Here is a 57671-nt window from a genome sequence, read left to right on the forward strand (position 1 = left end):
GCCCAGCAGTCCGGCGCCCCATCCCCACTGGAAGACCGCCACCACCGCGCCCAGCGACGCCAGTACCGACAGCAGGAACCCGAACGCGGCCTTGAGCGGCACCAGTACGGAACGGAAGACCAGCATCAGCAGGAGCAGGGAGAGCAGCATGACGACGGCGAGGTAGGGCACGAGCGCGTCCTGCAGTGCCTGCGCGACGTCGATGTTCATCGCCGTGCTGCCGGTGACCTCGAAGACCGCACCCGTCTCGTCCTCCAGGCCGGGACGCTCGGCCCGGATGGTCTGCACGAGTTCCTTGGTGCGCTCGTCGTTCGGCGCGGTGGCCGGAACGGCCGAGAACAGCGCGGTGTCGCCGGCGCCGTTGAGCTGGGGCGGGGAGAGCGACACGACGCCGTCCGTGCCCTCGATCCGCGAGGCTATCGCCGTCACCGCGGCCTGGGGATCCGCGGCGTCCCTGACGTCCGCGACGATCGTCAACGGGCCGTTGAACCCCGGGCCGAACCCGTCGGCGAGCGCGTCGTAGGCGCGCCGCTCCGTCGTCGTGACCGGCTTGGCCTCGTCACCCGGCATGCCGAGTTGCAGGTCGGCGGCGGGCAGGGCGAGCACGCCGAGGCCCGCCACGCAGGCCAGCAGCACGGCCACCGGGCGGCGCAGCACGAACCGCGCCCAGCGGGAACCGCCGTTGTCCGCCGCGCCGGTCCGCGGTTCGCCGGCGGTGCGTTCCCCGGTGGTGTGTTCGACCGCGGTGCGTTCGCCGGCGGTGCGGGAACCGCCGCGGCGGGCCGTGCGGGACAGGACGGCCTCCGGCCACATCGCGAGCAGGGCGGGCACCAGGGTCAGAGCGACCAGAACGGCCACGACCACCGCGCCCGCCGCGCACAGCCCCATCTTCGTCAGCATCGGCACGCCGACGACGGACAGCCCGGCCAGTGCGATGACGACCGTGAGGCCGGCGAAGACCACCGCCGAACCGGCCGTACCGACCGCGAGACCCGCCGCCTCCCGCGCCGCGTGCCCGCGCTCCCGCTCCTCGCGGTAGCGGGAGACCACGAACAGGGCGTAGTCGATGCCGACCGCGAGCCCCAGCATCGAGGCGAGCGTCCCGGTGGTCATGGACAGCCCGAGCGCGCTGCCGAGCGCGAGGATCGCGCAGATGCTGATCCCGACACCGACCACGGCGGTGAGCAGCGGGAGACCGGCCGCCGCCAGGGAACCGAACGTGATCAGCAGGACGACCGCGGCGAGGCCGATACCGACGGCCTCGGCCGCGCCCCCGGTGGCCGGCTGCGAGGCGAGCGCGTTGCCGCCGACCTCCACCGTGAGACCCGAGTCGCGGGCCTCGTCGACGGCGGCCTCCAGCGCGCTCCGGTCGGCGTCGGTGAGGTCGGCGGACCCGACCTTGTAGGTCACGGTGGCGTACGCCGTGGAGGCGTCCTCGCTCACCGCGTCCGCGGCGAAGGGGCTCACGGCACCGGCGACCCGCGGCCCGTCCCCGGCGTCCGCCACGAACGCGTCGACGGCGGCCCGGTGTTCGCCGGCGGTCACCTTCTCGCCGCCGGGCGCGATGAACACGACCCGCGCGCTCGCGCCGTCGGCGTCCGAGCCCGGGAAGCGCTCCCCGATCAGGTCGAAGGCCCGCTGGGCCTCGATGCCGGGAATGAAGGACGTGCCATCGTCACCGGCGGCCGGCGCCTTGGCCGCTGCCGCCCCGGCGACGCCGAGGAGCACCGCCCACAGCAGGAGCACGAGCCGGCGCCGCCCGAAGGCGGCCCGGCCCATGCGGTACAGGAAGGTAGCCACGTGTCTGGAATCTCCGCATCCGATCTTGGGTACCTCCCCAGACTCCCGGCCCCGGCCCCGCACGGCGTCGTGCGCCTGCCGTCACTTCCCGCTGGTGCGCCTGCACGAGAGGGCGCCCTTGTCTCCTCCCTGGGGAGGACTCGCCCGGACCGGTACCCGCGCCACGCCGCGGGCTTCGTTCCCGCCGTCCGGGAAACCTGGTGCGCCATGGCGAGACTCCGAACACGGCATTCCGCGGACACCCCCGGCGGCCCGGCACTCAAGCGCGCGCTGACCACCCCGCTGCTGTACTTCTTCATCCTCGGCGACGTCCTCGGTGCCGGTGTCTACGTCCTCGTCGGGCAGGTGGCGGCCGACGCCGGGGGAGCGGTGTGGGTGCCGCTGGCCGTCGCGCTGCTGCTGGCGATGCTGACCGCCGCCTCCTACGCCGAGCTGGCGACGAAGTACCCCCGCGCGGGCGGCGCCTCCCACTACGCCACCCGGGCCTTCGGGCCGTTCGCCGGTTTCGTGGCCGGGTTCTGCATGCTGGCCGCCGGCGTCGTCTCCGTGGCCGCACTCGCCCGGGGCTTCGGCGGCGACTACCTCTCGGAGTTCGTGACGCTGCCCGTCGGACTCGTCGCCGTGCTGTTCCTCGCCCTGCTCGCGCTGGTCAACGCGCGCGGCATCAAGGAGTCGACCCGCGCCAACGTCGTCGCCACCGTCGTCGAGGTCGGCGGCCTCCTGGTCGTCGTCGCCCTCGGGGTCTGGCTGATGGTGCGCGGCGACGGCGACCTCGGGCGGCTGGGGCAGCTGGGCACCCCGGAGAAGGGGGCCGCGGCGGCCGTACTGAGCGGCTCCGTGCTGGCGTACTACTCCTTCGTCGGCTTCGAGACCTCGGTGAACGTCGCCGAGGAGACCCGCGACCCCCGCCGGTCCTACCCGCGGGCCCTGTTCGGTGCCCTCGCCACCGCGGGCGCCGTCTACGTGCTGGTGGGCATCGCGGCGTCCGTCGCCGTGCCGACGGCCACGCTGGCCCGGTCGAGCGGGCCGCTCCTGGAGGTCGTCGAGGAGGCGGGCGGCGTGCCGACCCGGCTGTTCAGCGCGATCGCCCTCGTCGCCGTCGCGAACGGTGCCCTGCTCACCGGGATCATGGCCTCCCGCCTGACCTACGGCATGGCCCGCGACGGGCTGCTGCCCGCCGCGCTGACCAAGGTGCTGCCCGGCCGCCGTACGCCGTGGGCCGCGATCGCCGTCACGACCGTGCTGTCGATGCTCCTCGCCCTCACCGGCAGCGTCACGACCCTCGCGTCCACCCTGGTCCTGCTGCTGCTCGTGGTCTTCCTCATGGTCAACACGGCCGTCCTCGTCCTGCGCCGCGACGCGGGCGAGAGCGACCACTTCCGGGCGCCGACCGCGCTGCCCGTCCTGGGCGCCGCCTCCTGCGTCGCCCTCGCCACGCAGATCGAGGCCGAGGTGTGGCTGCGCGGGCTGCTGGTCGTGGCCGTCGGCGTGGTGCTCGCCGCGGTCGCCGCCGTACGGCGGGCCGGACGGGCGCACGACGGCGAGCGCGGGTAGGGCGGGCGCGGGGAGGAGGCGTGCCGTGCGGCGGGCCCGGGTGCCAGAATGGTCGTCCCGACCGCCTCCGCCGCACCGTCCCCAGAGGTTCCCGTGACCAAGCCCGCCGCCCGTGAGCCGCAGCGTCGCAACGCGCGGTCCAACCGGGCGCGGATCCTGGCCACCGCCCGCCGGGAGCTGGGGCGGAACCCGGACACCACGCTGGAGGAGCTGGCCCGCGCCGCCGGTGTCGTACGGCGCACGCTCTTCGGTCACTTCCCGGGGCGCCCCGCGCTCCTGGAGGCCCTGGCCGAGGAGGCGTCCGAGGCACTGCGGGGCGCGACGGCCGACGGTGCCGAGCGCGCCGCCGCCGACCCGGACGAAGCGGCCGAGCGGGCCCTGGCCCGGTTCACGCTGCTGATCTGGCCCGTGGGCGACCGCTACCGCATGCTCCTGGCGCTCGCCCGGCACGATCTGGGCGAGGAGCGCGTGGCCGAGATCCTGGCCCCGGCGCGCGCCGAGGTGACCGCCGTACTGGAACGCGGCCAGCGGGACGGGGCCTTCCCCGCGCACCTGCCGCCCGCCGTACTGAGCGCCGGGCTCGAGGCGATGATCGTCGCGCTGCTCGAACAGGTCAACACCGGTGCGCTCGCGGACGACGGCACCCGTGTCACCGTCGCCATGCTCATCGCGGCGGGTGTGCCGGAGCGGCGGGCCCGGGCCGTGGTCGAGGACGTGCGCGCGGCGTCGGCAGCGCGGCCCGCCCAGGGCGAGTAGGTCACGCAGTACTCCGCCCCCCGGTGGCTCTCGCGGTGCCCGAGTCGGGCGCGGCGGCGCCGTTCCCACGCAGCACTCCCGCACAGGGCTGTCCGCACACCCTGTCCGCACAGGGATGTCGTCGTGCCCTTCCTCATCCCTTCCCGCGGGTCGGGGCGCGTCATATTTGCACGCTGGTGTGCAACAAACTACGCTCTACGTGTCTGCACATCGATGGGCAAGTAAGCAAGTGACTCGCCCCTCGCTCTCGCCCTCGCTCGCTTCCGGGAGCCCCCCATGCCCCTACTGGCCACCACCCCCGTCGAGAAGATGACCGGGCCCTACGCCCGCCGCTGGTGGGCGTTGACCGTGCTCTGCCTGAGCCTGCTGATCGTCGTCATGGCCAACACGTCCCTGATCGTGGCCGCGCCGGACATGACGGCCGACCTCGGACTGAGCAGCAGCGACCTGCAGTGGGTCATCGACGGCTACACCGTCCCGTACGCCGCGCTGATGCTGGTCCTCGGCGCGATCGGCGACAAGTACAGCCGGCGCGGCGCCCTGGTCACCGGGCTCGTGGTCTTCGCGGGCGGGTCGGTGATGGGCAGCCTGGTGCACGAGACGGGGCTGGTCGTCGCGGCCCGTGCCGTCATGGGCGTCGGTGCCGCCGTCGTCATGCCGGCCACGCTGTCGCTGCTGGTCGCGGTCTTCCCCAGGGGCGAGCGGGCCCGGGCCATCACGGCCTGGACCGCCACCTCCGGTCTCGCCATCGCGGTCGGGCCGCTGGTCGCCGGCTGGCTCCTGGAGGACCACGCCTGGGGCTCGACCTTCCTGGTCAACGTCCCCGTCGCAGTGCTCGCCGTCGTCGGCGCGCTCGTCCTCGTACCGCCGTCCAGGGCGGCCGGCACGGGCCGCGTCGACTACGTCGGCGGCCTGCTCTCCATCGTCTCGGTCGGCAGCCTGGTCTACGCGACCATCGAGGGCCCGCACTTCGGCTGGGGCGCCGGTCCGATTGCCGCGGCCGTCGTCGCCGGGGTCGGGTCCGTCGCCTTCGTCGGCTGGGAGCTGCGTCATCCGCACCCCATGCTGGACGTGCGGCGGTTCCTGCAGCGGCCGTTCAGCGGCTCCATGCTCGCGGTGCTGTTCTTCTTCTTCGGCACCTACGGCGCCATCTACTACGCCACTCAGTTCCTGCAGTTCGTGCTCGGCTACGGCGCCCTGGAGACCGGCGTACGGCTGCTGCCGCTGGCCGGGGCCGTGTTCGTCGGCGCCGCGGTGACCGGGCGGCTGACCCCGAAGCTGGGCGTCAGGGCCATGGTCGGGTCCGGCATGGCGATCGGCACCGCCGGTGTCCTCCTGCTGGTCCTGATCGACCAGGGCTCCACCTACGCCGACTTCCTCGCCCCCATGCTGCTGCTCGGCCTCGCCATCGGCCTGAGCGTCTCCCCGGCCACCGACACCATCATGGGCTCCTTCCCGGAGAGCGAACTGGGCGTCGGCGGCGGCGCCAACGACACCGCCCTCGAACTCGGCGGCTCGCTCGGCATCGCCGTCCTGGGCTCCCTGCTCGGCACCGCCTACCGCGACGAACTCGCCGGCCTGGTCGGCGACCGGCTCCCGGCCGCCGCCCTCGGCACCGCCCAGGACTCCGTGGGCGGCGGACTGGCCGTCGCCGAGCGGCTCGCCACCGACCCCGCTGCCGGACCCGAGCAGGCGCAGGCCCTCGCCGACGCCGTGCACCGGGCCTTCGCCCAGGGCGTCTCGACGACCAGCCTCGTCGGCGGCGTCATCATGGCCGCCGGCACGGTCGTCGTCCTCGCCGTGCTGCCCGGCCGCCGCGCCCGGAAGGCGGCCCAGGAGGCGGCCCAGGAGGAGACGGCCGAGGGCCGGGACGCCGAGCCGAGCCGCTCCGGCGGCTGAGCGGTCCGCGCCCGGCGTCAGTCGGCCAGCGCCGCCAACTCCTCCGGTGTGCGCGGGCCGGCCGCCGTGTCCGCCAACAGGCCCCGCGCGCGGAGCAGTCCGGCCGCCGCGACGCCCCACGGCAGCCGCAGGCCCGCCCGGCGCAGCAGGTCGGTGCGGGCCAGCGTCGCGGCGGTGGGGCCGGTGTGCAGGCCGTCGGGGGTGAGCAGCGCGGTCTCGTCCGACCAGCGCAGGGCGAGATCGACGTCGTGGGTCGCCATCACCACCGTGGTGCCGCGGGCGCGGAGCCGGTCCAGGGTGGCGAGCAGCCGTTCCTGCCCGTCCGGATCGAGACCCGCGGTCGGTTCGTCGAGGATCAGCACCCTGGGCCGCATCGCGACCGCCCCCGCGATCGCGGTCCGCTTGCGCTGCCCGTACGACAGCAGGTGCGTGGGCCGGTCGGCCAGGGCCGCGATGTCGAGCGCGGCCAGCGCCTCCCCGACCCGCGAGCGGACCTCCGCGTCCGGCAGCCCCAGGTTGAGCGGCCCGAAGGACACGTCCTGGCCGACCGAGGCCGCGAAGAGCTGGTCGTCGGGGTCCTGCACCACCAACTGCACCGTGGTCCGCAGCCGCGTCAGCCCCTTGCGGCCGTACGCGACCGGCTCCCCGTCCACCGCCAACGTCCCCGCGCTCGGCCGGAGTCCGCCGCTCAGCAGCCGCATCAGCGTGGTCTTGCCGCTGCCGTTGCGGCCGAGCAGCGCCAGCGCCCGCCCCTCGCGCACCGCGAAGTCCAGCCCCGTCAGGACCTCGGGACCCTCCTCGTACGCGAAGGACACGCCGCTCAGGGCGACGGGGTCCGGCCGCGCCGCCGACCGGGCCGGTCCGCTCACGACAGGGGTCCTTCCAGGACGAGGGAGAGGGCGGCGAGCGCCGCGAGGAGCGCGCCGCTCGCCGCCGTGAACGGCACCGAGACGCGGGCCTCGGGCACCAGCACGCGCAGGGTGCCGTCGTAGCCGCGCCCGGCCAGGCCCGACTGGAGCCGCGCCGCCCGGTCGAAGGCCCGCACGAAGGCGGTGGCGCCGAGGCCGCCCAGCGAGCGCCAGGCAGCCGCCCGGGTGGTGTGCCCCAGCCGCGCCGCCTGCGCCTCCCGGACCCGGCGCACGGAGTCGAGGAGCAGGAAACTCATCCGGTACGTCACCAGCGCCACGTCCACGACCGCCGCGGGCACCCCGGCCCGCACCAGCCTCGGCAGCAGGTCGGACATCGGCGTGGTGAACGCGAACAGCAGTACCCCCAGCGAGGCCGCCGAGGTGCGCAGCAGCAGCCCGCCCGCGCGCGCCGGACCGCCCTCGGCCGCCGACAGGAACCCTCCGGCGCCCCCGACCTGCACCAGCAGGGGCAGCGCCCCCGTCACACAGAAGCCCAGCGGCACCCGGTACGCCCGCCACAGCCGGCGCCCCGGCACGCCCGCCGGGCCGAGCAGCACCGTCAGCGCCGTCACCAGCACCAGCGCCGCGCCCGGCCAGGGCGGCAGCGAGATCGCGAGCACGGTCAGGCCGAGACCGAGCACGGCCTTGTCCACGGGATGGCGGCGGCGCCACCGGCTGCTGTGCGCCGCCGCGTCGATCGGCAGCACTCAGTCCCCTCCGGGGGTGTCCGCCGGTGCGGCCGTGGCCCCGGAGGCCGCCAACGCCCGCTCCTCGCCCTGCCGCCGCCCCCGGCGCAGGCCGAAGTAGTACGCCAGCACGCCCGCGCCGAGCGCCGCCTGCAGCGCGAACAGCGCCGACTCGACTTCTCCGGACGGCGGTTCGTACAGCGGCGAGAACCAGGGCTCGTAGTCCGGTTCGATCTCGGTGATCGCCGTCTCCGCCTCGGCGTCGGCCCCGGCGAACGGCTCCTCCTTGTGGTCGCCGAGCCCCAGCACCAGCGGCAGCACCGCGAGCGCGGCCACGGCGATCAGCAGCAGGACGTTGATCCTCGCGTTGCGGCTCATCGGGCCACCGCCTCCTGCTTCCGCTCGCCGGACCGGGTCAGCAGCACGCCCAGCCGGGTCAGTTCACCCTTGCTGGACTGCACGAGGAGCCGCATCACGATCACCGTGAGCAGGCCCTCGCTCACCGCGAGCGGGACCTGCGTGACCGCGAAGATCGAGCCGAACTTGCCGAGCGCGCCCAGGAACCCGCTGCCGGGGTCGGGGAAGGCCAGCGCCAGCTGCACGCTGGTGACGCAGTACGTGGACAGGTCGGCGACGAACGCCCCGAAGAACACGGTGACCATCAGCGGCACGTCCCAGCCGCGCAGCAGCCGGTAGACGCCGTACCCGGCCCAGGGGCCGGCGATCGCCATGGAGAAGACGTTGGCGCCGAGCGTGGTCAGTCCGCCGTGGGCGAGCAGCAGCGCCTGGAAGAGCAGGGTGATCGTGCCGAGGACCGCCATGATCGGCGGCCGGAAGAGGATCGCACCCAGGCCGGTACCGGTCGGATGCGAGCAACTTCCGGTGACGGACGGCAGTTTCAGCGCCGACAGGACGAACGTGAAGGCACCGGAGGCGCCGAGGAGCAGCGTGCTCTCCGGGTGCTCCCTGACCTCACGGGTGAGTGACCGGACTCCGTGGACGACGAACGGCGCGGACGCGACACCCCAGGCGATCGCGTGCGCCGGTGGCAGAAAGCCCTCGGCTATGTGCATGGCTCAGCAGACCCTCTCCAGCACCTCGTGGATGGACGACGCGCCTTGGCCGGTCTCCTGGCTTACGGGTACCACCGCCCGTGCTCCGCCTTCCCGGACCGCAAGCGATCCAGTGGCTGCCCGCTGGGGCCTGTCGTCACCTTCCCGCCCGCCCTTCGGGCGGACGACGGGCATGTGACGACAGGCCCCGGGGCCGGAGCCGGACTTCCCGATTCACAGTGGCGAGGGCCGCACCGGCATCACACCGGTTTCCCGTTCACCAAGGCGTGGCGACAGTAGTGCGCCGCCGGGGGAGGGCACAAGGAGGCCTCCGTCACCGTCCGCCTCGGCCGCCCCGTTCCGTGCGCCGGACCACCATGTCGCGCATCCGGGTGGTCAGCGCCGTGGCGGCGGCCGTGAGGAAGACGAAGCTGTACGTGATCTGCAGCACGGTCACGACCCGCGCGGCCTGGCCCCGCGGGGTGATGTCGCCGTACCCGACGGTGGCGAGCGTGACCACGGTGAAGTACAGCGCGTCGACCCGGGTGCGCAGGCCGCTGAACTCGCCCGGCTGCTTGGCCAGGGAGTAGTACGCGGCCGAGAAGACGTGCACGGACAGGACGATCAGCAGGGAGATGACCACACCGGGGTGGCTGTCCGGACGGTCGACGAGCACGTGCCGGACCTGCCGGAGCAGCAGCACGGCCACGGCGGTCAGCAGCACGGTGAACACCACCCAGCTCAGCACGGGCCGCTGCGGGCCCAGGTGGTCGAGGGGAAGCAGGAAGTAGGCGGCGACGGTCGCCGCCGCGATGCCGGTCCGAACGAGCCAGGGCCGGACGGCGCCCCACCCGGTCCGGGCGCCCGGAGCCCGGGGGCCGCCCGGTGCCCGGGGGCCGGTCACCGGGCCCCTCCCGGCGTCGCTGTCGGCCCTGCCGGTCCCGTCGGCCCCCTCGTCGGCGCCGCGCCCGCGGTGGGCGTCGCCCCCGCGTCCGGGCGGGTCCGGCGCACCAGTTGGGAGACGACGAAGGCGACGACCGACGCGACGACGATCAGCGGCATCTGGTCGTGGGCGTCCCGGCCGGTCAGCAGCACCGCCAGCACCGCGCTGGCCAGCGGCAGCCCCGTGACCGCGGCCGCCGCCGACGAGATGCCGAGGGCGAGGGCCGGGGTCACGCCGAAGCCGGGGAGGCCGGAGCAGGCCAGGGCCGTCGCCGTGCCCAGCAGGACGGCCGGGAAGATCGGACCGCCGCGCAGACCGCCCAGTGCGACGGCCCAGGCCAGTCCCTTGCACGCGACCAGCGCCACCAGCGCGCCCACGGACCAGGCGTGCGGATCGGCGGCGAGCCGGGCGAGAGTGGCCTGCCCGGACAGCGCGGCCTCGGCCGGGGAACGGCCGGTGATCAGCGCGTACGCGGCGAGGCAGACGCCGACCGCGGTGGCGCAGGCGACGGTGCGCGGGGCCGTGCGCTGCCGTGTCCAGGCGGCGGTGCGGTGCCCGAGCCCGCGGGCGAGCGTGACCAGTACGGCGATCAGGGCGGCCGCGGGCAGCCCCCACAGGAAGTCGCCCGCGTCCGGACCGGCGACGGGCGGCAGGTCGGGCAGGGCCAGCGCGCCGATCTCCAGACCGGTCCAGTGGCCGAAGCCGGTGAACACCAGGGCGCCCGCGGCGCTGGCCAGCAGGCACGGCAGCAGCAGCGCGACCAGCCGCGCCCCGGCCAGACCCGCGCCCTCGACCAGCAGGACGGCCGCGGCCACCGGACCGCCGAGGATGGTGGAGATCGCGGCGGTGGAACCGGCCGTGGCGACGATCGCGCTCGCCCCCGGGTCCTTGCCCGCGCCCGCCCGCCGCACCGCCAGCAGGGCGAGCCCGCTGCCGACGGCCATGAGCGGCGCCTCGGGACCCAGCACCACGCCGAGCGGCAGCGTGGCCAGCGCGGCGAGGACCGCGCCGGGCAGCTCCCGGGGTCCGACGGGCGCGCCGCCCAGCCCGTCGACCGGCAGGTGGCCGCCGCCGCCCGGCAGCCGCGTCACGATCGGCGCCAGGACCAGCCCGGCCAGGACGAGCGCGGGCAGCGGCCACCACCAGGGCGGGGCGGCGTAACCGGCCGCCCCGGGCAGCGACGTCCACACCCAGTGCTGCAACGCGTGCTGGAGGCCGACGAAGAAGAAGCAGGCGAGCGCGACGGGCACGCCCAGCAGCACGGAGAGCAGCAGCAGCCGCCGGTAGCCGGGACTGAGCAGGGTCTGCCGCAGTGACTGTTCGGCCCGGTCCGGCACCGCGTTCGCCGGGGCGGTCACGGCACCCTCCGGCGCGCTCCCCGCACGAGCGGCGGCCCACTCGTCACGTGCCCTCCTTCGTCAGGCCGGCGGCCCCCGCTCAGGCGCGGGACGCGCTCTCCTGGCGGTTGGCCAGGGCCCAGATCACGAACACGTCGATGGCCATCATGATCACGGACCAGACGGGCGAGTACGGCAGGAACAGGAACTGCGCGACCAGGCTCAGCGAGGCGAGCACGATGCCCGCCGTCCGCGCCCAGGCCATGTCCTTCAGCAGCCCGTACCCGGTGGCGAACACCAGGGCTCCGAGGACGACGTGGACGACGCCCCAGCCGGTGAGACTCATCTCGTAGACGTACGTGCCGATCCGGGCGTACACGTCGTCCTCGGCGATGGCCGCGATGCCCTGCAGGGCGGCGAGCGCGCCGCTCAGCAGCAGCAGTACGCCCGCGAAGACGACACCGCCCCGCACCCAGCCGTCGGAGCGGCCGGCCGGCCCGCCCGGCCAGGCGCCCTCGCCGCGGGAGGGCCGTCCGGGAGTGGGTTCGGCGTGCTGGCTCATGTGGGGAGTCCTCTCTGCGTGTCCCCCCGGTACGGGACCTCGGCCCGCCGCCGCGGACGGCACCGACAGGCCGTTTCGAGCCTGCGGCCCCCCGCACCCCCCGTCCACGCGAACCCGCCGGACGGGTGAGCCCCACGACACCCGCCCCTACCGCCCCCGGACGCCGCGCAGCCTTCGGGCCAGGGCTGTCACGATCGCCGCCGAACCCGCGGCGGCCAGGACCGTGCCCGTCAGGGCCAGGGCCTTCGCGCGGTGTCCCGGAGCCTGCGGCCCGGCGCCCGGTGCGGTGGCGTGTGCGCTGCCCGCGGGGCGGGGCGCAATCGTCGGACACGGAGCGTCGCCGACCGTGTCGCAGTTGGGCCGAACGGGTGACTTGGCGTAAGAATTGGCTGGTGCAGGAAATGACGGCGAGTGAAATCGGGGGGAGCCGGTGAACAGCCACGACGTCACCGATGAACAGTGGGAGGGGCTCGCCCAGGTCGTTCCGTTGCGCGGGCGCGACGCGTGGCCCTCGTCGGTCGGCCACCGGGCGATGCCGGAGGCGGCGACCGAGCACCGAAGGCGCTTCGTGGTGCTGCGGGTCAACGTGTTCGCGGACGCCCGCGAGGTCGCCGAGACCCTGATGGCGGGCATCCCGGTCCTCCTGGACCTGACCAGCGCCGAGGGCGACGTGGCCAAGCGGGTGCTGGACTTCAGTACGGGCGTCGTCTTCGGACTGGCCAACGGGATGCACCGGGTGGACCGCAACGTCTTCCTGCTGACCCCGGCCGGCACCGAGGTGAACGGGCTGATGGAGGAGGGCTCGGTCGGGGTGCCCGGCGTGTGAGGCCCCGCCCGGTCCCGGCGTGCGAGGTCCGGTCCCGGTGTGCGAAGTTCCGCCCGTTTCCGGCGCGGTGGTCCCCCGATCGTAGGAACGCCGTCCAGGCGTAACGGTTCGCCGCGTTGCGGAGCCCTACCGTCCGCATATGGCAGCGTCACCCGCGTCACCCGCGTCGACGGCGTCCCTTCCACCGCTTTCGGACCGGCCCCGCGTCACGGAGCTGCGGCTGTCCGCCTACGCCGGGCACCGCGGCTCGGTGCTGCGGCTCGGGCCGCTCACCCTGCTCACCGGGCCCAGCGGCAGCGGCAAGACCAGCGCGCTGCGGGCGTACGACGCCCTGGCCCGGCTCGGCGGCGGCGCGGAGCTGGGCGCGGTGTTCGCCGATCCCGTCGCCTGCGTGCCCGAGCGGGCCAGACCCGACGCCCAGCACCGCCGGGGTTTCCGCATCGGCTGCACGGTGGACGGGGCCGAGGGCCCGGTCCACCTCGACGTGGCCGTGCAGGCGGAGCCCGAACTGCGTGTCGTCGGGGAGCGGCTGACGGCGGACGGCGTCGTGCTGCTCCAGACCGCCCTGCGCGACCCCGGCCGCCGCGCCGTGCAGGCGGCCTGGCACACGGCCGGTCCGGCGCCCGTGACCCGCGCCCCGCTGCCGGACGACCGGCTCGGCACGCCACTGCTGCCGCTCAGGGTGGCCGGCAAGACGGACGGGCAGCGCAGGGTGCTGGCGGCGGCCGAGCAGGTGGTGGTCGCGCTGCGCTCCGTCTTCGCCTGCGATCCGCGGCCCGGCCGGATGCGGGAGCCGGTGCCCACCGGCTCCGGACGCCTGCTCGGCGGCTGCGACAACCTCGCCGACGTGCTGTGGCGCACCCGCGCCGAGTGCGGGCGGCGGCACGAGCAGTTCGTCGCGGCGGTGCGCGCCGGCTGCGCGGGCCCCGTCGCGGACGTGCTGGCCGAACCGGTCGTCGGCGGTGTCGTCCGCGCGCTCCTCGACCGGGGGGACGGCGTCCGCACCGGGCTCGCCCGGCTGGGCTACGGCGAACTGCGCTACCTCGCCCTCGCGCTGGTGCTGTTCACCGGCCCCGGGGTGCTGGAGGGCGACCCGGCCGGCGAGGTGCCCGCCGCGCCGCAGACGCTCACGGTCCTCGCCGACGGCTTCGACCGCGGCCTGGACGTGCGCCAGCGCGCGGAACTCCTGGACCTCGCGGCGCGGATGTGCCACCGCGGCCACATCCGCTTCGTCGGGTCTCTCGCCGACGCCTCGTGGGCGGCGGGGACGGACGGTGTCACGGTGGTACACCTGAACGCGTGACCGATCATTCTCCTGACCTCGTGGCCCTGCAGCGCAGGCTGGCCGAGTTCGCCGCCGCGCGGAACTGGCAGCCCTACCACACGCCTAAGAACCTCGCCGCCGCGCTGAGCGTCGAGGCGGGCGAACTCGTCGAGATCTTCCAGTGGCTGACGCCCGAGCAGTCCGCCCGGGTCATGGACGACCCCGGCTCCGCGCACCGGGTGCGGGACGAGGTCGCCGACGTGCTGGCGTACCTCCTCCAGTTCTGCCAGGTGCTCGGCGTCGACCCGCTGGCCGCGTTGGAGGCGAAGATCGAGCGGAACGAGTCCAGGTTCCTCGTGCCGGACCCGCCGGAGGGCCCGGCCGTCGGGGCCGACGGGAGGGCCGAGGGGCCGAAGCGAACCGGAACCTGAGGAGCCGAAGGCTCCGGTATCACTCTCCGGAGTCACCGGTCGATCAGGAGTCAACCTGGTGTCCGATAATTTCCGCCTTCCTCTAGCTTTTCGTCCCACACGCCTTCACTCTGGGTAGTGGACAACGGAGTTCGGGCGGACGCGCCGCGAGCGCGTCGGAAACAGACGGGGGCAGCGCATGGACGCTGTTCGGCTCATCGTGACGAGTGGGCGCGCCCTGGCCGCCGGCGGCCAGGTGCCGGACATCCTGACGGAGGTGTGGCAGGTGCAGGCCCTGGCGCAGGCGATCGGCAGCCGGCTGGCCGTCCACGGCCCGCCCGAACTGCGCGGCGAGGCCATCGGGTTGACCGAGCTGGCGGGCCGCGGCTGCGGAGTGCTGCACACTCCGCGGCTGGACCCCCGCGAGCTGCGCGCCGCCCAGCTCACCGAACTGGGCGACGCCCGCCAGGCGCTGATACGCCTGGGCACCCTGCTCGGCGAGACCGGCATAGCCCTCGTGGGAGTCGCCAGCGCCGCCGGCGACGAGGCCACGTACTGGCAGTGCATGGAGGCCATCGACGCCGCGGACGAGTCGCGGGACCGGGTCATGGAGATGCTGCGCAGACTGGCCGACCGCGACGCGGGATTACCGCAGCGGGCGGCGGGCTGACCCGCGCCGCGCGGCACCGGCCGCCCGCGCACACCCGCCGGCCGCTCCGGCGCACACCCGCCGACCGCCCGCGCACACCCGCCGACCGGCTCGCGCGCACGCGCGGGCTGACCCGCGCAGACCCCGCGCGCCGCGGACGGGCGGTGCGGTGCGGTGTGGTGCGCCCGCGCCGAGCAGGCAGGATGGGGACATGGATCTCCGCATCTTCACCGAGCCCCAGCAGGGGGCCACCTACGACACCTTGCTCACCGTGGCCAAGGCCACCGAGGACCTGGGCTTCGACGCCTTCTTCCGCAGCGACCACTATCTCCGCATGGGTTCCGTCGACGGACTGCCCGGCCCCACCGACGCCTGGATCACCCTGGCCGGCCTCGCCCGTGAGACCAAGCGCATCCGCCTCGGCACCCTGATGACCGCCGGTACCTTCCGGCTGCCCGGCGTCCTCGCCATCCAGGTCGCGCAGGTCGACCAGATGTCGGGCGGCCGCATCGAACTGGGCCTGGGCGCGGGCTGGTTCGAGGAGGAGCACAAGGCGTACGGCATCCCCTTCCCGAAGGAGAAGATCGGCCGCCTGGAGGAGCAGCTGGAGATCGTCACCGGTCTCTGGGCCACCGAGGTCGGCAAGACCTTCGACTTCCACGGCACGTACTACGACCTCACCGAGTCGCCCGCGCTGCCCAAGCCCGCGCAGGCCAGGGTGCCCGTGCTCATCGGCGGCCACGGCGCCACCCGCACCCCGCGGCTGGCCGGCCGGTACGCCGACGAGTTCAACATGCCCTTCGCCTCCATCGAGGACACCGAGCGCCAGTTCGGCCGGGTGCGGGCCGCCGCCGAGGAGGCCGGCCGCCCGGCCGGCGCCCTCACCTACTCCAACGCCCTCGTCGCCTGCGTCGGCAAGGACGACGCCGAGGTGGCCCGCCGCGCCGCCGCCATCGGGCGCGAGGTCGACGACCTGAAGGCCAACGGCCTGGCCGGCTCCCCGGCCGAGGTCGTCGAGAAGATCGGCCGGTATGCCGAGGCCGGCGCCCAGCGGATCTACTTCCAGATCCTCGACCTCGACGACCTGGACCACCTGGAGCTGATCTCCTCCCGGGTGCAGTCGCAGCTGACCTGACACCGCGGCACCGTGATGCCGCGGAGCCCCCGGGGGGAGCGGGCCCCGGGGGCTCCGCGCACCCGGCGCCCGTCCCGCCGTTCACCCGCCCGCGTCACTCGCCCGAGTCACCCGCCCGCGTCACTCGCCCTTTCCGGCCCCCTCGACACCGCCCTCGGCCGCGGCGTACGGCCGCACGGCGGCGTCGGACGGCGGTGCCGCGGGGCGGTCGCGTACCGCCAGGCGGCGGGTCAGCACGAGGAACGGCTGGGTCAGCAGCGTCGTGGCGAGGGCCATGAAGACCAGGACCGTGTAGAGCGGGGCGCTGACCAGTCCCGCCTCCAGACCGGCGTTCAGGGCGATCAGCTCGGTGAGACCGCGCGCGCTGAGCAGCACACCGACCGTGCGGGCGTCGTGCCGGTCCAGGCCGCCGAGCCGGGCCGCCACCTGCCCGCTGCCCACCTTCGTGACGACCGCCAGCACCGTCACCACCAGCAGCACCACCCAACCGGTGCCGGTCATGCTGTTCAGGGCCACGGACTGCCCGGAGAGCACGAAGAAGAACGGCAGCAGCAGGGAGCCGACCTCGTGCAGCGGGCGCAGCAGATCGGGGTCGAGCGTGCCGTCCTCCTCCCGGGGCGTCACCGCTCCGGCGAGCAGCGCCCCGAAGATCACGTGCAGTCCGAGCCAGTGCGTCACCCAGGCGGACCCGAGGGCGAAGCCGATGAGCAGCGCCAGCCGCAGCGAGGGCTCCAGGCGGGTCCGCCACAGCAGCCGGCGCAGCACCGGCCGGGCCGCCAGCGCCATCAGGGTGACGAAGCCGACCGCGAGCGCCGCCCGCCACGGCCAGTACAGTGCCGTCTCGCCCGCGCCGCTGTTGAGCATGGCGCCCGCCAGCACCGTCCAGCACACCGCGTCGAGGATGCCGGCCGCGGAGACCGCCACCACGCCCGGCACGGTACGGGTGAGGTTGTTCTCCCGCACGATCGCGGTCAGGACGGGCACCGCCGTTATCGTCAGGGCGATGCCCGCGAACACCACCGCGGCGGGGGACAGCTCCCGGCCGCCGCCCAGGTCGCGCAGGGTGTCCCGGAACAGCAGCGCGGCGCCGCACCCCACCGCCATCGGCACCACGAACGACGCCAGTGCCACGGTGACCGAGACGCGCGCCCGGTCACCCAGGATCTTCAGGTCCAGCTCGTATCCCACCGCGAAGAGGAACACCACCAGGGAGAACTGGGAGAACCCGGTCAGCGCCGGCCCGATCGCCGCCGGGAAGAGGGCGTCGTACGCCTGCGGGGCGAGCGCGCCGAGGAGGGAGGGGCCGAGGGCGATGCCCGCCGCCAGCTGGCCCACGATGTAGGGCTGCCCGAGCCGCCGGGCCAGTCCGCCGCCCGCGTGTGCGGCGACCAGGATCAGCGCCGACGCGCCCACGAGGTGGGCGACCAGCGCGTCCGGACTCAATGATGCGGGACTCGCGGTAACGAAACTCAACAGGTCTCCCCTCAAGCGCGGCCGGACGTTCCGGCCCCCGCCCGGGTATACCCAGCAGGACCGTGGTGCCCCTTCGTCGCACGGGGGCATGCGGAGGGCGCACTGTGGCCACCGGCACGCCGCCGCAGGGGGTGAACGGGCGTCCGAGTGGTCAGGATGGGGACATGGGATTCCACGTCGACTCCGAAGCCGGGCGGCTCACCCGCGTCATCCTGCACCGGCCGGATCTCGAGCTCAAGAGGCTCACCCCCAGCAACAAGGACGCCCTCCTCTTCGACGACGTGCTGTGGGTGCGCCGGGCGCGCGCCGAGCACGACGGGTTCGCCGACGTGCTCCGCGACCGCGGGGTGGCGGTGCACCTCTTCGGCGACCTGCTCACCGAGACCCTCGGCATCCCCGCCGCCCGGCGGCTCGTCCTGGACCGGGTCTTCGACGAGAAGGAGTACGGAGTGCTGGCCACGGACCACCTCCGGGCCGCCTTCGAGCCCCTGCCCGCCCGGGAACTGGCCGAGTGGCTGGTCGGCGGCATGACCAAGCGGGAGTTCCTGGACGCGCACCCCGAGCCGACCTCCGTGCGCTTCCACGCCATGGAGCTGGACGACTTCCTGCTCGGGCCGCTGCCCAACCACCTCTTCACCCGGGACACCTCGGCCTGGATCTACGACGGCGTCTCCATCAACGCGATGCGCTGGCCCGCCCGGCAGCGCGAGACGGTCCACTTCGAGGCGATCTACCGGCACCATCCGCTCTTCCGCGACCAGACGTTCCACCTCTGGTCCGAGGGGCAGGGCGACTACCCCTCCACCATCGAGGGCGGCGACGTCCTCGTCATCGGCAACGGCGCCGTGCTCATCGGCATGAGCGAGCGCACCACGCCCCAGGCCGTCGAGATGCTGGCCCACAAGCTGTTCGCCGCCGGCTCCGCGCGGACCATCGTGGCCCTCGACATGCCCAAGCGGCGGGCCTTCATGCACCTGGACACGGTGATGACGATGGTCGACGGCGACACCTTCACGCAGTACGCCGGGCTCGGCATGCTCCGCTCCTACACGATCGAGCCGGGGGCGGGCGAGAAGGACCTGAAGGTCACCGACCACCCGCCGGAGCACATGCACCGCGCGATGGCCGCCGCGCTCGGACTCGGCGAGATCCGGGTCCTCACCGCGACGCAGGACGTCCACGCCGCCGAGCGGGAGCAGTGGGACGACGGCTGCAACGTCCTGGCCGTGGAGCCGGGCGTCGTCGTCGCCTACGAGCGCAACGCCACCACAAACACCCACCTGCGCAAACGGGGCATCGAGGTGATCGAGATCCCGGGCAGCGAGCTGGGCCGGGGGAGGGGCGGGCCGCGCTGCATGAGCTGCCCGGTCGAACGGGCGGCGGTGTAGGACCGAGGGGGGAGGAGGCGAGCGGCGGTGCGAGGCGGGCCGCGGTGCAGGGCGGGCATGACCGGCGGGGCCGGCAGGACCGGCGGGGCCGGTTCGGGGACCCGGGGGAGGCTGGGTGTATAGAAATTCGGAGTATCGTATATAGTTCCAACAGTTCCCCGTTCCCGCCCGTATCCCTGGAGCGCCCCCATGGCGACAGTCCCGACCGCCCTCGCCGGCCGCCACCTCCTCAAGGAGCTGGACCTCACCGCGGACGAGTTCCGCGGCCTGGTCGAGCTGGCCGCGGAGCTGAAGGCCGCCAAGAAGGCCGGGACCGAGACCCAGTACCTGCGCGGCCGCAACATCGCGCTGATCTTCGAGAAGACCTCGACCCGCACCCGCTGCGCCTTCGAGGTCGCCGCCGCCGACCAGGGCGCCTCGACGACGTACCTGGACCCGGCCGGCTCGCAGATCGGCCACAAGGAGTCCGTGAAGGACACCGCCCGGGTGCTGGGCCGCATGTACGACGCGATCCAGTACCGGGGCGACAGCCAGCACAAGGTCGAGGAGCTGGCGGCCTTCGCGGGCGTTCCCGTCTACAACGGACTGACCGACGACTGGCACCCCACCCAGATGCTGGCCGACGTGCTCACCATGACCGAGCACGGCGACCGGCCCCTGACCGAGACCGCCTTCGCCTACCTCGGCGACGCCCGCTTCAACATGGCCAACTCCTACCTGGTCACCGGCGCCCTGCTCGGCATGGACGTGCGCGTCGTCGCCCCGAAGGCCTACTGGCCGGCCCAGGAGATCGTCGACCGGGCGCGCGAACTCGCCGAGACCAGCGGCGCCCGCGTCACGCTCACCGAGGACGTGGCCGAGGGCGTGCGCGGCGCCGGGTTCGTCGTCACCGACGTGTGGGTCTCCATGGGCGAGGCCAAGGAGGTCTGGGACGAGCGGATCAAGGCGCTCGCGCCGTACGCCGTGACCATGGACGTCCTGCGCGCCACCGGCAACCCGGACGTCAGGTTCATGCACTGCCTGCCCGCCTTCCACGACCTGGGGACCAAGGTCGGCCAGGAGATCTTCGAGACCCACGGGCTCGACTCCCTGGAGGTCACCGACGAGGTCTTCGAGTCGGAGCACTCGGTCGTCTTCGACGAGGCGGAGAACCGCCTGCACACCATCAAGGCCGTACTCGTCGCGACCCTGGCCCGGACGGGCCCCGCCCCGGCCTGAGCGGGCCCTATGCTGACCGGCGGAACCGGAGCCACCCCTTCCGGTGCCGCCGTCGCGACCACCGTCGCGTCCCCCTCGCACCACCAGAAACGAGCACCACCCGCCATGCCCGCCAGCCGCCTCAAGTCCCCCCACCTCCTGGTCGCCGAATCCGGCGCCGACCGCGAAGGCCACGGTCTCAAGCGCACGATGGGGCTGTTCCAGCTCGTCTGCTTCGGCGTCGGCGCGATCGTCGGCACCGGCATCTTCGTCGGCCTGTCCGACTCGGTCGCCGAGGCCGGCCCGGCCGTCGTCGTCTCCTTCGTCCTGGCCGCGATCACCTGCGTCTTCACCGCGTTCGCCTTCGCCGAGCTGGGCGGCGCCATCCCGGTCTCCGGCTCCTCGTACTCCTTCGCCTACGCCGGACTCGGCGAGCGCACCGCCTTCGTCGTCGGCTGGTGCCTGCTCCTGGAGTACGGCGTGTCGGTCTCGGCCGTCGCCGTCGGCTGGAGCCAGTACGTCAACGAGCTGCTCGACAGCCTCCTCGGTCTCCGGCTGCCCCAGGCGCTCTCCGCGGGCCCCGGCGAGGGCGGCGCCGTCAACCTGCCCGCGGTGGTCGTCATCGCCCTGGCCTGCGTCCTGCTGGTGCGCGGCGTGCGGGAGAGCGCCCGCGCCACGGCCGCGATGGCCGTCCTCAAGCTCGCCGTCCTGCTCGCCTTCTGCGCCATCGGCTTCTCCGCCTTCCGGGACGGCAACCTGACGCCCTTCTCCCCGGCCGGCCTCGGCGGCGTCGGCGCCGGCACCACGGCCGCCTTCTTCTCGTACATCGGCTTCGACGCGATCACCACGGCCGGCGAGGAGGCGAAGAACCCGCGCCGGGACGTCCCCGTCGCGATCCTGGTCTGCATCGGCCTGGTCACCCTGCTCTACTGCGCGGTGGCCCTGGCCGCGATCGGCGCCGTCGGCGGCGACCGGGTCGGTGACCGGCCCGCCGCGCTCTCCTACGTCGTCGACGAGGTCACCGGCTCCGCGATCGGCGGCGGCGTGATCGCCTTCGGCGCGGTCGTCGCCATCGCCTCGGTGGTGCTCGCCGTGATGTACGGCCAGACCCGCATCCTGATGTCGATGTCCCGGGACGGCCTGATCCCCCGGGTCTTCGAGAAGGTCTCGCCGCGCACCGCCACCCCCGTCGCCGGCACCCTGATCGTCGGCGTGGTCTTCGCCCTCCCGGCGGCCTTCGCCCCGCTCGACGCGGTGGTCAACCTGTGCACCATCGGCACCCTCGCCACCATGGCCGCCGTCAACGTCTCGCTGATCATGCTGCGCCGCCGCGAACCGGGCCTCGCCCGCACCTTCCGCGTGCCGCTCTACCCGGTGACGCCGCTGCTCGGGATCGGCTTCTGCCTGTACCTGATGTACGAGACGGGCGGGGCCACCTGGCTCCAGTTCGCGGTGTTCCTCGCGGTGGGACTGCTCGTGTACGCCGCCTACGGGCGCCGCCACTCCCGCCTCGCACAGGCCGCCGGCGCGTCCGTCACTCCGTAGGGCGGCGCGGCGCGGGCACCGCGGGCAGCCGGAACCAGACAGCCTTGCCGGACCCCGTGGGGCGGTGGCCGCAGGACGAGCTGAGGGCGCGGATCAGGAGCAGGCCGCGCCCGTGCTCCTGCCACGGGTCGGGCGGTTCCACCACCGGCCGGGTGAGCGCGGCGGGCGGCGCCGGGTCCGGGTCGTGCACCTCGACCTGGCAGCCGGTCGGCATCAGCTCCACCACCAGCTCGATCGGCGTACCGCCGGAGGTGTGCTCGATCGCGTTGGCGACCAGCTCCGCCGTCAGCAGCTCCGCGGTGTCGCCGTCCGCGGTGTGCTCCAGGTCGGCCAGTGCCGTGCGGACCAGGGCACGGGCCACCGGCACGGCCGCGGCGGAGTGCGGCAGCGCGATGCGCCAGGAGGCGGGGGCTTTGAAGTGATCGTGCACGGCTGGTCCGTTTCGTGGAGCAGGGCGTCCTGTCCTGCTTTCAACCGTATGAATGGTACGGCGCCGCCCGGCAGAGCCGTTCGACGGGCACCCCTCGGGACCTTCGGCCCTCGATACCGGCACCGACATCGACACCGTATCGCGCACCCGTGACGACGGTCACGGAGCGGTGATAACTTCATAGCGTCGCGAGACACCGCGCATAGTGCTCAGTGCTCAGTGCTCAGTGAGGCCGCGCCCGCCCCAGGAGGCTGCCCGTCATGAGTCCCTTCACCGGCTCCGCCGCTCCCACCCCCGAGTGGCGGCACCTGCGCGTCGAGGTCGCCGACGGTGTCGCCACCGTCACCCTCGCCCGCCCCGACAGACTCAACGCCCTCACCTTCGAGGCCTACGCCGATCTGCGGGACCTGCTCGCCGAGCTGTCCCGGGAGCGCGCGGTGCGGGCCCTGGTGCTGGCCGGCGAGGGGCGCGGCTTCTGCTCCGGCGGCGACGTCGACGAGATCATCGGCGCGACCCTGGCCATGGACACCGCCCGGCTGCTCGACTTCAACCGGATGACGGGCCAGGTGGTGCGGGCGGTACGGGAGTGCCCGTTCCCGGTGGTCGCCGCCCTGCACGGGGTCGCCGCCGGCGCGGGCGCGGTCCTCGCCCTGGCCGCCGACTTCCGGGTCGCCGACCCGTCCGCCCGCTTCGCCTTCCTCTTCACCCGTGTCGGCCTCTCCGGCGGCGACATGGGCGCCGCGTACCTGCTGCCCCGCGTGGTCGGCCTCGGCCACGCCACCCGGCTGCTGATGCTCGGCGACGCGGTGCGGGCGCCCGAGGCCGAGCGGATCGGCCTGATCAGCGAACTCACCGCCGAGGGCCGCGCCGACGAGGCCGCCCTCGCCCTCGCCCGCCGCCTCGCCGACGGCCCGGCCCTCGCCCACGCCCAGACCAAGGCCCTGCTCACGGCCGAGCTGGACATGCCGCTGGCGGCCGCGGTGGAACTGGACGCCTCGACCCAGGCCCTGCTGATGAACGGCGAGGACTACGCCGAGTTCCACGCGGCCTTCACGGAGAAGCGCCCGCCGAAATGGCGGGGGAGGTAGGGCGATATGGTGCCGGCGCGACCGGCCGCGACGACGCCGCAGCCGCACGACGACCGCCCCCGCCCTCGCCGTATCGCCGTCGTCGGCGGCGGCCCCGGCGGCCTCTACACCGCCGCCCTCCTCAAACGCCTTGCCCCCGACCGCGAGGTCACCGTCTGGGAACGAGGCGCCCCCGACGACACCTTCGGCTTCGGCGTGGTCCTCTCCGACGAGACCCTCGGCGGCATCGAACACGCCGACCCGGTCGTCTACGAGGCACTGAAGCGCGACTTCGTCCACTGGGACGACATCGACATCGTCCACCGGAACACCCGCCAGACCTCCGGAGGACACCGCTTCGCCGCCCTGGGCCGCCGCCGCCTCCTGGAGATCCTGCACGACCGCTGCCACGGCCTCGGCGTCGACCTGCGCCCGCGCACCGGGGCGCCGCCCCCGGACCGGCTCACCGAGACCCACGACCTCGTGGTCGCCGCCGACGGAGTCCGCAGCGCCACCCGCGAGGCCCACCGCGACGTCTTCCGGCCCCACGTCACCGCCCACCGCTGCCGCTACATCTGGCTGGCCGCCGACTTCGCCTTCGACGCCTTCCGGTTCGAGATCGCCGAGACCGAGCACGGCGTGATGCAGCTGCACGGCTACCCCTACGCGGCCGACGCCTCCACCGTCATCGTCGAGATGCGCGAAGAGGTCTGGCGGGCGGCCGGTTTCGACGCGCTCGACGAGGCCGAGTCCACCGCCCGCTGCGCCAAGATCTTCGCCGACGCCCTGGGCGGCCGGCCGCTCAGGGCCAACAAGTCGGCGTGGACCACCTTCCGCACGGTCGTCAACGAACGCTGGTCGCACGGCAACCTCGTCCTGCTCGGCGACGCCGCCCACACCGCCCACTTCTCCATCGGCTCCGGCACCAAGCTCGCCGTCGAGGACGCCCTCGCGCTCGCCGCCTGCCTCCAGGAGCAGCCCACCCTCGCGGCGGCGCTGGCCGCCTACGAGGAGGAGCGGCGCCCCGTCGTCGCGTCCACGCAGCGCGCGGCCAAGGCCAGCCTGGAGTGGTTCGAGGACCTGGACCGCTACCTCGACCAGCCGCCCCGCCAGTTCGCCTTCAACCTCCTCACCCGCAGCCGCCGCGTCACCCACGACAACCTGCGGTTGCGCGACGCGGAGTTCACCGGGTCCGTGGAGCGCGAGTTCGGCTGCCCGCCCGGCACCCCGCCGATGTTCACGCCGCTGCGGCTGCGCGGCCTCACTCTGCGCAACCGGGTCGTGGTCTCCCCGATGGACATGTACTCGGCCACCGACGGCGTCCCCGGCGACTTCCACCTCGTCCACCTCGGCGCCCGCGCGCTGGGCGGCGCCGGGCTGGTGATGACGGAGATGGTGTGCGTCAGCCCCGAGGGCCGCATCACCCCCGGCTGTGCGGGCCTCTACACCGGCCGGCAGGGCGAGGCGTGGCGGCGGATCACGGACTTCGTGCACGCCGAGGCACCCGGCACCGCGATCGGCGTGCAGCTGGGGCACAGCGGACGCAAGGGCTCCACCCGGCTGATGTGGGAGGGCACGGACGAACCGCTGCCCGACGGCAACTGGCCGCTGGTGGCGCCCTCCCCACTGCCGTACAAGCCGGGCAGCCAGACGCCGCGCGAGCTGTCGCGGGCGCGGCTGACGGACGTCCGGGAGCAGTTCGCCGCCGCCGGGGCCCGTGCCGCCCGGACCGGTTTCGACCTGCTCGAACTGCACTGCGCCCACGGCTACCTGCTCTCCGGCTTCCTCTCCCCGCTCACCAACCACCGCACCGACGCCTACGGCGGTTCACCCGAGAAGCGGCTGCGGTACCCGCTGGAGGTCTTCGACGCCGTACGCGAGGTCTGGCCGGCCGAGCGGCCCATGACCGTGCGCGTCTCCGCCACCGACTGGGCCGAGGGCGGCACCGGAGCCGAGGAGGCCGTGGCGATCGCCCGCGCCTTCGCGGCCCACGGCGCCGACGCCGTCGACGTGTCCACGGGCCAGGTCGTCGCCGACGAACGGCCGGAGTTCGGGCGGTCGTACCAGACGCCGTACGCCGACCGGATCCGGCACGAGGCGGGCGTCCCGGTGATCGCCGTCGGGGCGATCTCGTCGTGGGACGACGTCAACTCGCTGATCCTGGCCGGGCGCACCGACCTCTGCGCCCTCGCCCGCCCCCACCTCTACGACCCGCACTGGACCCTGCACGCGGCGGCCGAGCAGGGGTACGACGGTCCGGGCGCCGTCTGGCCGGCGCCCTACCGGGCGGGCAGCCGACCGCCGCGCACCGGGCGGACCGACGCCCCAAGGCCCCGGCTCACGCTGCACGAGCGGGACCAGGACGCGTAGCCGGTCAGGACGCGGACCAGGTCAGGACGCGTAGCCCCAGGCCCGGCAGACCGCACGCAGCCGCTCCGGGACGGCGTCCGCGTCGGGCAGCGAGCGGCCCGGCTGGACGGTGCCGGTGCGGATGTTGTCGCGCCAGTCGCCGAGGCCCCGGACCAGCTCGCTGCTGGTCTTCTTGCCGTAGTGGAGCATGGCGGGCGCGTAGTCGACGCCGAGGAACGCGCACAGGCGGCGCATCTCGTGCTCGGGGTCGCCGGTGATGTCCTCGTAGCGCACGGTGAAGCCGTCGGGGTCCGCGGTGCGGGCCTCCTCGACGGCCGTCATGTAGCGCAGCACGTCGGTGACGGCCGTGTCGTAGGGCCGCTTCTCCGGATCGCTCTCGTGCCAGGAGCGGGCGATCGAGTCGGGGTGGCGCAGGAGGAAGACGAAGCGCGCGTCGGGCCAGCAGTCCTTGAGGCGCCGGTACATGTAGGCGTTGGCCGGGGTCTTCTCGACGACGAAGTCCTTGCCGGACCTGAGCAGTTCACGGTGCAGGACGCGGTCCCACAAAAGGTGCTCCAGGTCGCCGCGCCGCAGGCCGAGTTCGCCCATCGCGCGCTCGGAGTGCCAGTTGTCGCAGGAGACCTCCAGCCGGCCGATGTGCAGCTCGTGCGGAGCGTGCAGCCGGGGGTGGGCACCCATCATCATGCGCAGCAGGGTGGAGCCGGAACGGATGGACGAGATGATGAAGACGGGCTCGCGCAGCAGCCGTTCGGTCGGGAGTTCCGCCGAGGCCGGACATCGGTACGGGGCCGCGGGCCGCTTGGTGACCGCGGGGGCCGCCGGCTTCCCTTCCTTCGCTTTCGCCTTCGCGGCATGCGGCGCTCTGCGCACCTGCAGGCCGGTGGTGACGGCGAGGGCCCGGTTCAAGTTACGTGCGAGGCTCATGCGTCCGCACGGTAGGTGAGAAACCTGAGAAGAGGGTCTGAGGATTCTGAGGGTTCCCTGGTCGCGCAGAAATGTGACGTGAATCACTGGCCGGAATGTGCGGCTTCTCCGGGAGTCGCGAAGAGCGCGCCCGCGTCGCGCAGCCGCTCGTGCAGGGCACGGAAGACGGCCGCGGAACGCGCGCCCGGCCAGTCGCCGGGCAGCAGCCGGGCGGGCAGCCCGGGGTCCGCGTAGGGCAGGTGCCGCCAGGAGTCCAGGGCGAGGAGGTAGTCGCGGTAGGCCTCCTCGGGCGGGGTGTCGGCGCGGCGCTCCCAGTCGCGCAGCACCCGCGCGTGCCGGTCGAGGAACGCCTCGTGCTCCTTGGCGACCGCGGCCAGGTCCCACCAGCGCGCCGCCGCCTCGGCGGTCGGCGTGAAGCCCAGATGCTCGCCGCGGAAGAAGTCCACGTAGGCGTCCAGGCCCAGCCGCCCCAGCGTGTGCCGGGTCTCCTCGTACAGGCGGGCCGGGGCGATCCACACGCCGGGGGCCGCGGTGCCGAAGCCGAGTCCGGCCAGCCGGGAGCGCAGCACGTGGCGCTTCTGCCGCTCCGACTCCGGCACGGAGAACACGGCGAGGACCCAGCCCTCGTCGTCGTGCGGCGCCGTGGCGTAGACGCGCCGGTCGCCGTCGTCGAGCAACTGCCGGGCCTCGGCGGAGAGCTCGTAACCCGCCGCGCCCCGCGGGGTACGGGCGGGCAGCAGCAGCCCGCGCCGTTTCAGCCGGGAGACGGACGAGCGCACCGAGGGCGCGTCCACGCCGACGGCGGCCAGCAGTCGGATCAGCTCGGCGACGGGCATCGGGCCGGGCACGAAGCGGCCGTAGGCGCCGTAGAGCGTGACGATCAGGGACCTGGGGGCGTGCTGTGCGTGCTGGTCGGACACGTTGATCATCTTATGTCGTCGGCATCAGCCCTGGTCGCCCCGGGGATCCGGACGAGCCCCGGGGCCCGGCCCGGCCCGGCGCCGCGCCGCGGATCCGGCCGGCGGCTCGGACGGTGTCCCGGGCGGCGGTCCGGAGGGCGCCTCGGGCGGCGGTCCGGAGGGTCTCCCGGTTGGTGGTCCGGGCGGCGGTGCGGGCGATGTCCCGGGCGGCGGTGCGGGTGGAGTTCCGGGTGGAGTCCCGGGTGGGGCGAGGAGGCGGTAGCGCTGGAGCTTGCCGGTCGCCGTGCGCGGCAGCGCGTCCACGAAGACGATCTCGCGCGGGCACTTGTACGGCGCCAACTCCGTGCGCAGGAACGCACGCAGCGCGTCGGCGTCCCGCTCCGCTCCCTCCCCGAGCACCGCGTGCGCCACCACCACCTGCCCCCGGTGCCCGTCGGGCCGGCCCACCACCGCCGCCTCCACGACGTCCGGATGCCGCAGCAGCGCCTCCTCGACCTCGGGTCCGGCGATGTTGTACCCGGCAGAGATGATCATGTCGTCCGCGCGTGCCACGTACCGGAAGTAGCCGTCGGGTTCGCGCACGTAGGTGTCCCCGGTGATGTTCCAGCCGTCGCGCACGTACTCCCGCTGCCGCGGGTCGGCGAGGTACCGGCACCCCACCGGGCCGCGTACGGCGAGGAGGCCCGGCTCCCCGTCGGGGACGGGCGCTCCGGACGCGTCCTGCACCCGCGCCTGCCACCCCGGCACCGGGACGCCCGTCGTGCCGGGCCGGATGGCGTCGTCCGCCGCGGAGACGAAGATGTGCAGCAACTCGGTGGCGCCGATGCCGTTGATGATGCGCAGCCCGGTCCGCTCGTGCCAGGCCCGCCAGGTCGCGGCCGGCAGGTTCTCGCCGGCCGAGACGCACCGCCGCAGGCTCGTCACGTCGTGGCCGTCCAGCTCGCCCAGCATCGTGCGGTAGGCCGTCGGCGCCGTGAACAGCACCGACACCCGGTGCTCGGACACGGCCGGCAACAGCTGTCTGGGCCCCGCCTGTTCGAGCAGCAGCGCGCTCGCCCCGGCCCGCAGCGGGAAGACGACCAGCCCGCCGAGCCCGAAGGTGAAGCCGAGCGGCGGACTGCCCGCGAACAGGTCGTCGGGGCGCGGCATGAGCACGTGCCGGGAGAACGTGTCGGCGATCGCCAGCACGTCGCGGTGGAAGTGCATGCAGCCCTTGGGGCGCCCGGTGGTCCCGGAGGTGAACGCGATCAGCGCGACGTCGTCGGCCGCGGTGTCCACGGCGGGGAAGGGCGGGCCGGGTGCGGTGCCGGTCTCCGTCCCGGACGCCGCGGCCGGTCCCGGTCCGGCGCGGTTCAGCAGGTCGTCGGGCGCGTCACTGCCGTACGTCGTGATCCGCAGCCCGGGAATCTCCGCCCTGGCCAGGTCGTCGACGGCCCGCACGTCGCACAGTGCGTGCCGCACCCGGGCGATCTCGCAGATCGCGCCCAGCTCGTGCGGGCGCTGCTGGGCCAGCACGGTGACCGCCACCGCGCCCGCCTTCAGCACCGCGAGCCAGCAGGCGGCCAGCCACGGTGTGGTCGGGCCGCGCAGCAGCACCCGGTTGCCGGGGACGACGCCGAGGTCGCCGGTGAGCAGGTGGGCGATCCGGTCGACGCGGGCCCGCAGCTCGCCGTAGGTCCACGCCGGTCCGGACGCGGTGCGGAAAGCGGGCCGGTCGTCGGGCGGGCCGGTGAGCAACTCGGCGGCGCAGTTCAGCCGTTCCGGGTACCGCAGCTCCGGGAGGTCGAGGAGCAGCTCCGGCCACTGGTCCGGGGGCGGCAGGTGATCGCGCGCGAAGGTGTCGACGTGGGCCGAGCGGTGCGGTGGCGCGTGGCGCGGATCTGCCATGGCGGTTCGCCCCCTTTGTCGTGGTGGGCTCGCGCAACGAGCGTATCGTGTCGGTGACGACAGTCAACGGGGCGCGATAACCTCGGACGCGGCCCGACGGGGGCGGGAACAGGGGCCGCGTCAGGACCCACAGCAGGGACAGCAGGGGAGAGGGACCGGCGATGACCGCATTCTCGCTCGAACCGGGACACGTCGCCTGGTGCGAAGAACTGCGCACCCTGGCCGCCGGGAGGCTGCGGCCGCTGGCGGAGCGGGGCGAGGCCGGCCGCGTCAACCGTCCCCTCCTCGCCGAACTCGGCGCGCTCGGCCTGCCGGCCCGCCTGTTCACCTCCGGTGCGCTCGACCTGTGCCTGATGCGGGAGTCCCTCGCCCACTCCTGCACGGAGGCCGAGACCGCCCTCGCCCTCCAGGGCCTCGGCGCCCATCCGGTGCACGCCCACGGCACCGAGTCCCAGCGCGCCCGCTGGCTCCCGCGGGTGGCCGACGGCAGCGCGGTGGCCGCCTTCGCCCTCACCGAGCCCGACGCGGGCTCGGACGCGGCGGCCCTGAGCCTGCGGGCGGCGCGGGACGCGGGGGCGCGTGCCGCAGCGGACGCCGGAGCGGACGCCGGGGCGGAGGAGCCGGAGGCCGGCGCCGCCCCGGCCCCCCTGAGCGCCGCCCCCGACGGCACCTCCGCCTGGCGGCTCACCGGCGAGAAGTGCTGGATCTCCAACGCCCCCGAGGCCGACTTCTACACCGTCTTCGCCCGCACCACGCCCGGCGCCGGGGCGCGCGGTGTGACCGCCTTCCTCGTGCCCGCCGACCGTCCCGGCCTCACCGGCACCCCGCTCGACATGCTCTCGCCGCACCCCATCGGCGCCCTCGCCTTCGACGCCGTACCCGTCACCGCGGCCGACGTGCTCGGCGTGCCGGACCGCGGCTTCCGGGTCGCGATGGACACCCTCAACCTCTTCCGCCCCAGCGTCGGCGCCTTCGCCGTCGGCATGGCACAGGCCGCGCTGGACGCCGCCCTCGCGCACACCGGGGCCCGCGACGCCTTCGGCGGCAAGCTGCGCGACCTGCAGGCCGTCTCCCACCAGGTCGCCGAGATGGCGCTGCGCACCGAGGCGGCCCGCCTGATGGTGTACGCGGCGGCGACGGCGTACGACACGGGCGCGCCGGACGTCCCGAAGCGGGCCGCGATGGCGAAACTCCTCGCCACCGAGACCGCCCAGTACGTCGTCGACCGCGCCGTCCAACTGCACGGCGCCCGCGCCCTGCGCCGCGGCCATCTCCTCGAACACCTCTACCGCGAGGTGCGCGCCCCGCGCGTGTACGAGGGCGCCAGCGAGGTGCAGCGCGGCATCATCGCCAAGGAGTTGTACCGCACCCAGCAGCCGACCGAGGAGGCCGGAGCATGACCGCCGAACGGGTCAACCCGCCCGAGCTGTCCCCGCCCATCGGCTTCTCCCACGCCGTCGTCGCGACCGGCACCCGCCTGGTGTTCCTGGCCGGCCAGACCGCGCTCGACGCCGGGGGCGAGGTCACCGGCGACACCCTGCCCGCTCAGTTCGAACGGGCGCTCACCAACCTCCTGGCCGCCCTGCGCGCCGCCGGGGGCGCCCCCGCCGACCTCGCCCGCGTCACCGTCTACGCGACGGATGTCGCCGCCTACCGCACCCACGCCGCCGAACTCGGCCGCATTTGGCGGGAGCTGGCCGGGCGCGACTACCCGGCGATGGCGGTCGTGGAGGTCGTACGCCTGTGGGACGAACGGGCGCTGGTGGAACTCGACGGGTTCGCCGTACTGCCGTAGACGCGCTGCCGTAAACGCACCGGCGTAGCCGAACTGGCGCGACGTACGGGCCCGAGGGCCGACCCGACGTACTGACTCGCCACCGAAGGGGTGACGGTCACCCGCGAAGACCACTCCGCCCGGTACCAGTGGAACCCCCCATTCCGACCGACCGGGAGGTCCCCCCATGCCCGTACGATCAGCGGCGCTCGCCACGGCCGCCGGCGCCGCCCTGCTTCTGCTCGCCGCCCCAGCTGCCACCGCCGACGCCGGTCTGCTCACGGAGTCGGTGGCCGTCGACCCGGTCGGCCGTGTCGCCGCGGACGGCAGTGTCACCCTGTCCGGCACCTACCGCTGCACCGGCGCCTCCGGCCCCGTCTACGTCAGCTCCACGGCGAGCCAGGGCGACTCCTCCGTCCGGGCCGGCATCGGCGGCACCCGCGCGACCTGCGACGGCCTGGAGCACCCCTGGGTCAACACGGGTACGCCCGACGCGGTCGTCCTCAAGCCCGGCGCGGCCCACGTCGAGGCCACCCTGATGGAACTGCGCCCCATGGGCATCGTGCCGCTGCCCAGCTTCCACGCGCGGCACGGCCAGGACGTGACGCTGGCCGCCGGCTGACCCGCGGCGACGGGACGGACCGTCCCGTCGCGGGCTGTCCCTCAGCCCCGATTCACCGGCCTTGTGGGGGGACGTGGTGAAGCGGGTTGGTTCTTCCGCTGCTGCGGGAGGGGCAGCGGCTCCCGAACCGCTCCCGCGTCCGCCTTCTCACTGCCCTGTGCGGTGACGACGGGTTGCCGGTGGCGCGGCGTCGCCCGTCGCGGCGGGCGGGTGAGGGTGATCTGCCGGACGGTCTGCTGGAAGCAGATCAGCGAGGCGAGTCCGGGCAGGGCCGCCGCCGCACCGTCGTCGAGCGTCCGGGGCGCCTGCGCGACGCACAGGAACATGGCGATGGCCGAGAAGAGCAGGACCACGGCCCAGGAGTGCACCGCGCGGCGCTGGTGCAACGCAGCCCGCAGCACCGCCAGCGATGCCACCAGCCACGGTCCGTAGACCAGGAGCGGCCACCAGGACACCACGCCGTTGCTGGTGCGGGTCACGGCGGCCAGGCGCAGCGGCTCGTAGGCGACCATGCCCCCGAACAGGCTCACCGAGGCCGCGATGACCGCGGCGAGGGCGGCGACGAACAGGCTCGCGGCACGCAGCCTGCTCATCCTCCGCCGCACCCTGCGGTGACTGGCGGGCGCGTCCCGCAACGGCGGCAGTTCCGCGGTGATCTCCTGCAGATTGCTCAGCGGCGTGCCCGGTACGGGCGCGATCGACGACCCGTCCGCGGTGTACGGGGCGGCGGAGTTCTGCTGCTCCGCCGGATACGGGGCGAACTGCTGCTGCTCCGCCGGGTGGGAGGCGAGGAGTTGCTGCTCCGCCGGGTAGGAGGCGAAAGGTCGCTGCTCCGCCGGGTACGCGGGGGTCGGCGCGTGCTGCTGTTCCACCGCGTCCTGGAGCAGGAAGGCCAGCTCCTCGGCCGGGTCCCAGCCGGGCTCGGGCGGGACCAGGGTCTCCTGGTAGGCCTGCTCGGGTGCCCGGTGGCGGCCGGTGCCGGTGGTACGGAACGGGCCTTCGGCGTACGGCATGTAAGGGTGAGTGTGCTCTTCGTACATGACGCGCGGGTCACTCCGTCCGGGTGCGGGCCGGTGACGGACTGTGATTTCTTTCGGGTCGGTCGGTGTACGCGACAAGTGCCGGAAATTCCCCGTGTTCCGCGGTCATATCCGAAGTAACGTCTGCCTACTCCTTCGGATGCGCGGCAGTCGAGTGAACGAATTCTGCGATTCTTTTCCCATCCCGAATTCACACCGGTATCAGGTCCGTTCCACCGCCGACTCCGGCGCGGGGGCCGCCGCCGCGCCGGAGTCGGGCTGCGGCTTGCCGGACACGGCCGCGACGACGGCGTCCGCCTCCTCGTCCGGCTCCGGGAACAGCAGGCCCAGGGCGGTGTAGACCACCAGCGAGGTGACCAGCGGGGTGGCGACGACCGCGGTCTGGGACGCCCCGTCCAGGCCGTACTTGACGAGGAAGTAGCCGCCGAGACCGAGCGCCCAGGAGGCCAGGGCCGCCCGTGGGCCGCACCGGCGGAAGGCGGGCAGCAGACCCAGGAGCATCGGTATGGAGATCGGCCCCATGACGGCCGCGACCATGCCCACGATGATGCCGAGCACGCCGCCGAAGTGGTCGGCCTCGATGGCCACGACCATCGACAGGGCGATGAAGACGACCGTGACCACGCGCGCGGCCAGCAGGCCCGTCCGCGTGCTCAGGCCGCGGAAGCGCGGGGAGAGCGCCGGGAGGATGTCGCGGGTGACGACGGCGGAGATGGCGTTCGCGTCGGAGGAGGCCATGGCCATGGTGTGGGAGAACATGCCGGACAGGGTCAGCCCCACCAGGCCCATGGGCAGGTAGGACTGCGCCATCAGCGCGTACGTCTGCTCGGGGTCGGCGACGTCCGGCATCAGCACGGGCGCGGCGACCGCCGGGAACAGCAGTACGGCGGGCCACACGAGGTAGAGCACGGCCGACAGCCCCGCCGAACGGCGGGCGGCCCGCGGGGAGTCGGTGGCCATGTAGCGCTGGGCCAGGTTCCACATGCCGCCGTTGTACTCGAAGAGCTTCACCACGACGTACGCGGTGAGGAAGCCCGCCGTGTAGGGGCCGACGAGGGGATCCGTGTGCCCGTCCGGCAGGTCGTGCCACAGGGTGCCCAGGCCGGAGAGGCCGCCCAGCCGGTCCAGGACCACCCACATCATCGCGAGCGCGGCCACGCCCTGGATCACGAACTGGCCCAGCTCGGTGAGGGCGTCCGCCCAGAGCCCGCCCACCGTGCAGTACAGGAGCGTGACGACCCCGGTCAGCAGGATGCCGGCCGTCATCGACATGCCGGTGAAGACCCTGAGGAGCACGGCCACCGAGGCCCACTTGGCGGCGACGTCGAAGACCTTGAGCAGGGCACCGCTCCAGGCCAGCGCCTGCTGGGCCGGCACGTTGTAGCGGCGGGCGAGGTACTCCAGCGGGGAGGAGACCCGGAAGTGCCGGCGCAGCCGGTTCCACCGGGGTGCGAAGAGCCAGGCGCCGACCGCGGTGCCCACGGCGAGCGGCAGGAACGCCCATACGTAGATCGTGATGCCGTAGCTGTAGGCGACCGCGGCGTAGGCGACGAACACGGCGGCGCTGTAGCCGGACATGTGGTGCGAGATGCCGGTCAGCCACCAGGGCATCCGCCCGCCGCCGGTGAAGTAGTCGGACACGTCGCTGACGCGCCGGTGGGACCACAGGCCGATCAGGACCATCACCACGAAGTAGCCGCCGACGGCGACCCAGTCGAGCCAGTGCATGGGCAGACCTTCTTCGTTGCTCGGGCAGGGAGCGCGCCGAAATATTTCGGAGCGCGGTCGCATCTCTTCCTCTTGAAGTCCACGTATGTGAACCTGTTGCATGAGTGCGAACTGCTCGGTGAATGTAAGTCTGCCCTTTCAGCCCGTCAAGGCATGGGGAAGGGCCGGCCTTTGACGGAAGAGTGGAGAGTGGGAGGCCGTCTGACCGCGTGGGCGTTGTTCGTCGAGGTCAGTCGCGCCGAGCCCGGGACGTTCGAAACTTTCGCGCCTGGGACCGGCGTGGGAGTCGACACCGTGGCCCGGTGCGGGCGGGGCGGTGCCCTGCCCGCACCGGGCCACGGCGCGTCATCCGGACGGGTTCAGCACTCCTCACTGACCTTGATCGTCACCACATCGGTCTGTGTGACCGTGCCGTCGTCGGCCCAGAACTCGGCGGTGTACGTGCCGGCCGGGGCGGGTGCGATCGACAGTGGCAGCCAGATATTGATGGTCAGACCCCCGTCCTCGGGGTCACGTACGTTCGTGCCCGGGGCGAGGGTCGAGACCTCGTCGCTGGTCGAGCCGGCCGGCAGCTTCCGCAGCCCGGCCGTGATCGTGGACGACCAGGTGCCCTCGACGGCTCCGACGGCGTAGGTGCGGGGCCATCCCCGATCCGGCTTCACGCAGTACTGGTTGTTGCCGTGCAGCGTCCATGTGTCCGCCTCGACGGCGGAAGCCGGCGCCGCGCCGACGAGCGGCAACGCGATCACGGACGCCAGGCCTACGAGTAATCCGGCTCTGCGGCACGTCTTCTTCATCAGGACCTCCTGGAGGGGGGGGCACAAGGCGGCATGGGGGGGAGGGAGGCGGGGCGAAGTCGTCCGCCGGGCCGTCGTGGCGGGCCGGCGGCCATCACGAGTGTCACGCCGGGGCGCCCCGGCAACAAGGCCTTGTTGTACTTTCAATGACCTGTGTCCTGATAACGCTGCCGAGCGCCGTCGGTACGTCCCGCAGAACCGTTTCGACGGGCATTTCGGCGCGCTTGCCGCGCGCTTGTTCCGGTGGATTCAGGCCCGGTAGTCGTCCGTCAGCATCGCGGAGGCCAGCTCGACCCGGGAACGGTAGCCGGTACGTTTGAAGAGCCTGCCCAGCCGGCTCTCCACGCTCTTCTCGCTGCTGCCCAGCGCGGCGGCGAGTTCGCGGTTGGTCAGCCCCTCGGTCACCAAGGTGGCAAGGAGCCGCTCGTTCTCCGCGGTGACGACCGCCCTGTGCGGCACGGTGACGCCCCGTGCGCGCATCAGGTTGCGCAGCTGTGCCCTGCGCAGCAGCGCGTCCAGGCCGCCGTAGAGCGCGTACGCCTCGTGCAGCAGCCCGGAGTCGGCCACCTCGTGGCGGACCGCCAGGGTCAGCGTGTCGGCCAGCTCCAGCGGCTGCGCGCGCTGCCGGGCGAGTCCGATCGCCTCCGCCGCGGCGGCCCGGTCGCCCTCCACGGTCGCGGTGGCGAGCAGGTGGCACAGGCGGGCCCGGCCGGTGCCGGTCAGCTCGGCCGTCCGGCCGGTCTCCGCCACGGCCCGCCGTGCCGCGGCGCGGTCGCCGCGGGCCAGTTCCAGCCCCGCCGACCTCAGCCACAGGACGTCCGTGCCGACCACCAGGCCCCGGTCGGCGGCCAGGGCCAGTCCCCGGGCGACGACGTCGAGGGCGCCTTCGACGTCCCCCAGGGCCTCGTCCAGGCACGATTCCGCCACGGCCAGCAGATGCAGCATCACCGGCTGCACGGAACGCGCCCGCTCGATCACCGCGCGGGCCTCGGTGAGCCGGCCGCGCGCACCGAGTATCACGCTCGTCTCCCGGGACACCAGGGTGTGGCTGGGCGCGTAGCCGACGGACAGACCGGTGGCCAGGCCGAGCCGGGCCGTGTCGAGGGCGCGGTCCCAGTGCCCGCTCTGGCTGTCGGCCACCACCTGGTCGGGCAGCGTCCGGTAGGCGGAGGGCGGGTCGTGGGCCGCCAGCAGCCGGTCCGCGCGGTCCTGTTCGCCGAAGGCCATCAGCACCCGGGCCAGCTGCCACAGCCGCTCGAAGCGGAAGCGGTGCCCCGAGGTCCACAGGGGCCAGTCGGTCGGGTGGGTGACGGCCTGCTCGAACGGTTCGAAGCGGCCCATGTACGCCCCGGTGCACTCGCTGACGAGCAGCCCGAGCCCGGCGAAGACGTCCTCGTCCCGATGCCAGACGTGCCGCAGGAGTGCCAGGTGCTCGTCCGCCTCCCGCCACCGGTCCAGGTGGCACAGGGCGATGCACCGGGTCACCACGCGATGCCACTGCCTGCCCGGCAGCGAGCGCCAGCCGCCGTCGCACAGCTCGGTGAGCGCGGCGGTGTCCAGGGTTCCTGCCAGGGCGACGACGTACGCCAGCTGGATCTCCAGCAGCGTCGCGGAGTCGACGTGGTCCGCGTACTCGGACAAGACCTTCCACGCGCTGTCGATCGCCTCGGTGAAGCGCAGTTGCAGGCAGCAGGTGGTGGCGTGGGCGACCAGCACCCGGGCGCGCTGCCGCGGCTCCGTGGTCAGCTCGGCGGCGGCGCGCAGCCAGCGTTCCGCACAGTACCCGTCGTCCAGCATGGCCGCGGTGCCCCGGGCGAGCAGTTCACCGGCGGCCCGCTGGGCGTCCACGGAGCGCCCCGCGACGACCAGTTGATCGGCCAGGTAGCGGTCGTCCGCCACGGCGTCGCCCGCCCAGATCGCGGTGACCGCCAGCCGGGCCAGGCTGCGCCGCTCCCAGGGGCCGAGGCAGCCGGTCAGGGCGGAGGCGAGCAGCGGCAGCCGGAAGCGCCACCGCCCGTCCTCGGCCTCCTGCCGCAGCACGCCCTCCACGGACAGCTCCGACAGCGCGCCCCGGACCTCCTCCTCGTCCCGGCCCACCGCCCGGGCGATCAGCCCGGTGGCCGCGGTGCCCAGCGGGAGCATGACCGCCGCCGCCTTGGCCACCGCCCAGACCGTTCCGCCCAGCCGGCGCAGATACTCGATCGGCGGCAGGTCGAGGGGCAGTTCGGGCGGCCGGTCCGGCGACGTGAGGTACACGTGCCGGTCGTACACCTGCAGTCCGCCGGTGCGCAGGTGCCCCGCCACGGCCGCGAGCACGGCGGCGGGCCTGCCCCGGCACTCCCGCTGCAGACTGGACAGCAGCGCGGCCGTCGGCCGAGCCTGCAGGGTGTGGGCGATCAGCGCAGCCACCTCCTGCTCGCCCAGCGGGCGCAGCGGCACCACCTCGGCGAGCGAGGCGGCCCGCAGCTGCTCCAGCACGGCCCGCTCGCTCGCCGGATCGGCCGGCGAGGGGCGCACCGTGCAGACGACGGTGACCGGGCCGCCCGCCAGCACGCGGGTGAGCGACAGCAGCACGGCCCGCGACGCGGGGTCGGCCCAGTGCGCGTCGTCGATCAGCACCGTCAGCTTGTCGTTCACGGTGAGAGCCGACCGCAGCTCGGCGGCGAGCTGGCGGCCCGCCTCGCCGAGGGACACCACGGCCGTGGCCCGCGCCGTACGCCTGGCGTCACCGCTCCGGAGCGCGGCGATCTCGGCGCAGAGGCGGGAGGCGAGGGAGTAGGGACGGTCGCGTTCGTTGCGTGCCACCCGCAGCGACAGGGGAGTGAACCCCCGTGCGGTCAACTCGGCCCGGACCGCGGCCAGCAGCGAGCTGCGCCCCATGCCGATGGGGCCGGTGACCAGGACGAGCGGTGCCGCGTCCGACGAGACGGCCAGCTCGGCGACGTGCGCCACGACGGCGTCACGGCCGAACGGTGCCGGAGCCGACCGGGCCGCGTCGGGCGCATCACGCCAGTGGTCGATCACGGTCCCAGTATGCCCGCAGCGTCAGCCAACGGACTGTTCAAAAGTATATGATCAGTGAGCAGCGTCGGCCGGGCACGAACAGGGCTTCTACAGGACGAAGTTGGGCGTTCGGCATGGCACGGCGGTCCGGTGGGACTTGGCCGTGCGAGGCGTCGCAGAAGGAGGACCGGCAGTGGCCCGAACGCGCGCCGCGGTGCGGGGCAGGGACCAGGAACTGACGGCGCTGCGTACCGCGCTGGCTCCCGACGGCGGACGCCTGATCGTCCTCACGGGCCCGGCCGGAATCGGCCGGACCGCGCTGCTGGACAGCGTCGCGCGGCTGCTGGCCGCGGACGGGGCGCGGGTCCTGCCGCTGCGGCTCGGCACCGGACCGGACGGCGGCGGTGACCCCTACGCCCTCGCCGCGCTGGTACGCGCCGTGCGTGAGCGGTTCGAGCAGTTGCAGGAGAGCGGGCTGAGCGAGGCGCTCAGCGCGGTGGCCCAACTGCGCGACGCACGAGGGCGGGAGAGAGGCGGCTGGACGCCGGCGGTGGTCGCCGCGCTGGACGGTCTGTTCGAGACCGTCGGCCGGCGGGAACGCGTCGCACTCCTCGTCGACGACGCGCACGCGGTGGCCGAGCCCGCGCCGGTGCTGAGCGCGGCCCGCCGGGCCGGCTGCCTTGTGGTGGCGACCTGCGAGGAGGGCGCCGAGCGCGGCCCGGGACTCGCCGAACTGCTGACCGACGCCGACCGGGTGATGACGATCGGTCCGCTCGCCGACGACGTCGCGCTGTCCCTGGTCCGCCGCGCGGCGGGAGCACGCCTCGACGAGTCGGTGGTGACCGCTCTGCGCACGGCGCTGGGGCCCCTCCTCGGCAACCCGGGCACCGTCCTCGGCACGCTCGACGCACTGCGCCGCAGCGGCCGCCTCGTCACCTTCGAGGGCCGGCTGTGCCTGAGCGATCCGGCCGAGCCGGTGGCGCTCCCGGCCGACCACCCGCTTCTGCGCCGCGCGTCCGCACTGGGCGGCACCGCGGTCCGGCTGCTGGGCGCGGTCGCGCTCCTGGACGGCCTCGATCTGGACGCCCTGCCACCGCTGGCCGACATCCTGGAGGCCGACCCCGTCGACTGCGGCCGGGGGCTCGACCTGCTGATCGAGGCGGGCGTGCTGACGGCCGGCCCGGACGGCCGGATCGCCTGCCGGTGCCCGGCCCTGGCCGCCACCGCGGCCGGCCGCTTCCGCGCCCGCCGCGGCACCGCGCTGCACGCGGCGCTGGCGGAGCGACTGCTGGCCGGCCACCGGCGGTCCGGCGGCGTCGACCCCGTGGTGCTCGCCGACCACGTCGCGCGCGGCGGAGCGAGCGTCACGCTCGACGACGACACGGTCCGGCAGCTGCTCACCATGGGCGCGGCCGCCGAGCAGGAGGAACCGGAGCGCGCCACCCTGTGGTACGCGGCCGCACTGCGCCGCCTGCCGCCGACCGGGCCCGAACACGCCCGCACCCTGTGCAGACTGCTCCTCCTGGTCGTCCGGACCGGCCGGTACGAGCTGCTGCGCGAGCCGCTGACCCGGTACGCGGAGCACGGCTGCGCGGAGGAGTCCGTGGACGAGATCCGCCTCGCCGCCATCCTCCTCGCCCTGCACAGCGGCGTACCGCCCGCCGAACGCGCCGTACGGGAACTGCTGGACGCGCCGTTCCCGGGCCGCGGGCCCACCGCCTTCTCGGAGTGGTGGTTCGACCGCCGCCTCGCCCCCGACCCACGCCGCCACCCGGCGACGGACGGCGACACGGTGGCCGGTGCGGGTGCGGGTGCGGGTGCGGGTGCGGGTGCCGGTGCCGGTACGCGGGCCGGGGCCGAGCCGCGGGGGTGGGCAGAAGTCACGGCAGAGGCCGGGGCGTTGACGGGCGGCGAGGCCGAGACCCCGGCCGGGGGCAAGGCTTCGGTGGGGGGCGGTGCCGGTGACAGATCCGGAGCCGGAGCCGTAGCCCGGGACGGGACAGCCGCCGGGGACGGGGCGCGGGGCGGGGCCGGGCGGTCGGATCTGCTCAGCGCCGCGCTCTGCGGTGACGTCGCCGCCTGCGAGCGGGTCTGGCGCAGCTCGGGCGGCGCCGCGCCCTCGCCCGAGTTGGACCGGTTGCGCCAGGCCGCCCTGGTCGCCGACATGGCCGACGTGGCCCGGCTGGTGATCGGCGCCGACTACCGGGTGCCGGAGACCGGTGTACTCGGCGCCTACCACCGGGTCGTGCGGGGCTACGCCGACGCCGACTGGACGCGGGCCATGTCCGCCGTACGGGAGCTGGAACTCTCCCCGGCCGAGGACACGCTGGCGCGCCACGCGGCGCGGCTGCTCGCCGTGGACATGTGCGCCGCCCGCGGCGAGTTCGGGCAGGCCTCCCGGTGGCTGACCGCGGCGACGCGGGCGCCCCGGCTCGCCGTGCTGCGCACCTGGGCGCGGGTCGCCCTGGCGGCGAGGAAGGGCGACGACGGCCAGGCGGTGCGGGTGGCGTTGCTGGCCGGACCGCGGCTGCGCCGGGCCGGACTGCGCACCGGTCTGTCCATCCTGCTGTCGCGGGCGCTGCGGATCGCCGTACTCGGCGACGACCACGAGGGGGCCGCCGAACTGCTGGCGGAGATCGAGCTGTTGCCCCACGAGCACCACGTGGACGCGCAGGAGAGCCTGCTGCTGGCGCGGGGCCTGGTCCACCGCGACCCGGAGTGCGCCCGGGAGGCCACCGACCTGATCCGCGAGCGGGGCGACCTGCCCGCGCTGATGGAGTCCTGCCTGGCCGTCGCCCGGTTCGCGCCCGACCCCCGGCCCTGGCTGCGCGAGGCCCACGCCCTGGCCACCCGGTGCGGGGCGGCGGCACTCCTCGAACGCGTCCGCGAGGTGACACGTGAGCGCGGGGTGCCCGCACCGCGCGCCCGCGGCCGGCGCGACGCCCTGGCCGTCACCGAGCAGCGGATCATCGAGCTGATCGGCGAGGGCCTGACGAACCGGCAGATCGCACTGCGCCTGCGGCTCAGCGAGAAGACCGTGGAGAACTACCTCACCCGCCTGTTCGCCCGCACCGGCTGCCGCTCGCGGGTCGAGCTGGCCGCGGCCAGCCTGACCGGCCGGCTCGCCCGGACCCCGACCTGAGCGTGCCCGTATCCCGCCCGCCGGGACCGAAGATGCCAACGACCGGTCCCACTCGGGCCCTCGCGCCCCGGCGGTGACGACAGGCCCGTACGCCGTGCCTAGCGTCGAGCGCATGACCGAAATCGATGTGCCTCGGGTCGCCGATCGCGAACTGGCAGCGATTGTGGGGGCCGAGGTCGAGGACCGCTGGCCGAACGACGTCTCCGGCCTCGACGAGATCGTCCGCTACGGACTGGTGCCCTTCGGGAAGATGATGGGCCCCTGGCTGGTGACCCACTCCGCCCTCGCGGTGGGCGGCGACCTGCCGACCGTCCTGCCCGCCGCCGTGGCCGTGGAGTGTGTCCAGGTCGGCGCGATGATGCACGACGACATCATCGACGACGACGGAGAACGGCGCAGCAAGCCCGCCGCCCACACCGTGTACGGGCAGCCGACGGCGATCGTCGGCGGGGACGGGCTCTTCTTCCACGGCTTCGCCGCCCTCGCCGAGTGCCAGGAGGCGGGCGCGCCCGCGGAACGGGTGGCGCAGGCCCTGGTCGTCCTCTCCAAGGCGGGCCTGCGTATCGGGGACGCCGCCATCCGGGAGATCCGGATGAGCCGTGAGGTCTGCTCCGTCGACGACTACCTCGGCATGATCGCGGACAAGAGCGGCGCCCTGCTGTGGATGGCCTGCGGCGTCGGCGCCACACTCGGCGGCGGCAACGACAAGGACCTGCGGGCGCTCAGCCAGTACAGCGACCGGCTGGGCATCGCCTACCAGATCCGCGACGACCTCATGGCCTACGACGGCACCCGGGCGGGCAAGCCCAACGTCTCCGACGTCCGCAACGGCCGCCCCACCCTGCCCGTGCTGCTCGCCCACGAGCGTGCCCCCGTGGCAGAGCAGCAGCACATCGAGCGACTGCTCGCCGACACGGCCGTACCGGTCGAGGAGCGCTACGGGGCCATGGCGCGGCTGGTGCACGACCACGACGGCGTCGCCGCGGCGCGCGAGGTGTCGCACCGCTACGTGGACATGGCCGCGGCCGCCCTGGAGAGCCTGCCGCCCGGCGTCCACCGGGACGCGCTGGCCGACCTCACCGTCCCGGGGCGCCTGGTATAGCGCGGACCGAACACGAGGAGCCCGTCCGATGACCTCCCCGAACTATGCGACGTATCTGCACCTCCCCGAACTGCTGGACCTCCAGCGCCCGTTGACACCGGTCGACCAGCAGGACCTCAGTGACAGCGAACGGCTCTTCATCGTCGTGCACCAGGCGTCCGAGACCCTGCTCAGCCAAGTGCTGGTCGACCTGCGGCACATCGCCTCCGGGCAGTGCGGACGGCGGTGCCACGACCGGCGCGCCCAGCGGGCGACACGGCTGGTGGGCGCCCTGGAAGGACAGCTGAAGCTGCTGCACCACACGCTGCCGCGGGAGGACTTCCTGCTCTTCCGGCACCGGTTCGGCACGGCGAGCGGAGTGCAGTCGAAGCAGTTCCACGAACTTTTCGCCCGGGTGCGGAAGCTGACGAAGCACGGTGACGAGGACGGCCCCGCGGCTGATCCGGAGCTGCTGACGGCGCTGGACGAAGCCGTACGGCGCTGGCGGCACACCCACATCGAACTGGTCGCCCACATGCTCGGCGACCGGCCGGGCTCGGCCGAGACCTCCGGGCTGCGCTGGCTGGCCGCCCGGCTGGACGGCAGCTCCGACACCGCCTCCTACAGCAGCTCTGACACCGTCTCCTACACCGACTCCTACAGCAGCTCTGACACCGTCTCCTACACCGCCTCCTACGGCAGCTCCGACATCGCCTCCGGCACCGCCTCCCACAACGCCGAACCGAGCGCCGCAGAACCGAGCGCCGCCGAACAGCAGGGCGCCTGCCCCGTGGCCGGGGGACGCCCGTCCACCGGGCAACAGGCCGCCGGATCCGAGGCCGAGGGACCCCGGGCCACCCAACCCCCCACCGCCGGACGGCAACCCGTCACCGCGCCCCGGCGGGCCGCCGCAGCCGGCGGCCTCGGGCACGTGGTCGTCGTGGGCGGCAGCGTCGCGGGGCTGCTGACCGCGCACGTCCTGGCCGGCCACGCCGAACGGGTGACGGTGCTCGAACGCGACCAGTACGAGGACACACCGGGCCCGCGCGCCGGGGTGCCCCAGTCGCGCCACACCCACGTCCTGCTCACCAGCGGCATGAACGCCCTGGAGGAACTGCTGCCCGGCCTGCTGCCCGAACTGGAGGACGCGGGGGCACCGCGGCTCGCGGTCCCCGGCGACCTCGGCGTGTGGCAGGCGGGCCAGTGGATATCGCGCCGCAACCCCTCCCGGCCGATCATGACCCCCTCCCGCCCGCTCCTGGAACACCACGTCCGCCGACGCGTCCTGGACGACCCCCGGGTCCACGTCCGCACCGGTGTCGAGGTGACCGGCCTGCTCGGCCGCCCAGGACACATCACCGGCGTCGCGGTCCGCGCCCGCGGCGGCGACCACCCCGCCCGGCAGGAGATCGAGGCCGACCTCGTGGTGGACGCCTCCGGCCGGGCCAGCCGCACCCCCGCGTGGCTGGCCGACCTGGGCGCACCGGCACCCGCCGAGGAACTCGTGGAGACCGGACGGGCCTACGCCACCTGCGTCTTCCACGCCGACCACCCGCCCGAGGACCTCGACGGCTTCTACATCGTCCCCGACGCCGGCCAGCCGCTCGGCGCGATCGTGCTGCCCGTCGAGGGCGACCGCTGGATGGTCACCCTGTCGGGGCCGCGCGGCGAGGCACCGCCCGGCGACGCCGAGGGCTTCGTCGAGTTCGCGGGCCGCCTGCCGCACCCCGCGCCGCACAAGTGGCTCCGCTCGGCACGCCCGGCCGGGCGGCCCGCGGGCTACCGGCACACCGCCAACCGGCGCCGCCGCTACGACCGCCCGGGGCAGCACAACACCGGACTGCTCGTCGTCGGGGACGCGGCGTGCGCGCTCAACCCCGTCTACGGACAGGGCCTGTCCGTCGCCGCCCTGAACGCGGTCGCCCTCCGCGAGGAACTGGCCGGGAAGCGCGCCGTCCCGTCCCGCACCCTGCAACGGGCGGTGTTCCGCTCCGCCCGCCGCGCCTGGGACGTCGCGACGGGCGCCGACAGCCCCATGCCGGGCGTCACCGGCAACGCGGTGCGCTCCGGGCCCGCCGCGCGGCTGCTGACCCGGTACCTCGACCGGGTGCGCGCGCACGTGCCCCACGACCCGGTCGTCTGCGGCACCCAGCGCGACGTCCTCTTCCTGCTGGCCCCGCCCCGCACGCTCGTCACCTCCCCCTGGGTGCTGCGGCGGGCCCTGCTGAGCCCGGCCGGGCCCGACCGGTCCGCGCCCCCCACTCCATGACCGTCACGAGCCGACAGCGAAGGTGCGCCATGCGACACGTCAGCGTGGATCCGGACCGCCCGGGAAGACACCGGTTCCGAACCCGGTCCCGGCCACCCCTGCGTCGTACGGGCGGCCGGTGGTCCGCATGACGACGACGCCGGCCCCCGGCCTGACCGCGGTCCTCGACACCACCCGGACCCTCCTCGAACCCGCCCTGCGCGAGGCCGTCGCCACGCACCTGGGCCCGCAGATGAACAGGATCGCCCGCTACCACTTCGGCTGGTCCGACGCCGAGGGGCGCCCGACCGGTGCCTGGGGCGGCAAGATGATCCGGCCCAACCTGGCCCTGCTCTCGGCCCGCGCGGCCGGTGCCGAGGCCGAGGACGGACTGCCCGCCGCGGTCGCCATAGAACTCGTGCACAACTTCTCGCTGCTGCACGACGACATCATGGACGGCGACGAGACCCGGCGGGGCCGGGCCACCGCCTGGACCGTCTTCGGCGTGCCGGGCGCCATCCTGGCCGGCGACGCCCTGGTCGCCGCCGCGACGTGCGTCCTGCTGGCCGCACCGGCCGCGGGCGCCCGTTCCGCCACCCTGGCGCTGACGGCCGCGACCCGGCGGATGATCGACGGCCAGGCCGCCGACTCCGAGTTCGAGCGGCGCGAGGACGTGACCCTCGCCGAGTGCGTCCGCATGGCCGGCGACAAGACCGGCGCCCTGCTGGGCAGCGCCTGCGCGCTCGGCGCCGACCTGCAGGGCGCCGAACCGCGCCTGGTCGAACGGCTCGAAGCCTTCGGCGAGCACATCGGGCTCGCCTTCCAGCTCGTCGACGACCTGCTGGGCATCTGGGGCGAGTCCGCGCACACCGGCAAACAGGTGGGGGCCGACCTGCGGGTCCGCAAGAAGTCCCTGCCCGTGGTGGCGGCCCTGAACGCGCCCGGGACGGACGAGCTGCGCGCCCTGTATCTGCGACCGGAGCCGCTGACCGAACCCGACATCCGGCGGGTCACCACGCTCGTGGAACGGGCGGGCGGACGGGACTGGGCGCAGAACGAGGCGGACCGGCAGATCGCCGCGGCCGAGGAGTGCCTGACCGCCGTCGACCTCCCGGACGACGTGCGCGGCGCGTTCACGGAGGTCGCCGGGTTCGTCGTCGGCCGCCGCCTCTAGGGTCTGTCGTCAAATTCCCGTCTGCCTGGCGACGCCATGCACGCTCCCCCACTGCCTTAAGGGCGTGGGAGGTGCCCCCACTCGCCGCACCGGGCGCCGACCACGTACAACCCGTCCCCATCGGCGGACGGGCCGCCCAGTGCCCGTTCGCCCCCGTCGCCGAGCTGTACGACACGCAGAAGGAGGACGAGCTCAGCCGCGTCAAGGTGCCCAGCCCGATGCTGGGCGAGTTCGACGCGGTGCTCGTCACCCGGTACGACGACGTCAAGGACGTACTCGCCGACGAGGGCCTGCGGATGGGCGGCTCCATGCCGTACCAGCCCGGCAACCTGCTGAGCTACGACGGCCCCGAACACACCAGGCTGCGGCGGATGCTGACCGCGTCGTTCACCACCAAACGGGCGCGCGAGCTGCGGCCGGGCATCGAGGCCGTGGTCGCGTCCTCGCTGGACGCGGTCGAGGAGGCCGGTCCGGGCGCCGACCTGGTGCAACTCTTCAGCACCCCGATCCCGACGCTCGTCATCTGCGAACTCCTCGGCGTGCCCTACACCGACCGCGAGGGCTTCCAGCGCCGTACCGCCCTCGCACTGGACTTCACCCAGAGCCGCGAGGTCCAGATGGAGAAGGCCGCCGAGATGATGGCCTACATGGCCCAACTCGTGGCCCGGCACCGGGAGAACGCGGGCGACAACGTGCTGGGCCGCGTGGTGCGCGAGTACGGCGACCAGCTGAGCGACGAGGAGCTGGCCGGCATCGGCAACATGCTGCTCATCGCCGGGCACGAGACGATCGCCAACACCCTCTCCTCCAGCATCGCGCTGCTGCTCCAGCACCCCGAGCAGCTCGCGGCCGTGCGCGACGACCCCTCGGTGACCGACAGCGCCGTGGAGGAGCTGCTGCGCTACATCGCCCCGGCCACCATCCTGCCGCGCCAGGCCGCCGGGGACATCTGCGTGCGCGACCAGGAGATCCACAAGGGCGAGCACGTCGTGCCGTCCGTGCTGGCCGCCAACCGCGACCTCGGCACCGCCGACCAGGACCTGGACAGCCTCGACGTGCGCCGCCCCGCGCAGCGCCACCTCACCTTCGGCTTCGGCCCGCACCAGTGCCTGGGCCAGCAACTGGCCCGCATGGAACTGCGGGTCGCGCTGCCCGCCCTGTTCACCAGGTTCCCCACGCTGCGCTCGGCGGTCCCGCTCGACGACCTGGAGTACCGCACCAACGCGCTGGTCTTCGGCGTCAACGCCCTGCCGGTCACCTGGTGACCGGCGGCGGGAGAGGGAGCCACCCATGAAGATCGAGGTCGACGACACCAGGTGCTTCGCCGTCGGCAACTGCGCCCTGCACGCGCCGGCGGTCTTCGACCAGAACGACGAGGACGGCAGGGTGGTCGTACTCGACCCCGCCCCGTCCGAGCAGCAGTACGCACAGGTCCGGGAGGCGGCCTCGCGGTGTCCGGCCGCGGTCATCGTCCTGCACGAGGACGCCCCGGACCGGCCCGGCACAATCCCGAGGGAAGAGTGATGTTCGACGTAGAAGTGCCGGTCCTCGTGGTCGGCGGCGGTGGCTGCGGGCTCGCCGCGTCGGTGTTCCTGTCCGACGTCGGGGTGCGGCACCTGGTGGTGGAGCGGCGTGAGTCGACGTCCGTCCTGCCCAGGGCGCACTACCTGAACCAGCGCACCATGGAGGTGTTCCGCCAGCACGGCGTCGCCGACGACGTGTACGGGATCAGCTGCCCGCTGCCGAACATGAGCGAGATCGCCTGGCGCACCTCGCTCGGCGGCGACGGTCCCGCGGACGGGCGTGAACTGCACCGGATGGAGGCCTTCGGGGGAGGCGGCACCGCCGGACCCTACGCCGCCCACAGCACCGGGCCCTCCACCAACCTCCCGCAGCACCGGCTCGAACCGATGCTGCGCCGGCACGCGGAGCGCCGGGCGCCCGGAAGCCTGCTCTTCCACCACCAGATGGAGGAGTTCACGCAGGACGAGCACGGGGTCGTGGCCCGGGTGACCGACCGGAGCACCGGCGAGGTGGGCACCGTACGCGCCCGGTACCTGCTGGGAGCCGACGGCGGCCGCGGCGTCGGGGACGCGCTCGGCATCCGGATGGACGGCGCGGGCGGCGCCTTCACCATCATCTCCGTGCACTTCAGCGCCGACCTCTCCCGCTGGTGGAGCGACCCGGTGCTGATGACGCACATCTTCGGCCTCGACGGCGAGGTCTCGGTACTCGTCGCCTCCGGGCCCGACTGGGGTGCCGCGTCCCAGGAGTGGGCCCTGCACTTCCGGGTGCCGCCCGGCACGGCGGCGGGCGGCCTCGACGCGGACACGATCACGGGCCGCGTCCGGGAGCTGCTGAAGCTGCCCGCGGACCTCGGGGTGCGGATCCACCACGTGAGCGAGTACCGGCCGGAGGCGGTCGTGGCCCGCTCGTTCCGCTCCGGCCGCGTCTTCCTCGCCGGTGACGCGGCACACCGGCAGCCGCCCGCCGCGGGCGGCGGCCTCAACACGGCGATCCAGGACGTCCACAACCTCGCCTGGAAGCTCGGGGCCGTGCTGGAGGGCCGGGCCGGCGACGCGCTGCTCGACTCCTACGAGGCGGAGCGGCTGCCCGTCGCCCGGCGCAACGTCGGCTGGGCGATGGGCTGTCTGCTCAACTACGGTTCCCTCTTCGCGGCCCTCGGCATGGCGCACGGGAAACCGGAGGCCACCGAGGCCAGTATCCGCGAGCTCCTCGCCGACACCCCGATGGGCGAGACCCGGCGGTCCGTGGTCCGGGAGGTGTTCGGCACCCAGCGCATCGAGTACCAGGCACACGACATCGAGCTCGGCCACCACTACGCCTCCGGCGCCGTCGTCGCGGACGGCACCCCGCCGCCGCCCCGCGACCCGTGGGGCGCGGTGCACCACCCGACGACCCGCCCGGGGCACCGGCTCCCGCACGTGTGGCTGCGGGACGGCGACGCCCGGCGCTCCACGCACGACCTGGTCCCCGGCGACGGCGGTTTCCTCCTGCTCACCGGTCCGCTGGGCGAGGGCTGGGCGGCGGCCGCCAAGAAGGCCGCCGCCGACCACGGGGTGGCGATCACCGTGGTGCCCGTCGGCGGCGAACCCGGCGCGGCGGGCCACCGGGACACCGAGGGCGCCTGGACAGGGGTGCGGGGCGTCGACGACGACGGCGCCGTTCTCGTACGGCCCGACCAGCACGTCGCCTGGCGCAGCGTGCGGGGCAGCCGCCGTGCCGACCACGAACTGGGTGAGGTCCTCGACACCGTGCTCGGCCGCTCCGGCGCGGCGAACGGCGGGTGCTGACCATGCCCTCGACCGACGGCGAGCGCCTCGTCCACACCTTCCTGACGTCGATGGGGCCGACCCCGGCCGACGTCCGCACGGCCGTGGAGACCTACCTCACCGACGACTGCGTGTGGGAGAACCCCGGCTCCCCGGTGTGCCGGGGCAAGGCGGAGATCCTCCGGCTCATGCCGCCCGACTTCGCGCGCCTGAAGGTGAGGTTCGGGCACCTGGCCACGGCGGGGGAGACCGTCCTCGTCGAACGCCTGGAGGACATGCTCCGCGCCGACGGCACCCACATCGCGCGCAACCTGAAGGTGATGGGCGCCTTCGACCTGCGGGCCGGACGGATCCGCGCCTGGCGGGACTACTTCGACCACACCCACCTCATCACCGACAGCCCGGAGTGGTGACCATGACAGACATCCGATCGGAGACGGCGGAACTGCGGGCCGAACTCGTGGAGACGGTCCACAAGTTCGGCCCGGTCTTCGCGGACGGCGTCGCCGAGGGGGAGCGGGAGCGACGGCTGCCCGACGCCACGGTCCGCGCCATCGACCAGTCCCAGCTGGCCATGCTGTGGACCGCGAAGTCCTACGGCGGCCTGGAGACCGACGTGCGGACCATGAGCGAGGTGGCCAAGGTCCTCTCCCACTACTGCCCGTCCACCTCCTGGGTGGTCAACAACGTCAACGGCTCCAACCTGCTCGCCGCGAAGTTCCCGCGGGCGGCGCTGGACGAGGTGTTCGGGGACGCCCCCGGCGCCAAACTGGCGTCGGTCTTCGCGGCCGCGGGCACGGCGGTACGCACCCCCGGCGGCTACCGGCTGACGGGCTCCTGGCCGTACGGCACCGGCATCCTGCACGACGACTGGGCGATCCTGGTCGCCCGGGAGGTGGACGCCGACGGGGAGCCGGTCGGCGGGCTCTCCATGCTCGTGCCGGCCCGGGACCTGACCGTCGAGGACACCTGGCGCACCGTGGGCATGCGGGCCACCGGCAGCCACACCGTCGTCCTGCGAGACATATTCGTCCCCGAACACCGGGTGATCAGCGGCGAGTTGCAGCGCAGCCGGGAGAGCGCCACCGACCTCGGCCTGCCGCCCCTGTTCCGTACGGCGGCGATCGCCGCCATGGCCGTCGTCTGCGCCTCCGTGGTGCTCGGCGCCGGCCAGGCGGCCCGCGCCCTCGTCGTGGAGAAGGCGCCGACGCGGGGGATCGCGCCCTCCAAGTACACCCGTCAGACGGACTCACGGACGTTCGTGTCCTCGCTCGGCCGCACCGCCCTGTCGATCGACGCCGCCGAGATGCACGTGGCACGGGCCGCGACCGCCCTCGACGACGCCGCGTACGACGCCGTCGCGCTGCCGGACAGCGAACTCCTGCGCATCCGCGGCGACGTGGGCCAGGCGGTGAGCCTGGTGACCACCGCCCTCGACGAACTGCTGTGGGCCCACGGGGCGGCGTCCTTCGCCGAGTCGAACCCGCTGCAGCGGTACTGGCGGGACGCCAACACCGCGGCCCGCCACGCGATGCTCAACGTGCACGTCGGCCACGAGCTATACGGCGGTTCCTTCTTCGGTCTCGACCCCATCGTGCCCAGCCTCTGAGACCCCCTCCCGCGCCGCCCTCCTTCAGGCACCTCCCCTTCCGACCCGACCCACGAGGGATCCCCCATGGTCTGGCTGCCCCCCTTTCTCATCCCGATGTCTGAGGTCCCGCCCGTGACGGTGGGGGCGGCCGACGTCTCGGACCTGCTCTTCGCGGCCGTCGCCGGACCGACCGCGCTGGGCTGGATGGTGACGTACGTCCTGGCGATCCGGCAGGCCCGCCGGGACGGGCGCACAGGGATACCCGCGTACCTCATCGCGGTGAACATCGCCTGGGAGTTCAGCCTGACCTTCCTGCTGGAGCAGACACCGACCCAGCGGCAGATCAACTTCCTGTGGCTGGTCTTCAACGTCTTCCTGTTCGCGCAGGCCCTGCGGTACGGGCCGCGCGACTACCCCGGCCTCTCCGCGCGCACCTTCCGGTGGACGCTCGCCGGTGTGCTGGTGTGGGCGTCGGTCGTCGTCATGGTCGGCGCCAACGAGCTGCACGACGTCGACGGCATGTACACCGGCATGATCATCCAGGTGCCGCTGAGCGCCGCGTTCATCCTCATGCTCAGGCGGCGCGGATCCAGTGCGGGCCAGTCGATGCACATCGCGGTCGCCAAGACCGTGGGGTCCCTCTTCGCCGGCCTGACCGCCGTGATCGTCTATCCCTCCCACCACCTGCTGCAGGTGCTGGTGCCGACCTACGTCGTCCTGGACGTCGCCTACGTGGTGCTGCTGCGCCGGACGATGCTCCGCGAGGGACGGCCGCTGTGGGCCTTCCGCCACCCGGCGGCCGGTGCCGGGGTCCCCGCCGGGACCCCGGCACCGGCCGCCGGGCGGGCGCCGGTGTCCCGGGCGGGTGCCGGCTCCCGGTCAGATGACGCCACTGCGTAGGGCGTAGGCCACCGCGTGCGGCCGGTTGCGCAGGTTGAGGCGCTGGGTGACCCCGAAGACGACCCGTTTGACCGCGCGTTCCGACAGGCACATCCGGACGGCGATCTCGGCGGTGTCCAGCCCCTCCGACATCAGCCGCAGGACGTCGATCTCCCGGGGAGTCAGCCCGGAGGTGTGCAGGCCGTGCGGTGACAGGACCTCGCGCTGCATCCACTCGAACTGCCGGAGCAGTTCGCCCAGCAGCTTCGTGGGGAGCACGCCACCGCCGGACGCGGCGGTCAGCACCGTCTCCCGGATGCGCTCGCTGGTGGCGGCGACCCGCGGCAGGACCGCGACCACGTTGCACTCCACCGCGGTGAAGAGGTCCGCGCGGTCGATCTGCGACGGGATGAGCACCACCGGTATCCGTAAGGAGCTCTTCAGCCTGCGCAGGGTCGAGGTGACGTCCACGGTCAGGCGCTCGGTGACGAACACGGCCACGTCGGCCGGGCCGGTGCTCCCCACCGCGACCACTTCTATGCCCGGCGCGGCGGCGAGCTGACCGCTGATCGCCGAGTGCGTCAGCGGATCCGGTGCCCTGACCAGGACCTTCGCCGGCCGGATCGCGGCCTTGGCGGGGTTCTCTCCGGCGGTCTGCGTCCTCGTGGTCCGCGTCCCGGTGGGGAGCGGCCCGGTTTTCTCCGTCTGGGTGTTGGCAGTCATGGCAAGCCTCCGAAAACAGTCGGCGCTATGGCCGGAGCATGTCCGTCCCGAGGCCGGTTCCGGGCATGGCGGTGCCCGAGCCGGTGATCGCTGTGCTTCTTTCTCCGTCCGTGCGGCCGGCCCGGTCAGCAACAGGGCAGGGCGGACGGACCGCCGAGGGACGCGTCCAGTGGTGCCCCGTGTACGGCGAGCGCCTGTGCGTCAGGCACGGGTACGGCAGGCACGGGTACGGCAACCACGGGTACTGCAAGCACTGGTACGGCAGGCACGGGTACGTCAAGCGCGTGTACGGCAAGCACGTCAAAGCTCCCCGAAAGTGGCCTTCAGTGGTCATTGACAGTCGGAAAAGCGACGTGAATGACCTTACTGTGGTCCACTTCGGGGAGCCGGGTGAGCGACCCCTTTTCGTTCCCCTAAGGGGAATCCCTCATTCAACCGGTGACGACCGTGACGGAGCCTCCTGCCTGCTCGTCCATCGTCTCGGCGAGGCTCAGCGCCTCCTCGATGAGGGTCTCGACGATCTTTGACTCGGGGACGGTCTTGACGACCTCGCCCTTGACGAAGATCTGCCCCTTGCCGTTGCCGGACGCCACCCCGAGGTCGGCCTCGCGCGCCTCGCCGGGGCCGTTGACCACGCACCCCATCACGGCGACCCGCAGGGGCACCTCCATGCCCTCCAGGCCGGCGGTGACCTCGTCGGCGAGCTTGTAGACGTCCACCTGCGCCCGGCCGCACGAGGGGCAGGAGACGATCTCCAGCTTGCGCGGCCGCAGGTTGAGCGACTGCAGGATCTGCGCACCGACCTTGACCTCCTCCACCGGCGGCGCCGAGAGGGAGACCCGGATGGTGTCGCCGATGCCCTGGCGCAGCAGCGCCCCGAAGGCCACGGCGGACTTGACGGTGCCCTGGAACGCCGGCCCCGCCTCGGTGACGCCCAGGTGCAGCGGGTAGTCGCACTGCTCGGCGAGGATCTCGTAGGCGCGGATCATGACCACGGGGTCGTTGTGCTTGACCGAGATCTTCAGTTCGTGGAAGTCGTGTTCGGCGAAGAGCGACGCCTCCCACAGCGCCGACTCGGCCAGCGCCTCCGGAGTGGCCTTCCCGTACTTGCGCATCAGGCGCGCGTCCAGCGACCCGGCGTTCACCCCGATCCGGATCGGGGTGCCGTGGTCCTTGGCGGCGCGGGCGATCTCGCCCACCTTGTCGTCGAACTTCTTGATGTTGCCCGGGTTGACCCGCACCGCCGCACAGCCGGCCTCGATCGCCGCGAAGACGTACTTCGGCTGGAAGTGGATGTCGGCGATCACCGGGATCTTCGACTTGCGGGCGATCGCGGGCAGCGCCTCGGCGTCGTCCGCGCTCGGGCAGGCGACCCGCACGATGTCGCAGCCCGCGGCGGTGAGTTCGGCGATCTGCTGGAGGGTGGCGTTGACGTCGGCCGTGACGGTCGTCGTCATCGACTGCACCGACACGGGATGGTCACTGCCCACACCGACCGGCCCGACCTGCAACTGGCGGGTCTTGCGGCGGTCGGCGAGCGTGACGGGCGGCGTAGCGGGCATTCCGAGCGCGACCTGGGTCACCGTGGAGTCCTCTCCCGACGGGGTGCCGGTGGTGTGGGGGATGGCGCCGCGGCATGGTGCAGCGCGAGCGCGGTGTCGGCGACGGACCGCGCGGTGAGGCCGTGTTCGGCGAGGATGTCCGGCCGCTCGCCGTGGTCGAGGAAGGCGTGCGGCAGCCCCAGGGCGTGCACCGGCGCCGGCACCCGGGCATCGGCGCACGCCTGTGCCAGGGCGGCGCCCACCCCGCCGGCGCGCACCCCGTCCTCGACGGACAGGGTCAGCGTGTGCCGGGCGGCCAGATGGACCAGGTCGGGGGAGACCGGCAGGACCCAGCGCGGGTCGACGACCGTGACCCCGACGCCCTCGGCGGCGAGCAGCTCCGCCGCGCCCAGCGCCGTACCCGCGAGCACCCCGGTGCTGACGAGCAGCACGTCCAGCGGCCGGGACCGGGTGCGGTGCAGTACGTCCAGGCCCTGCATCCGGCCCAGCGCCGGGATCTCCGGCCCCGCGCCGCCCTTCGGGAAGCGCAGCGCGGTGGGGCCGTCCCCGATGTCCAGCGCCTCCTCCAGCAGTTCCGTGAGACGGGCGGGGTCCCGGGGCGCGGCGACCCGCATGCCCGGCACCGTGCCCAGCAGGGAGAGGTCCCACATGCCGTGGTGGCTGGGGCCGTCGGGACCGGTGACGCCCGCTCGGTCCAGGACGAAGGTCACCGGCAGCCCGTGCAGGGCCACGTCCATCATGACCTGGTCCACGGCCCGGTTGAGGAACGTGGCGTACAGGCACACCACGGGGTGCAGCCCGGCCATGGCCATCCCCGCGGCACTGGTGACCGCGTGCTGCTCGGCGATGCCGGTGTCGAAGACCCGGTCCGGGAAGCTCCGGGCGAACCGGTGCAGTCCGACCGGCCGCAGCATCGCCGCGGTCAGCGCGACGACGTCGGGACGCCTCGCGCCGATCCGCTCCATCTCCGAGCCGAAGGTGCCCGTCCACGAGGGCGAACCGCCGCCCCGCGGCAGGCCCGTGGCGGAGTCGACGACGCCGATGCCGTGCATGCGGTCGGCCTCGTCGTTCTCGGCGTGGACGTACCCCCGGCCCTTCTCGGTGACGCAGTGGACGACGACCGGGCCGGTCAGCCCCGCCGCCCGGCGGAACGCCTCCTCGACGGCGGCGACGTCGTGCCCGTCCACCGGACCGAGGTAGGCGAAGCCCATGGTCTCGAAGAGGTTGGGCCCCTGGTGGGAACCGGCCCGCAGGGCGGTCAGGTGCTCGGCCAGCCCACCGACGGTGGGATCGTAGGAGCGGCCGTTGTCGTTGAGTACGACGATCACCGAACCGCCGCCGCTGCCCAGGTTGTTCATCGCCTCCCAGGCCATGCCGCCGGTCAGCGCGCCGTCCCCGGTGACCGCGACCACGCGGCGGTGGTCCTCACCGAGCAGCCGCTGGGCCTTGGCCAGGCCGTCCGCGTAGGACAGCGCGGTGGAGGCGTGCGAGTTCTCCACCAGATCGTGCTCGGACTCCTCGCGCAGGGGGTAGCCGGACAGGCCCCCGGCCGCGCGCAGCGAGTCGAAGGCGGCCTGCCGGCCGGTGAGCAGCTTGTGGACGTAGGACTGGTGGCCGGTGTCGAACACCACGCGGTCCACGGGGGAGTCGAACACCCGGTGCAGCGCGATGGTCAGCTCCACCACACCGAGGTTCGGACCGAGGTGTCCGCCGGTCGCGCACACCTTCTCGATCAGGAAGTCCCGGATCTCGCCCGCCAGGGCGGGCAGTTGGTCCGGGTGCAGCCCTTTGAGGTCCTCGGAGCCGGTGATCCGGCCGAGCACAGAGAATGACACGTCTCGCCTCGCTCAGCTGGGGCGGCCGTCCGCCGGCGGACGCGGCCGAGCGCGTACCGCCGAGGGAAGGTCGAAATGTATGTCTTCGCGAGTGATCTCGCGTTCCTCGACGTCGACCGGGCCGAAGCCCTTCAGCCACGTCACCACCTCCGTCACCAGGGCGGGCGGCGCCGAGGCACCGGCCGTCAGCCCCACCGTCCGCACCCCGTCCAGCCACTCCTCGGGGATGTCCGCGGCCCGGTCGATCAGCTCGGCCCGGGTGCCCCCGCGGCGCGCCATCTCCACCAGCCGTACCGAGTTGGAGGAGTTCTCCGACCCGACGACCAGGACGAGGTCCGACTCCGCGACGATCGCCGAGAGCGCGGCCTGCCGGTTGGTGGTGGCGTAGCAGATGTCGTCCGACGGCGGCTCCTGGAGCAGCGGGAACGTCTCCCGCAGCGCCCCGACGACCTCCGCGGTCTCGTCGACGGCCAGCGTGGTCTGGGTGAGGTACGACACGGCCCGCCCGTCGGCCGTCGGGAGCGCGCGCGCCTCCTCCGCCGTCTCGACCAGCACCATGGACCCGGGCGCCTCGCCCATGGTGCCCTCGACCTCCTCGTGTCCGGCGTGCCCCACGAGGACGACGGTGTCGCCCCGGGCGGCGAAACGGCGCGCCTCCGCGTGCACCTTGGCGACCAGGGGACAGGTTCCGTCGATCACCTCCAGACCGCGCCGGGCCGCCTCGTCGCGCACCGCGGGCGAGACCCCGTGTGCGGAGAAGACCACCGTCGAGCCGTCGGGCACCTCGTCCAGTTCGTCGACGAACACCGCGCCACGATCCGCCAGATCGTCGACGACGGTGACGTTGTGCACGATCTGCTTGCGGACGTAGACGGGGGCGCCGCGGGATTCCAGCGCCCGCTCGACGATCTCGATGGCCCGTTCGACACCCGCGCAGAAGGACCGGGGACCGGCCAGCAGGACGCGACGGCGTACCCCGCTGCCCGCGTACGTATCCGAGCTCACATCAGTCACGGCCCGGACACTAGGGACGACGCCTCCCCGCCCTCAACGCCCGTTTCCACTTTCCGGAACGGCCGCGTGAACGGCCGCCCGCCCCGCGGCACCCGCGCCCCGCCCGCCGAAAGGGCCCGATACCGAGACCCCACGGGCCAGCCGACCCCGCCGATCTTGAGCCCGCCGAGCGCGCCCGGGTAGGCATGGAACGGTCAAGGGCGCCGGGGCGACGGGAGTATCGCATGGACGACGAGCGAGACCTTCCGGTGCCCGGCACCGCCGGAGGCCCGCTGCGCAAGGCGCTCGCCGTCCTGGAGGTACTGGCCGAGGCGCCGGGGCCGCTGACCCTGTCGGAGCTGTCCCGCCTGGCGGACCTCCCCAAGTCCACGCTGCACCGCCTGATGCGCGTGCTGACCGACAACGGCCTCGCGGTGCGCAAGGAGTCCAAGTCCTACGAACTCGGCACGTACCTCTCGCGACTGGCCGCCACCGGCGGCGGCCCGCCCCCGGCACACGGGCCCGACTACCCGGTCACGCCCTTCCTGCTGGACCTGTTCCGCCGGACCAACCGCATCGTCAGCCTCGGCACCCTCGCAGGCACCAGGGTCCGGCACACCGGCACCCTCTACGGCCAGGAACACGCCCGCCTGGCGATGGCCCTGCGGCAGCCGGTCCCCGCGCACACGTCGGCGGCCGGCCGGCTCCTGCTCGCGATGGCCGGGCAGAACCCGGCGGACGTCCTGGCCGCCACGGCGCCCGGATCACGCGCGCTCCCGGCGAGAACGGACGCGATGCGCCGCGAGTTCGCCCGCATCCGGCGCACGGGCCTGTCCTACGCCAGGAGCGAGCGCATCCCCGAACTGGTCGAACTGGCCGCCCCGGTCCGCCTCGGCCGAACCGGTCCGCCGGCCGCGATCGTGGTGGCCGACACGGCCACCAACCGGGATCTGCGCAGCGTCGCGCGGACCCTGCGGAACACGGTGGACGCGATCGAACGCGACCTTGCCGCCGTGTGCTGACGACGGCGATCGAACGGGACCGCGCCGCTGTACGCCGACGGCGGCGATCGAATGAGACTCGCCGCTGTGCGCCGGCGGTGGCGGTGGCGAATGAACGGCACCTCGCCGCTGCGTGCTGGCGAATGAACGAGACCTCGCCGCTGCGTGCCGACGGCGGCGAATGGACGGCACCTCGCCGCTCC

General features: G+C 73.8%; 47 protein-coding genes, 1 pseudogene and 1 riboswitch (1 of these 49 cut by a window edge). Of the genes and pseudogenes, 27 read left to right on the forward strand and 21 right to left on the reverse strand.

The window, feature by feature from the left end:
• On the reverse strand, positions 1-1800 hold the 5' portion of the coding sequence (locus tag IG94_RS0127075) for an MMPL family transporter (protein ID WP_043484638.1). It extends 489 nt beyond the left edge of the window; only the first 1800 of its 2289 coding nucleotides appear in the window; its start codon is at positions 1798-1800; the stop codon falls past the left edge of the window.
• A 207-nt stretch (positions 1801-2007) separates the two neighbouring features.
• Here IG94_RS0127075 and IG94_RS0127080 point away from each other — a divergent pair, with 207 nt between their 5' ends.
• The 3 genes from IG94_RS0127080 to IG94_RS0127090 all read left to right on the forward strand — a co-directional run bounded on the left by IG94_RS0127080 (position 2008) and on the right by IG94_RS0127090 (position 6009).
• On the forward strand, positions 2008-3354 hold the full coding sequence (locus tag IG94_RS0127080; protein ID WP_031042590.1) for an APC family permease: 1347 nt from the start codon (positions 2008-2010) through the stop codon (positions 3352-3354).
• A 93-nt stretch (positions 3355-3447) separates the two neighbouring features.
• Positions 3448-4110: a TetR/AcrR family transcriptional regulator gene (locus IG94_RS0127085; protein WP_031042593.1), complete on the forward strand. Its 663-nt coding sequence runs from the start codon at positions 3448-3450 to the stop codon at positions 4108-4110.
• Positions 4111-4386: 276 nt separating this feature from the next.
• Positions 4387-6009, forward strand: a complete 1623-nt coding sequence (locus IG94_RS0127090) for an MFS transporter (RefSeq protein WP_031042596.1) — start codon at positions 4387-4389, stop codon at positions 6007-6009.
• 17 nt (positions 6010-6026) lie between these two features.
• Here the strand turns inward: IG94_RS0127090 and IG94_RS0127095 are convergent, their stop codons facing one another.
• From IG94_RS0127095 to IG94_RS0127125, 7 genes are all read right to left on the reverse strand, one after another.
• The gene (locus tag IG94_RS0127095) at positions 6027-6878 is read right to left on the reverse strand and encodes an ATP-binding cassette domain-containing protein (RefSeq protein ID WP_031042599.1); all 852 of its coding nucleotides are present in this window, start codon (positions 6876-6878) and stop codon (positions 6027-6029) included.
• Positions 6875-7624 carry a cobalt ECF transporter T component CbiQ gene (gene cbiQ, locus IG94_RS0127100; protein WP_031042601.1) on the reverse strand — a complete coding sequence of 250 codons (750 nt, stop codon included), beginning with the start codon at positions 7622-7624 and terminating at the stop codon, positions 6875-6877. Before cbiQ ends, IG94_RS0127095 begins: the two co-directional genes overlap by 4 nt.
• Positions 7625-7981: an energy-coupling factor ABC transporter substrate-binding protein gene (locus IG94_RS0127105; RefSeq protein ID WP_031042606.1), complete on the reverse strand. Its 357-nt coding sequence runs from the start codon at positions 7979-7981 to the stop codon at positions 7625-7627.
• Positions 7978-8676, reverse strand: a complete 699-nt coding sequence (locus IG94_RS0127110) for an energy-coupling factor ABC transporter permease (protein ID WP_031042610.1) — start codon at positions 8674-8676, stop codon at positions 7978-7980. Before IG94_RS0127110 ends, IG94_RS0127105 begins: the two co-directional genes overlap by 4 nt.
• A gap of 30 nt (positions 8677-8706) precedes the next feature.
• Positions 8707-8955: riboswitch (cobalamin riboswitch) on the reverse strand.
• Positions 8956-8989: 34 nt separating this feature from the next.
• On the reverse strand, positions 8990-9559 hold the full coding sequence (locus IG94_RS0127115; RefSeq protein ID WP_107060702.1) for a potassium channel family protein: 570 nt from the start codon (positions 9557-9559) through the stop codon (positions 8990-8992).
• Positions 9556-10956, reverse strand: coding sequence for a chloride channel protein (locus IG94_RS0127120; protein WP_031042616.1), 1401 nt, complete (start codon positions 10954-10956; stop codon positions 9556-9558). Before IG94_RS0127120 ends, IG94_RS0127115 begins: the two co-directional genes overlap by 4 nt.
• A 79-nt stretch (positions 10957-11035) precedes the next feature.
• Positions 11036-11497, reverse strand: a complete 462-nt coding sequence (locus IG94_RS0127125) for a DUF7144 family membrane protein (RefSeq protein ID WP_031042619.1) — start codon at positions 11495-11497, stop codon at positions 11036-11038.
• Between the two features lie 430 nt (positions 11498-11927).
• Between IG94_RS0127125 and IG94_RS0127135 the strand changes: the two genes are divergently transcribed.
• From IG94_RS0127135 to IG94_RS0127155, 5 genes are all read left to right on the forward strand, one after another.
• A complete protein-coding gene (locus IG94_RS0127135) occupies positions 11928-12323 on the forward strand; it encodes a cell division protein SepF (RefSeq protein WP_031042621.1) in 396 nt (131 codons plus the stop codon).
• A gap of 139 nt (positions 12324-12462) precedes the next feature.
• Positions 12463-13626: an AAA family ATPase gene (locus IG94_RS0127140; protein WP_031042624.1), complete on the forward strand. Its 1164-nt coding sequence runs from the start codon at positions 12463-12465 to the stop codon at positions 13624-13626.
• Positions 13623-14018, forward strand: a complete 396-nt coding sequence (locus IG94_RS38870; RefSeq protein ID WP_043484643.1) for a nucleotide pyrophosphohydrolase — start codon at positions 13623-13625, stop codon at positions 14016-14018. Before IG94_RS0127140 ends, IG94_RS38870 begins: the two co-directional genes overlap by 4 nt.
• Before the next feature lie 178 nt (positions 14019-14196).
• Entirely contained in the window at positions 14197-14667 is a 471-nt protein-coding gene (locus tag IG94_RS0127150; protein WP_031042630.1) for a DUF6099 family protein, read from the forward strand.
• 190 nt (positions 14668-14857) lie between these two features.
• A complete protein-coding gene (locus IG94_RS0127155) occupies positions 14858-15781 on the forward strand; it encodes an LLM class F420-dependent oxidoreductase (protein WP_031042632.1) in 924 nt (307 codons plus the stop codon).
• A gap of 120 nt (positions 15782-15901) precedes the next feature.
• Here IG94_RS0127155 and IG94_RS0127160 read toward each other — a convergent pair whose 3' ends face one another.
• Positions 15902-17224, reverse strand: coding sequence for a cation:proton antiporter (locus IG94_RS0127160; RefSeq protein WP_052410875.1), 1323 nt, complete (start codon positions 17222-17224; stop codon positions 15902-15904).
• 194 nt (positions 17225-17418) lie between these two features.
• Between IG94_RS0127160 and IG94_RS0127165 the strand changes: the two genes are divergently transcribed.
• The 3 genes from IG94_RS0127165 (at position 17419) to IG94_RS0127175 (ending at position 21384) form a co-directional block, all read left to right on the forward strand.
• Entirely contained in the window at positions 17419-18642 is a 1224-nt protein-coding gene (locus IG94_RS0127165) for an arginine deiminase (RefSeq protein ID WP_031042637.1), read from the forward strand.
• 189 nt (positions 18643-18831) lie between these two features.
• Positions 18832-19860, forward strand: coding sequence for an ornithine carbamoyltransferase (gene argF, locus IG94_RS0127170; RefSeq protein WP_031042641.1), 1029 nt, complete (start codon positions 18832-18834; stop codon positions 19858-19860).
• Between the two features lie 105 nt (positions 19861-19965).
• Positions 19966-21384, forward strand: a complete 1419-nt coding sequence (locus tag IG94_RS0127175) for an amino acid permease (protein ID WP_031042644.1) — start codon at positions 19966-19968, stop codon at positions 21382-21384.
• On the opposite strand, the gene IG94_RS0127180 is transcribed toward IG94_RS0127175, so the two are convergent.
• Complete coding sequence (locus IG94_RS0127180; RefSeq protein WP_031042647.1) at positions 21374-21814, reverse strand: ATP-binding protein; 441 nt, start codon at positions 21812-21814, stop codon at positions 21374-21376. The genes IG94_RS0127175 and IG94_RS0127180 overlap by 11 nt on opposite strands.
• 260 nt (positions 21815-22074) lie before the next feature.
• Between IG94_RS0127180 and IG94_RS0127185 the strand changes: the two genes are divergently transcribed.
• Positions 22075-22902 carry an enoyl-CoA hydratase family protein gene (locus tag IG94_RS0127185; protein ID WP_031042650.1) on the forward strand — a complete coding sequence of 276 codons (828 nt, stop codon included), beginning with the start codon at positions 22075-22077 and terminating at the stop codon, positions 22900-22902.
• A gap of 6 nt (positions 22903-22908) precedes the next feature.
• A complete protein-coding gene (locus IG94_RS0127190; protein ID WP_211269693.1) occupies positions 22909-25251 on the forward strand; it encodes a bifunctional salicylyl-CoA 5-hydroxylase/oxidoreductase in 2343 nt (780 codons plus the stop codon).
• Between the two features lie 21 nt (positions 25252-25272).
• On the opposite strand, the gene IG94_RS0127195 is transcribed toward IG94_RS0127190, so the two are convergent.
• The 3 genes and pseudogenes from IG94_RS0127195 to IG94_RS0127205 form a co-directional block, all read right to left on the reverse strand.
• The gene (locus tag IG94_RS0127195; protein WP_031042658.1) at positions 25273-26175 is read right to left on the reverse strand and encodes a sulfotransferase family protein; all 903 of its coding nucleotides are present in this window, start codon (positions 26173-26175) and stop codon (positions 25273-25275) included.
• Between the two features lie 83 nt (positions 26176-26258).
• Positions 26259-27104 carry a PaaX family transcriptional regulator gene (locus IG94_RS0127200; RefSeq protein WP_031042663.1) on the reverse strand — a complete coding sequence of 282 codons (846 nt, stop codon included), beginning with the start codon at positions 27102-27104 and terminating at the stop codon, positions 26259-26261.
• Between the two features lie 159 nt (positions 27105-27263).
• Positions 27264-29045 (reverse strand): annotated as a pseudogene (locus IG94_RS0127205) (AMP-binding protein); the annotation flags it as partial.
• 98 nt (positions 29046-29143) lie between these two features.
• On the opposite strand from IG94_RS0127205, the gene IG94_RS0127210 reads away from it, so the two are divergent.
• The 3 genes from IG94_RS0127210 to IG94_RS0127220 all read left to right on the forward strand — a co-directional run bounded on the left by IG94_RS0127210 (position 29144) and on the right by IG94_RS0127220 (position 31378).
• Entirely contained in the window at positions 29144-30382 is a 1239-nt protein-coding gene (locus tag IG94_RS0127210; RefSeq protein WP_031042665.1) for an acyl-CoA dehydrogenase family protein, read from the forward strand.
• The gene (locus IG94_RS0127215) at positions 30379-30777 is read left to right on the forward strand and encodes a RidA family protein (protein ID WP_031042668.1); all 399 of its coding nucleotides are present in this window, start codon (positions 30379-30381) and stop codon (positions 30775-30777) included. Before IG94_RS0127210 ends, IG94_RS0127215 begins: the two co-directional genes overlap by 4 nt.
• Positions 30778-30943: 166 nt before the next feature.
• Positions 30944-31378, forward strand: coding sequence for a DUF6299 family protein (locus IG94_RS0127220; protein WP_031042676.1), 435 nt, complete (start codon positions 30944-30946; stop codon positions 31376-31378).
• A gap of 41 nt (positions 31379-31419) precedes the next feature.
• Here the strand turns inward: IG94_RS0127220 and IG94_RS38875 are convergent, their stop codons facing one another.
• The 4 genes from IG94_RS38875 to IG94_RS0127240 form a co-directional block, all read right to left on the reverse strand.
• Positions 31420-32418, reverse strand: a complete 999-nt coding sequence (locus tag IG94_RS38875) for a type 2 periplasmic-binding domain-containing protein (protein WP_043484646.1) — start codon at positions 32416-32418, stop codon at positions 31420-31422.
• Between the two features lie 201 nt (positions 32419-32619).
• The gene (locus tag IG94_RS0127230; protein WP_031042681.1) at positions 32620-34146 is read right to left on the reverse strand and encodes a sodium:solute symporter family protein; all 1527 of its coding nucleotides are present in this window, start codon (positions 34144-34146) and stop codon (positions 32620-32622) included.
• Positions 34147-34505: 359 nt separating this feature from the next.
• Positions 34506-34943, reverse strand: a complete 438-nt coding sequence (locus IG94_RS0127235) for a DUF5980 family protein (RefSeq protein WP_031042683.1) — start codon at positions 34941-34943, stop codon at positions 34506-34508.
• A 249-nt stretch (positions 34944-35192) separates the two neighbouring features.
• A complete protein-coding gene (locus IG94_RS0127240; RefSeq protein WP_031042686.1) occupies positions 35193-37967 on the reverse strand; it encodes an AAA family ATPase in 2775 nt (924 codons plus the stop codon).
• A 172-nt stretch (positions 37968-38139) separates the two neighbouring features.
• Between IG94_RS0127240 and IG94_RS0127245 the strand changes: the two genes are divergently transcribed.
• The 10 genes from IG94_RS0127245 (at position 38140) to IG94_RS0127290 (ending at position 51375) form a co-directional block, all read left to right on the forward strand.
• Positions 38140-41088 (forward strand): helix-turn-helix transcriptional regulator, encoded by a 2949-nt coding sequence (locus IG94_RS0127245; RefSeq protein ID WP_031042689.1) that lies wholly within the window; start codon positions 38140-38142, stop codon positions 41086-41088.
• Positions 41089-41200: 112 nt separating this feature from the next.
• Entirely contained in the window at positions 41201-42190 is a 990-nt protein-coding gene (locus tag IG94_RS0127250) for a polyprenyl synthetase family protein (protein WP_031042692.1), read from the forward strand.
• A 28-nt stretch (positions 42191-42218) separates the two neighbouring features.
• Positions 42219-44438 carry a tryptophan 2,3-dioxygenase family protein gene (locus IG94_RS40810; protein ID WP_078892441.1) on the forward strand — a complete coding sequence of 740 codons (2220 nt, stop codon included), beginning with the start codon at positions 42219-42221 and terminating at the stop codon, positions 44436-44438.
• Between the two features lie 127 nt (positions 44439-44565).
• On the forward strand, positions 44566-45591 hold the full coding sequence (locus tag IG94_RS0127260; protein WP_031042698.1) for a polyprenyl synthetase family protein: 1026 nt from the start codon (positions 44566-44568) through the stop codon (positions 45589-45591).
• Positions 45592-45662: 71 nt separating this feature from the next.
• Entirely contained in the window at positions 45663-46856 is a 1194-nt protein-coding gene (locus IG94_RS0127265) for a cytochrome P450 (protein WP_052410876.1), read from the forward strand.
• Between the two features lie 25 nt (positions 46857-46881).
• Positions 46882-47115 (forward strand): ferredoxin, encoded by a 234-nt coding sequence (locus IG94_RS0127270; protein WP_031042706.1) that lies wholly within the window; start codon positions 46882-46884, stop codon positions 47113-47115.
• A complete protein-coding gene (locus IG94_RS0127275) occupies positions 47115-48905 on the forward strand; it encodes an FAD-dependent monooxygenase (RefSeq protein WP_031042709.1) in 1791 nt (596 codons plus the stop codon). The genes IG94_RS0127270 and IG94_RS0127275 overlap by 1 nt, the downstream gene beginning before the upstream one ends.
• A gap of 2 nt (positions 48906-48907) precedes the next feature.
• Positions 48908-49297, forward strand: a complete 390-nt coding sequence (locus IG94_RS38880) for a limonene-1,2-epoxide hydrolase family protein (RefSeq protein WP_031042711.1) — start codon at positions 48908-48910, stop codon at positions 49295-49297.
• 2 nt (positions 49298-49299) lie between these two features.
• The gene (locus IG94_RS0127285; RefSeq protein ID WP_031042714.1) at positions 49300-50493 is read left to right on the forward strand and encodes an acyl-CoA dehydrogenase family protein; all 1194 of its coding nucleotides are present in this window, start codon (positions 49300-49302) and stop codon (positions 50491-50493) included.
• A 96-nt stretch (positions 50494-50589) separates the two neighbouring features.
• Complete coding sequence (locus tag IG94_RS0127290; RefSeq protein WP_224286459.1) at positions 50590-51375, forward strand: transmembrane-type terpene cyclase; 786 nt, start codon at positions 50590-50592, stop codon at positions 51373-51375.
• Here the strand turns inward: IG94_RS0127290 and IG94_RS0127295 are convergent.
• The 4 genes from IG94_RS0127295 to IG94_RS0127310 all read right to left on the reverse strand — a co-directional run bounded on the left by IG94_RS0127295 (position 51355) and on the right by IG94_RS0127310 (position 56488).
• On the reverse strand, positions 51355-52077 hold the full coding sequence (locus IG94_RS0127295; protein WP_078892442.1) for a helix-turn-helix transcriptional regulator: 723 nt from the start codon (positions 52075-52077) through the stop codon (positions 51355-51357). The genes IG94_RS0127290 and IG94_RS0127295 overlap by 21 nt on opposite strands.
• A gap of 431 nt (positions 52078-52508) precedes the next feature.
• Positions 52509-53660 (reverse strand): flavodoxin-dependent (E)-4-hydroxy-3-methylbut-2-enyl-diphosphate synthase, encoded by a 1152-nt coding sequence (gene ispG / locus IG94_RS0127300; RefSeq protein ID WP_199790877.1) that lies wholly within the window; start codon positions 53658-53660, stop codon positions 52509-52511.
• On the reverse strand, positions 53657-55474 hold the full coding sequence (locus IG94_RS0127305) for a 1-deoxy-D-xylulose-5-phosphate synthase (protein ID WP_031042727.1): 1818 nt from the start codon (positions 55472-55474) through the stop codon (positions 53657-53659). Before IG94_RS0127305 ends, ispG begins: the two co-directional genes overlap by 4 nt.
• A 12-nt stretch (positions 55475-55486) precedes the next feature.
• Positions 55487-56488 carry a 4-hydroxy-3-methylbut-2-enyl diphosphate reductase gene (locus IG94_RS0127310; RefSeq protein WP_224219700.1) on the reverse strand — a complete coding sequence of 334 codons (1002 nt, stop codon included), beginning with the start codon at positions 56486-56488 and terminating at the stop codon, positions 55487-55489.
• Between the two features lie 224 nt (positions 56489-56712).
• On the opposite strand from IG94_RS0127310, the gene IG94_RS0127315 reads away from it, so the two are divergent.
• On the forward strand, positions 56713-57489 hold the full coding sequence (locus tag IG94_RS0127315; RefSeq protein ID WP_037762970.1) for an IclR family transcriptional regulator: 777 nt from the start codon (positions 56713-56715) through the stop codon (positions 57487-57489).
• Positions 57490-57671 lie beyond the last annotated feature (182 nt).

Origin of the sequence: Streptomyces olivaceus, from assembly GCF_000721235.1 — a bacterium.
In the GTDB taxonomy this organism is placed as follows: domain Bacteria; phylum Actinomycetota; class Actinomycetes; order Streptomycetales; family Streptomycetaceae; genus Streptomyces; species Streptomyces olivaceus.

Bases quoted from the DNA above. Each gene is read 5' to 3' on its own strand.
- IG94_RS0127080 (WP_031042590.1), top strand. From the start codon at position 2,008: ATGGCGAGACTCCGAACACGGCATTCCGCGGACACCCCCGGCGGCCCG.
- IG94_RS0127090 (WP_031042596.1), top strand. From the start codon at position 4,387: ATGCCCCTACTGGCCACCACCCCCGTCGAGAAGATGACCGGGCCCTAC.
- IG94_RS0127105 (WP_031042606.1), bottom strand. From the start codon at position 7,981: ATGAGCCGCAACGCGAGGATCAACGTCCTGCTGCTGATCGCCGTGGCC.
- IG94_RS0127110 (WP_031042610.1), bottom strand. From the start codon at position 8,676: ATGCACATAGCCGAGGGCTTTCTGCCACCGGCGCACGCGATCGCCTGG.
- IG94_RS0127125 (WP_031042619.1), bottom strand. From the start codon at position 11,497: ATGAGCCAGCACGCCGAACCCACTCCCGGACGGCCCTCCCGCGGCGAG.
- IG94_RS0127140 (WP_031042624.1), top strand. From the start codon at position 12,463: ATGGCAGCGTCACCCGCGTCACCCGCGTCGACGGCGTCCCTTCCACCG.
- IG94_RS0127150 (WP_031042630.1), top strand. From the start codon at position 14,197: ATGGACGCTGTTCGGCTCATCGTGACGAGTGGGCGCGCCCTGGCCGCC.
- IG94_RS0127155 (WP_031042632.1), top strand. From the start codon at position 14,858: ATGGATCTCCGCATCTTCACCGAGCCCCAGCAGGGGGCCACCTACGAC.
- IG94_RS0127165 (WP_031042637.1), top strand. From the start codon at position 17,419: ATGGGATTCCACGTCGACTCCGAAGCCGGGCGGCTCACCCGCGTCATC.
- argF (WP_031042641.1), top strand. From the start codon at position 18,832: ATGGCGACAGTCCCGACCGCCCTCGCCGGCCGCCACCTCCTCAAGGAG.
- IG94_RS0127175 (WP_031042644.1), top strand. From the start codon at position 19,966: ATGCCCGCCAGCCGCCTCAAGTCCCCCCACCTCCTGGTCGCCGAATCC.
- IG94_RS0127185 (WP_031042650.1), top strand. From the start codon at position 22,075: ATGAGTCCCTTCACCGGCTCCGCCGCTCCCACCCCCGAGTGGCGGCAC.
- IG94_RS0127190 (WP_211269693.1), top strand. From the start codon at position 22,909: ATGGTGCCGGCGCGACCGGCCGCGACGACGCCGCAGCCGCACGACGAC.
- IG94_RS0127195 (WP_031042658.1), bottom strand. From the start codon at position 26,175: ATGAGCCTCGCACGTAACTTGAACCGGGCCCTCGCCGTCACCACCGGC.
- IG94_RS0127200 (WP_031042663.1), bottom strand. From the start codon at position 27,104: ATGATCAACGTGTCCGACCAGCACGCACAGCACGCCCCCAGGTCCCTG.
- IG94_RS0127210 (WP_031042665.1), top strand. From the start codon at position 29,144: ATGACCGCATTCTCGCTCGAACCGGGACACGTCGCCTGGTGCGAAGAA.
- IG94_RS0127215 (WP_031042668.1), top strand. From the start codon at position 30,379: ATGACCGCCGAACGGGTCAACCCGCCCGAGCTGTCCCCGCCCATCGGC.
- IG94_RS0127220 (WP_031042676.1), top strand. From the start codon at position 30,944: ATGCCCGTACGATCAGCGGCGCTCGCCACGGCCGCCGGCGCCGCCCTG.
- IG94_RS38875 (WP_043484646.1), bottom strand. From the start codon at position 32,418: ATGTACGAAGAGCACACTCACCCTTACATGCCGTACGCCGAAGGCCCG.
- IG94_RS0127230 (WP_031042681.1), bottom strand. From the start codon at position 34,146: ATGCACTGGCTCGACTGGGTCGCCGTCGGCGGCTACTTCGTGGTGATG.
- IG94_RS0127235 (WP_031042683.1), bottom strand. From the start codon at position 34,943: ATGAAGAAGACGTGCCGCAGAGCCGGATTACTCGTAGGCCTGGCGTCC.
- IG94_RS0127250 (WP_031042692.1), top strand. From the start codon at position 41,201: ATGACCGAAATCGATGTGCCTCGGGTCGCCGATCGCGAACTGGCAGCG.
- IG94_RS40810 (WP_078892441.1), top strand. From the start codon at position 42,219: ATGACCTCCCCGAACTATGCGACGTATCTGCACCTCCCCGAACTGCTG.
- IG94_RS0127260 (WP_031042698.1), top strand. From the start codon at position 44,566: ATGACGACGACGCCGGCCCCCGGCCTGACCGCGGTCCTCGACACCACC.
- IG94_RS0127270 (WP_031042706.1), top strand. From the start codon at position 46,882: ATGAAGATCGAGGTCGACGACACCAGGTGCTTCGCCGTCGGCAACTGC.
- IG94_RS0127275 (WP_031042709.1), top strand. From the start codon at position 47,115: ATGTTCGACGTAGAAGTGCCGGTCCTCGTGGTCGGCGGCGGTGGCTGC.
- IG94_RS38880 (WP_031042711.1), top strand. From the start codon at position 48,908: ATGCCCTCGACCGACGGCGAGCGCCTCGTCCACACCTTCCTGACGTCG.
- IG94_RS0127285 (WP_031042714.1), top strand. From the start codon at position 49,300: ATGACAGACATCCGATCGGAGACGGCGGAACTGCGGGCCGAACTCGTG.
- IG94_RS0127290 (WP_224286459.1), top strand. From the start codon at position 50,590: ATGTCTGAGGTCCCGCCCGTGACGGTGGGGGCGGCCGACGTCTCGGAC.
- IG94_RS0127295 (WP_078892442.1), bottom strand. From the start codon at position 52,077: ATGACTGCCAACACCCAGACGGAGAAAACCGGGCCGCTCCCCACCGGG.
- IG94_RS0127315 (WP_037762970.1), top strand. From the start codon at position 56,713: ATGGACGACGAGCGAGACCTTCCGGTGCCCGGCACCGCCGGAGGCCCG.